We start from the raw sequence: 45141 nt of genomic DNA, 5'->3' as shown, positions 1-45141 counted from the left end.
CGGATCAGAAGGTTATGGGTTCGACTCCTGTCGGGCGCGCCATTTCGGGAAGTAGCTCAGCTTGGTAGAGCACTTGGTTTGGGACCAAGGGGTCGCAGGTTCGAATCCTGTCTTCCCGACCATTCAATAATTATTTGGGGGCTTAGCTCAGCTGGGAGAGCGCCTGCCTTGCACGCAGGAGGTCAGCGGTTCGATCCCGCTAGTCTCCACTTTTTAATTAAATATGGCGGTGTAGCTCAGCTGGCTAGAGCGTACGGTTCATACCCGTAAGGTCGGGGGTTCGATCCCCTCCGCCGCTACTTTTACAATATATTTTATTTAGTTATTACGGAGGAATACCCAAGTCCGGCTGAAGGGATCGGTCTTGAAAACCGACAGGCGGGTTAAACCGCGCGGGGGTTCGAATCCCTCTTCCTCCGCCATTATTATTTGGCTCGATAGCTCAGTCGGTAGAGCAGAGGACTGAAAATCCTCGTGTCGGCAGTTCGATTCTGTCTCGAGCCACCATTTTATTCACGATGTTTATTCAATGGGCTATAGCCAAGCGGTAAGGCAACGGACTTTGACTCCGTCATTCACTGGTTCGAATCCAGTTAGCCCAGCCATTTTAATATTAAATGATACCCAATTGCGGGTGTAGTTTAATGGTAAAACTTCAGCCTTCCAAGCTGATGTCGTGGGTTCGATTCCCATCACCCGCTCCATTTTTATGGGCCTATAGCTCAGCTGGTTAGAGCGCACGCCTGATAAGCGTGAGGTCGATGGTTCAAGTCCATTTAGGCCCATTTCATTCCACAGTAGCTCAGTGGTAGAGCTATCGGCTGTTAACCGATCGGTCGCAGGTTCGAATCCTGCCTGTGGAGCCATTTGGAGAAGTACTCAAGTGGCTGAAGAGGCTCCCCTGCTAAGGGAGTAGGTCGGGTAACCGGCGCGAGGGTTCAAATCCCTCCTTCTCCGCCATTTATATATATAATATGGCCCGTTGGTCAAGCGGTTAAGACACCGCCCTTTCACGGCGGTAACACGGGTTCGAATCCCGTACGGGTCATCACAAAGGATCAAGAGAAAACTCTTGGTCTTTTTTTTACTAACAAACTATTTAAATGATGGTAATCCATGGATGTAACCAACACCACCATATTGATTTACACCATAAGGCGACGTCTCAATTGCTTTAATACTGGAAGATAGAAACGGTGAAAGAATTATTGGGGAAATGGTTGCAGAACGAACAAGCCCAACTCAATTATCTTTTAAAAGAGAATTTGCTAAAACAATAGGTCCTATCTCATTAATCACTGAAGTAGAAAAAACGACAACCGTAGATAAGAAGATAATTGAAATTGATTTGGATAAAAATAAATAGGTGGACAAATACTTTTTTAAATAGAAAGCTCAACTATTAAAAACGGGAATCAAAGCAGTCGAATGATTCCCGTTCTATTTTCTTAAAATGTTATAATGAGTTTAACAAATAAACATATTTTTCTTTGTAGGGGGGCTAAAGATGTCTTTACGATTCGTCTTGGGGAGAGCAGGGAGCGGAAAATCTACATATTTACTTAACGAAGTGATTGAAAAACTAAAGCAAAATCCGTTAGGCCCACCAATTATATATCTTGTCCCTGATCAAATGACATTTCAAATAGAATATCAGTTAATCAACACACCAGGTTTAAATGGGATGATTCGCTCACAAGTGTTTAGTTTTACACGGTTAGCATGGCGGATTCTCCAAGAAACAGAAGGGTTTAGCCGTTTTCATCTTAATAGTACTGGCTTGCATATGTTATTACGGAAAATAATTGAGCATCGGAAAGATGAGTTGAAGGTTTTTACAAGAGCAGCGGACCAAAATGGATTTATAGTGCAGCTTGAAGATATTATCGCAGAATTTAAGCGTTACTCTCTTACGCCAAATCATCTTCACGAAAAATACAATGAGCTTTCGCAAACAAATCTTGCAACTAGCAACAAAGAAAGAATCGCAAATAAGCTTTTTGATTTTCATTTAATATATCAGGACTATGAAAATTATTTAATGAGCTATTATGTAGATTCAGAGGATTACTTGCGGCTTTTGGCGGAAAAGATTGCGAAATCGGAAGAACTAAAGGGTGCCGATATTTATGTGGACGGTTTCCATAGCTTTACTCCACAAGAGTTAGAGATCCTTAGCGAGCTATTGAAGCATTGTAACAGTGTGACATTGGCGCTTACCCTTGACCAGCAGCAATTATACAATGATCTACATGAGCTTAATTTGTTCAGAATGACTACAAATACATATTTCAATATTTTGAATTTCGCCAAAGAAAACGGGATAAAGGTCGAAACGCCAATATTATTGGAGGAGCCATTTAGATTTCTGCATTCACCTGCACTCAATCATTTAGAAAAAAACTATGACAGCCGTCCAAGCATCAAATTTACTGATGATACAGAAGCTTTTACTATTAACGTAAATGCCGCTGTTAACCGCCGTGCTGAAGTGGAAAGTATTGCCCGAGAAATATTGCATTTAGTTCGATTAAAAAACTACCGTTGGCGTGATTTTGCGATTTTACTAAGGGACAGTCATTCGTACCATGATTTATTAAAAACCGTCTTTGAGGATTACGAAATTCCGGTGTTTTTAGACCAAAAAAGATTGATGTTAAATCATCCGCTCGTTGAGTTTATTCGTTCTGCTTTAGATGTCATTCAAAGTGGGTGGCGCTATGAGCCGATTTTCCGCTGTGTAAAAACGGATTTACTTTTTCCGTATGAAGGTAACAAAGACCGCATCAAGGAAGACATGGACAAATTTGAAAACTATGTGCTGGCCTATGGAATCCAAGGAAAGCGCTGGACAGATAAAAAACCTTGGGAATATCGGCGTTATCAAGCGGTTGAAGGACAGGCCATTCCGAAAACTGATAAAGAAAAAGAATATGAGCAGAAGATTAATGATTTGCGCTCACTTATAACAGAGCCATTTATCGCTTTTGAGAAAACGATTAAAACTGCCGAAACAGCAAGAGACTATTGTGAAGCCCTTTTTTATTTCTTAGATGACTTGCATATTCCGAAAAAAGTCAATCGCCTTTGCATTGAAGCAGAGGAAGCAGGAAGATTAACGGAGTCAAGGGATCATAGCCAAGTATGGCAATCCGTTTTAGAGTTATTAGATCAAATGGCATCCTTAATGGGTGAGGAAGAATTATCTTTTGAGTTGTTCAGGAAAATGATTCATGCTGGTTTAGAAAATATGCATTTTGCAACAGTTCCACCAGCGATGGACCAAGTATTGGTTGGCAATATGGAACGCTCGCGTTTTTCGAATATTAAATGTGCGTTTATTTTAGGGGCAAATGATGGTGTTATCCCGTTAAAGCCTGTTGAAGAAGGAGTTGTGACTGAGGAAGAACGGGAGTTTTTAGCTAGTACTGGCTTCACATTAGCACCTGGGAGCAAACAGCAGCTATTGGACGAGCAGTTTTTAATTTATCTAGCGTTAACAAGCGCTTCAGATTTACTTTATATAAGTTATCCATTAGCAGATGATGAAGGAAAATCTTTAGTCCCATCAATTTTGATTAACAGACTAAAGGATCTTTTTCCAGCTTTAAAAGAAAAGCTTATCCTTAACGAGCCAAGTGAAGAGGAGCCGCCACGTCAATTACAATATGTAACAAATCCGAAAAAGACGATGTCCTATTTATCGATTCAACTACAAAATTGGAAAAGGGGTTATCCCGTACATGAATTATGGTGGGATGTCTATAATTGGCTTATCCAAAATAACCAATGGGAAACGTATGGGAAGAGAATAGTAGGAAGTTTATTTTACATAAATACGGCGAAAACATTGCCAGAGGAAATTAGCCGCGACTTATATGGAGAAGAAATTAAAGCTAGCGTATCGAGGATGGAATTATTTCAAGCCTGTCCGTATTCACAATTTATTACGTATGGACTGCGCTTAGAGGAGCGGCAAATTTTCCGGCTTGAGGCCCCAGATATTGGGCGGTTATTCCATGCCGCTTTAAAATTGATTACCGAATCAATACAGCAAAATCATTTACAATGGGCTAATCTTACAAAACAACAATGTGAACAACTTGCTTATCAGGCAGTCGAGAAATTAGCACCAAATATTCAAAAAGAAATACTCCTTAGCTCAAACCGTTTTCACTATATAAAGAGAAAATTGCAGCAGGTTGTTGGCCGAGCTTCGATTGTTCTAAGCGAGCATGCAAAAATAAGTGGTTTTGAACCGATTGGCCTGGAACTCCCATTTGGACCAAAGGGACCGTTAGCACCGCTTACGTTTACATTGAAAAACGGCTGTAAGATGGAGGTTGTTGGCCGGATTGATCGGGTTGATAAATCAGTAGGAGATCAAGGCGTGTATGTAAGAGTCATTGATTATAAATCTAGCCAAAAAGCATTAAATTTAACAGAGGTTTATTATGGCTTAGCATTACAAATGCTAACGTACCTAGATGTTGTTATTACGAATTCTAAAGAGTGGATTGGCACGGAAGCATCACCCGCTGGTGTACTATATTTTCATGTCCATAATCCGATGCTAAACAAGTCTAGCGTTCCAACCTTCGAGGAAATTGAAAAAGAAATTTATAAGCGCTTTAAAATGAAAGGGCTGCTCGTTGCTAACGAAGAGGCCGTTCGCCTTATGGACCAATCGCTTGAGACAGGCTATTCTGAGGTCATCCCAGTTGCCTTAAAAAAAGACGGCGACTTTTACAGCAATTCATCAGTTGCCAGTTCACAGGACTTTGACCATTTAAGAAGCTATGTTCGCACAAAAATCCAAGATATTGGCACGGCAATCACAGATGGGGTCATTGATATTGAACCGTATAAAATGAAAAATCACACCCCATGCGCCTTTTGTTCGTATAAAGCAATCTGTCAATTTGACCGTTCACAACAAGGTAACAACTATAAAATTTTAGTCCCAGAGAAAGATGATGCTATTTTAGAAAAAATTCGTATGAAGGGGGGAGAGGGCGATGAACCATGATATTCAAAAACCTGAAAATAGTACGTGGACAGATGACCAATGGCGAGCCATCACAGCGGGTGGCAAAGATATTCTTGTTGCTGCTGCTGCAGGCTCGGGGAAAACAGCGGTTTTAGTTGAACGAATTATAAAAAAAATTACCTCCGTTCAAAATCCAGTTGATGTCGACCGCTTATTAGTTGTGACATTTACAAATGCCGCTGCTGCTGAAATGAGAAAAAGAATTGGCGAAGCATTAGAAAAAGAAATTGCTAAACACCCAGGTTCGCTTCATTTGCGAATGCAGTTGACATTATTAAACAAAGCAGCGATTTCAACGCTTCATTCATTTTGCTTACATGTCCTTAAAAAATATTATTATCATATCGATTTAGATCCGGGATTTCGCATTGCTGATGAAACAGAAGCAGAGTTATTGATGGAAGAAGTCATGGACGAGCTTTTTGAAGAGCAATATAGTGTAGAAGAAAATGACCGCTTTTATGATTTAGTTGACAGATATAGTAATGATCGCAGTGATTTAGAACTGCAGCTTCTAATTAGAAGGCTATATGATTTTGCCCGCTCATACCCTTGGCCCAATGAATGGCTAGAGCAAATTATTCGTTTTTATGAGATTGATGAGAGCAGTGAGATTGACGATTTAGCATGGATGAAAGATTTAAGTGAGGATATTACGATTCAATTAAGCGGGTGTACAGAGATATTAAACCGTGCTTTAGAGCTAACAAAAGAGCCTGGCGGCCCTGCTCCGTATGCTGCCAATATCGACCTTGATCAAAGTATTGTTCAGGAGTTATTAACGGCGAATAAACAGTCGTGGCAAACGCTTTATGATGCGATGCAGAATGTTAATTTTTCAAAACTGAAACCGTGCAAAGGTGAAGAGTATGATAAATCGCTCCAAGAAAATGTAAAAAACTTACGAGAGCAAGTGAAAAAGCGAATGACTGCGCTTAAAGACGAGCTTTTCAGCCGCCAACCTAAGTACTTTCTGAAAGATATTCAGGAAATGAAACCGGTTGTGGAAATGCTAATCGAACTAGTAAAGGAATTTTCACGGCGCTACGAAATCGTAAAAAAAGAAAAAGGGCTTGTCGATTTTGCGGATTTAGAGCATTTTTGCCTGCAAATATTGACGGATGAAAGATCAACGATTGATAAACTTATACCATCTGCAGTTGCCGAAGACTTCCGTGAGTTATTTGCAGAAGTACTTGTCGATGAGTATCAGGATGTAAACTTAGTTCAAGAAACGATTATTAAATTAGTATCCTGCTCTAATAATTTATTCATGGTTGGCGACGTGAAACAATCCATTTATCGCTTCCGTTTAGCGGAACCGCATCTTTTCCTGACAAAATATAGACTGTTTTCAAAAGAGGATTCGGAAAACTCACTAGGCATTCGCATTGATTTATCAAAAAACTTTCGCAGTCGTGCTGAAGTATTGGACGGAACAAATTTTATTTTTAAACAAATTATGAATCAAACAGTCGGCGAAATTGACTATGATGAGGATGCTGAATTAAAGTTAGGGAATTTGAATTACCCTAATTCTGAAGAAACAAAAGCCGAACTAATTCTAATTGACAAAAAAGACCCAACTTTAGAGGAAACGGCAAATGGGGAGACCGACCGAAACGAAAATGATGACGAAGAAGCGGATGACGTTTCCGTTGACTTGGCTGAATTAGAAAATGCCCAACTGGAAGCAAGGGTGATTGGGCTTAAAATTAAAGAATTAATCGAGAAGCCTTATAAAGTGACTGATAAAAGTGGAAGGGAACGCAATATCACCTATCGGGATATTGTTATATTGCTCCGTTCCATGCCTTGGGCTGAAGCGATGATGGAGGAATTTAAAGACTTAGGGATTCCGGTGTATGCGGAGCTATCAACTGGTTATTTTGAAGCAACAGAAGTATCTGTGATGATGTCGCTGCTCAAAATCATCGATAACCCGTATCAGGATATCCCGCTTGTAGCCGTACTTCGGTCTCCGATTGTTGGCATAACGGAAGAACAGTTGGCAATGATTCGCATTCATGAAAAGAACAATCATTATTTTGATAGTGTAAAAGGCTATACGAGATCAGGTACAAACAAAGAATTGACCGAAAAACTTGATTTGTTCTATAAACAGCTAAAAATTTGGAGAAAAAGAGCAGGAGAAGGGGTCTTATCTGAATTAGTTTGGCAATTATATAGGGATACCGGCTATTATGATTATGTTGGCGGCTTAGCTGGCGGAAAACAGCGCCAAGCGAACTTGAGAGCTCTTTATGACCGAGGAAAGCAATATGAAGAAACATCTTTCCGAGGGCTTTTCCGTTTCTTACGTTTTATCGAACGCATGCAGGATCGCGGCGAAGACCTTGGAACAGCGCGTGCTCTTGGTGAACAGGAAGATGTCGTTAGAATTATGACCATTCATAAAAGTAAAGGCTTGGAATTTCCAATTGTTTTCGTGGCTGGACTTGGGCGGCAATTTAATATGCAGGATTTACGAAAAAAGGTATTACTTCATAAAGAGTTAGGATTTGGCTCTAAGCTCGTCAACCCAACGCTGCGTATAAGCTATCCAACGCTGCCGCTCCTTGCAATGAAACGCCGCTTGCAAATGGAGCTTTTAGCCGAAGAAATGCGTGTTCTTTATGTTGCCCTTACAAGGGCGAGAGAAAAGCTCTATCTAATCGCTACTGTTAACGATAGCAAAAAAATGATTAAAAAGTGGAATGACGAAGTTGACGGAGAAGAGTGGTTACTGCCAGATTATGTGCGGGCAAAGGCGAAACGATATTTAGATTGGGTTGGGCCAGCATTAGTTCGCCATCAAGCTTGTACAGTGCTAAGCTCAAAAGATTACACAAACGAAATATCTTCCCATTCTTCTAAATGGGAGGTCAATATCCTTAACGCCGAAAACTTTCCAAATGATTCACGTTCTATCATAGAACAAGATATGGAACTACTTAAGCAAATGGAGCATTGGCAGACTGTTCCAATTAAAAGTAATTTTCAACAACATGTTTTTACTCAGCTTTCCTGGAAGTACCCATATGCACAAGCGCAAACGAAGCGCTCAAAGCAATCTGTTTCAGAAATCAAATCAAGAAAACAAGTGACTGATGCATATGCAGATACGCAATTAATTAAAAGGTTCAGTGCCCCGCTACAGGATAGGCCTAAATTTTTACAACAGAAATCGCTGACAGCTGCAGAGCGGGGAACGGCGATGCATATGGTAATGCAGCATGTTGACTTGGCTAGTGCGATTACAAACGATTCTATTGCTATCCAATTAGAAACAATGGTAAGAAAAGAATTATTAACAGAGGAACAAAAAAAGGTCATTGATATAAACAGCGTCGTGCAATTTTTCGAAACACCATTAGGACAAAGGCTGCAAAACGCAAAAAAAGTACGGAGGGAAGTCCCCTTTAGCTTGGCCTTGTCTGCCAAAGACGCTTATCCAGATTGGGAAGAAGAGGATACTGCAAATGTATTAGTGCAAGGGGTCATGGATTGTGTTTTTGAAGACGAAGCTGGTGTTGTGTTACTTGATTATAAAACAGATACAATCACAGGGCGTTTCAAAAGTGAGACAATTGCCAAAGAAACGTTAGTGGAACGCTACCGCCTGCAAATTGATTTATATGCACAGGCACTTCAGGAAATTTGGAAGCTACCGCGTGTTGAAAAATATTTATTTTTCTTTGATGGAAGTTTATTGATTGAAATGTAGAGAGAATGGAAGGGGGCCCCAATAGCGATTATTAGCTTTTTGAAGATGGCCCCCTTTGTTAAAATTTTGGAAACATTTAAAAAAATCTTTAAAGTTTTGTCGGTTTATGGTAGTTTTATATAACAGGAAATAATCTTATTTCTGGAGGTAAAGGAAATGATGAAATCGAACGCTGCGAAAGAGGAAATATTATTCATTGACGAAACAGCTAATCTAAAAAACTATGATGAAGTCGCTCTAAATATGGATTGGAAAACGGTTGAGGAAACATTTACTTGGTATAAAACCGGACATGTTAACATTGTTTATGAGGCTATTGACCGCCATGTAAATGATGGAAAAGCTAAGCAAACAGCGCTTTTCTTTACCGATGGCGCTCGTGATGAAGCTTACACATACAGGGAACTGCAAACGCTTTCTTGTCGATTTGCGAATGGTTTGCGTACATATGGGATTAAAAAAGGGGATCGTGTTTTTGTTTTTATGCCGCGTAGTCCGGAAGTGTATATTTCCATTCTTGGTATTATCCGCATGGGGGCGATTGCTGGTCCGATGACTGAAGCATTTATGAATGAAGTTGTTAAGGAGCGTTTAAAGGACAGCGAAGCGGTTGCTATTGTAACAACACCAGAGCTCGTGGAACGTATTCCAATTGATGAACTGCCACAGTTAAAACACATTATTATTGTTGGTGGCGAAGAGAAAAAAGCGGACAATCAAATATTGTATCAAGATTTGATGAGCATATCTGATGAATACACAATTGAATGGGTAGACCGTGAAACAGCAATGCTTCTTCACTATACAGCAGGGTTTACAGGAAAGCCAAAGGGTGTCCTCCAAGTCCATGATGCCATGGTTCATCAATATTTAGCAGGTAAATGGGCTTATGACTTACGTGAAGGGGATGTATATTGGTGTACAGCTGACCCTGGCTGGATTACTGGGACGTCCGCGGGAATGTGGTCGCCTTGGTTAAATGGCGTGACCATTGTCATGCGTGGCGGGCGTTTTAGAGTGCAGGCAACGTTTCAAACGCTTGAAAAGTATCGTGTAAATGTGTGGTATAGTGCTCCAACAGCTTTACAAATGATCATGGCTGCTGATAGGGAGCTTCCGAAAAAATACGACCTATCAAAACTGCGCCATATTATTTCCGGCGGTGAGCCGCTAAATCCTGAAGTCATCCAATGGGGGCTAGAGGTGTTAAATCAACGTATCCATGATAATTGGTGGATGACAGAAACAGGAGCATGTATTTGTGCGAATTTCCGCTCTAATCCCATTCGCCCTGGCTCGATGGGGAAACCATTGCCGGGGATTAAGCTTGCCATTGTTGATGATTTTGGAAATGAATTGCCACCAAATCGTACAGGACATATAGCGATTAAGCCGAAATGGCCAGCGATGATGCGGGCGATATGGAATGATCAAGAAAAATATGAGCAATATTTCGAAACAGGCTGGTTTGTTACAGGTGATTCTGCTTACAAGGATGAAGATGGCTATTTCTGGTTTGAAGGTCGCGTTGATGATGTTATTAATACAGATGGGGAGCGTGTCGGACCACTTGAAGTTGAGAGCGAGCTAATTGAGCACCTCGCTGTGGCTGAAGTAGGGGTTATCGGAATTCCCGACCCAGGTCACGGCGAAATCATAAAAGCATTTATCGTACTTCATGATGGCTACAAGGAAAGTGATGAACTAAAAGAAGAAATTCGTTCATTTGTTAAAACCCGTTTACCAGAATATGCTGTACCAAGTATTATTGAATTTTGCAAAACAATTCCAAAGACTCGTTCAGGAAAAATTATGAGACGTGTTTTAAAAGCAGGCGAGCATTAATAAAAAATCCTAATCTAGCATAGACTAGATTAGGATTTTTTATTAGCAAGCTTGTACAAATTTTTTTCGGAAATGAATCATATTCCTACAGCTTGTCTCATAAAAGATAATATATTATATTTTTTTTATAATATATTGTTGTACAAAACGTACTTTAGATGGTATAGTCAGTTGGAAAACATTTTCAAAAATGTTGATTAGTGGGGGTGGGCGTTTGGGAGTTTTAGAGGTAAAGGACGTAACATTACGATTTGGAGGTGTAGTTGCGCTCAATCAGGTTAGTTACGTTGTTAACAAAGGGGAAATTTTTGCGTTAATCGGCCCGAATGGAGCTGGAAAAACTAGTATGTTGAACTGTATTAGTGGTTTATACCAACCTTCAGAGGGGTCAATTTCTTTTAATGGTGAAAGAATTAATCACCTTAAGCCTCATAAGCGGGCAAGCCTTGGCATAGCAAGGGCGTTTCAAAATATTGAGTTGTTTCCTCATTTATCCGTATTGGACAATCTAATGCTAGGGAGACATATCAGAATGAAGACAGGTTTACTAGCAAGTGGATTTTATTGGGGAAAAGCACAGCGCGAGGAAATTGAGCATCGCCGGAAGGTGGAGGATGTCATCGATTTTCTTGAAATTGAAGATATTCGCAATACACCCGTTGGGACATTATCATATGGCCTGCAAAAACGTGTTGAAATGGGCCGAGCGCTTGCTCTGGAGCCGGAGCTTTTGCTATTAGATGAACCGATGGCTGGTATGAATACGGAAGAAAAGGAAGATATGGCCCGTTATATTATTGATATTCATGAAGAAATGAATACGACGATTATTTTAATCGAACACGATATGGGCGTGATTATGGACTTATCTGATCATATTGCTGTTCTTGATTTTGGAAAACTAATTGGCTATGGCACCCCAGCTGAGATTCAGAACAATCCAAAGGTCATAGAAGCGTATCTCGGGGAAGAACAAGTTAGTTAAGTTTATAGCTTTAAAAATGATAGATTTCCACAGAGCCAATCGGCATTTGATTGTTTAGGGAGGGATAAGCTGCATGATGGATTTGACGTTTCCTCAAGCGCTATATGAAAGAGCAAGGAATGAGGGAGCAAAAGTCGCCTTGCGCGAAAAGGACTTTGGAATTTGGAATGAATATACGTATCAAGAATACTTTGAAGAAGTAAGAGAGTTTGCTCTAGGTCTTTTTGAATTAGGTTTTAAACGGGGAGAAAAGCTGGCAATTATCGGTGATAATCGCCCGGAATGGGTGATTAGTGAATTAGCTTCCCAAAGCTTAGGCGGTGTAACGGTGGGTATTTATCAAGAGTCACTGCCAAATGAAATTAGCTATATCATTGATAATTCGGATGCTTCCATTGTTGTTGTTGAAGACCAAGAGCAAGTCGATAAAATTTTAGAAATTAAACAGCAAATTCCGAAAGTAAGATGGATTATTTATTACGATAACCGTGGCATGAGAAACTATGATGATCCGAATCTATTATTTTTTAAAGATGTCCAAGTCATCGGTCAAAAGGTGAATGAAGTAGATCGAACGCTATTTGAAGAAGAGCTTAGAAAAGGCCGCTATGAAGATGTTGCTATCCTTTCCTATACATCGGGGACAACCGGACATCCGAAAGGGACGATGTTAACGTATCAAAACTTATTTGACATGGCAATGAATCTATCGTCAATTGACCCGTCAGAAAAGGATGATCAATATCTTTCATTTTTGCCGCTAGCTTGGATTGGGGAACAAATGATGTCAATAGCGCTTGGACTGTATAATGGCATTACGATAAATTTCCCTGAAGAGCCTTCAACCGTTTTGCAGAATATTAGGGAAATCGGACCTCATGTGATGTTTTCACCACCACGAATATATGAAGATATGCTTTCTAAATTTCTAGTCAAAATTCAAGATGCAGGCTGGTTAAAAAGAAAGCTTTATGAATGGTGCAAGCCAATTGGCGAAAAGGTTGCCGATGCCCATTTCAATAATGAAACAGTAAAGACTGGCACTAAAATAATGTACAAACTAGCAGACTATTTAATGTTTAGCGCCATCCGTGATCATATCGGACTACTAAGAATTAAGCGGGCGTACACTGGCGGAGCCCCACTTGGTCCAGATGTGTTTCGATTTTTTCATAGTATTGGGGTGAACGTAAAAAGTATTTATGGACAAACTGAAGTGTCTGGTATTTCCATCGTCCATCGTGATGGTGATATAAAAATAAATAGTGTCGGCATTCCTTTGCCTGGAACAGAAGTAAAGATTTCCGATGAAGGAGAAATCCTTATCAAAAGTACAAGTGTTTGTGTAGGTTATTATAAAAATGAAGTAGCAACGAAAGAGACGATTGAAGACGGCTGGTTGCATACTGGTGACGCGGGTAGCCTAGATGAAAAAGGCCATCTCTACATTATCGACCGTGTAAAAGATGTCATTCGCTTGCAAACAGGTGAAATGTTTTCACCGCAGTTTATCGAAAATAAATTAAAGTTCAGCCAGTATATTAAAGAGGCTGTAGCGATTGGGCGCTCTAGGCCTTATGTTGTCGCAATGATTAACATTGATATGGAAAATGTCGGCCGCTGGGCGGAGAAAAAGCAAATTTCTTATACAACCTATACAGACCTCTCCTCAAAACCCGAGGTGCTTGAACTAATCCAAGAACAAGTGAATGAAGTGAATAAAACTTTACCAGAAAAAGCACGTGTGAAAAAGTTCGTTCTCCTTTATAAAGAATTGGATGCGGATGACGAAGAATTGACGCGCACGAAGAAAGTACGCAGACAGTTTGTTGCAAAAAAATATGAAGATCTAATCGAAGGGTTATACTCAGAAAATGAAAAAATTGATGTAGAAGGCACAATCAAATATCGAGATGGAAAACAACAAATTATTAGGACAACTTTACAGGTCATCTCATTATTGGAAGAAGAGGTGGTGGCTTAATGACGTTCTTTCTACAAATGTTAGTGACGGGGATTGTTATCGGGAGTGTTTATGCGTTAGTTGCCCTAGGATTTGTGTTAATCTATAAATCTAGTGATGCGATTAATTTTGCGCAAGGGGAATTTTTATTAGTTGGTACATATGTGTGTTTAACACTTGTGTCAAGCTATAATATTCCATTTATTCCGGCATTAATCATGACGCTTTTATTTAGTGCCGTACTAGGTCTTGTTATTGAACGGATTGTACTCCGGCCATTTATTGGGGAACCAGTTATTTCTTTAATCATGGCTACGATTGGTTTATCTAGTGTTTTGCTTGGGATTGTTCACATTATTTGGGGACATGAAACAAAAGTGTTTCCGCAAATATTTTCCGAACTGCCTGTTCATTTAGGCAATATTATTGTTGCACCGGTGTATTTATGGTCACTTGCCATCGTCATCGTCATGCTTATCCTTTTCACATTATTTTTCAAATATTCAAAAATGGGGATTGCGATGCGAGCAACAGCAGATGACCAGCAAGCAGCGATGTCGATGGGAATCAGTGTCAAGGTCATCTTCGCTTGTGCTTGGGCCATTGCTGCTGTCGTATCAGCTGTTGGCGGTGTTTTAATTGGAAATATTAACGGTGTAAACTCTTCGCTTGCTTTTATTGGCCTAAAGGTTCTGCCTGTTGCTATATTAGGTGGTCTTGATAGTATACCGGGGGCGATTGTTGGTGGCCTTATTATCGGTGTGATTGAAAGTATGACAGGTGGTTATCTCGATCCTCTAGTTGGTGGAGGCTTGAAAGAGGTAATGCCATTTATCATCCTTGTCTTCATTTTAATGTTCAAGCCATATGGTTTATTTGGCAAAAAAGAAATAGAGAGGGTGTAATAAATGCGAAACCCATTTGTCATGGACTGTGGTGAATACCATGTGAATTATAAGCAAGATATGGCGATATGGAAAATATCAAGAATTCGAATGCGTGTCTTTTTAATTATCGCAATATTCGCAATTTTGCCATTGTTTGCATCTGAGTATACTGTTGGATTAGCAACATTATGTGGAATCGCAGCGATTGGCGCGATTGGCCTTAATATTTTAACTGGATTTACAGGTCAGATTTCGATAGGTGTCGGTGCTTTCCTAGGTGTTGGCGGTTATACTTCAGCGATTTTAACAACAAAGCTTGGGTTAAGCTTTTGGGTTGCGATGCCAACGGCAGGGATTATAACCGCTTTAGTAGGGGCAATGTTTGGGATCCCATCGCTCCGTTTAAAAGGGTTATATTTAGCAATTGCCACCCTTGCTGCTCAAGTTATCATCCTGTTTGTTATCTCTAGATGGGATTCATTAACAGGCGGTACAGCAGGGCTTGTCTTAAACCGACCAGAAATAGGGAGTTTCTCTTTTTATAGCGAAACGAGCTACTATTATTTAATGTTTGTCATCTTACTTGCAACTATTATATTTTCCCTTAATTTGTTTAGGTCAAGAGTTGGACGCGCCTTTATTGCCGTTCGCGACCGCGATGTTGCCGCTGAAGTTATTGGGATTGACTTGTTTAAATATAAGGTGCTGGCGTTTTTTGTAAGTTCCTTTTTCGTAGGGATTGCTGGGGCTCTGTTAGGGCATTACATGATGGTTGTGAGTCCTGAACTTTACAGCACAACAGTATCGATTGAATATTTGGCGATGATTCTCGTTGGCGGTTTAGGTAGCGTATTCGGCTCGATTTACGGAGCGGTATTTATAACAATGTTACCTGTTGTCCTTCGGTCTGTGATTGATGTTTTTAGCGGGATTTTCCCAGATTTAGCAGATGTGTTAAATGGTTTAAAGGAAGTTGTCTTCGGTTTAGTGATTATTATTTTCTTAATATATGAACCGAAAGGACTGGCGAAAATATGGCAAAACATCAAGGATTATTTCAAGTTATGGCCATTTTCATATTGATTAGAATTTTTTGGGGATAAACGATAGGTGGAAAAATGAAAAGACACGTATCGATATTTCAATAGTATTTTTTTTAAAAAAGAGGGGGAGCAGAATGAAGAAATTTTGGTCAGTATTATTAATGGTAGTGCTAGCGGTAGGAATGCTTGTTGGTTGTTCAGGCGGAGGCAATAAAATGACCCAGACAGCCCCAACAAAGGCAAATGAAGGGGAAGCAAGCTCAGAACAACAAGCAAATACTGAAGAAGTGAAAGGAACAATTAAAGTTGGTGCTCTTTTTGACTTAACAGGTGGAACAGGTGATGTTGGTACACCGTATGCTGAAGGTGAAAAAGCATTTTTTGACTATTTAGCAACACAAGGACCGATTAACGGCTATAAACTAGAGTTAATTGGCGATGATTATGCTTACAAAATTCCTGAAGCAACTAAGCTTTATCAAAAATTAAAATCAAAAGACAAGGTAGCCGCTATTTTGGGTTGGGGTACTGGGGATACAGAAGCACTTCGTCAATTAGTTGCGGCTGATAAGCTACCATTTATTTCAGCTTCATATTCTGAAGGCTTAAAAAATATGGATGAGAGTCCATACAATTTCTTATCTGCTGCGTCATACTCTGACCAAGCACGCTCGGCATTAAAATGGATCAAAGATAACCACACTGAAGGAGCACCAACAGTTGCTTTCATTTACAATGATACAGCATTTGGAAAATCGCCAGTTCAAGATGCGAAAGACTTTGCAAAAGATTTAGGAATTGAAGTTGTTGATGAGCAAGTTGTTGACTTAAAGGCGTTAGATGCAACACCACAATTATTAAATATGCAAAAGAAAAACCCTGATTATGCGATTATTCAAGAAACTTGGGGCGCAACAGCGACAATTTTAAAAGATGCTAAGAAGCTAGGTCTTACAACAAAATTTATCGGCTTAAACTGGGCAACAGGTGAAGGTTTACTGCCGATTACAGGCGATGCTGCTGAAGGATTTATCGGGGCTGTCACTCATGCTTTCCCATATGAAGACTTACCAGGTTTAGCTGAAATTAGAACATACCTTGAAAGTAAAGGGCAAAAATTAGAAGATAAAAACCAAAAGTTTATCCAAGGTTGGATTGCGGCGAAAATTATGGTGGAAGGAATCAAGCTTGCTGATGACCCAACAACTGGTGAAGGAATCCGTGCTGGCTTAGAGAAAATTACAAATCTAGACTTAGGAGGACTTGCGGCACCGGTAACATTTACACCAGACAATCATGCGGGTACAAACCAAATTCGTCTTGCCGAAGTGAAAAATGGAAAGTTTGAAGTTATAACGGATTATATTGGTTATTAATCGAACTAGGGGTGTTTCTTTATGGAACACCCTGTTTTAAGAATAGGAGGCTGCCATGCTCACACTAAATAATGTCGAGGTTATGTACGACAAAGTAATCCTAGTTTTAAAAGGGATGTCAATGGAGATTCCCGCAGGAAAAATAGTTGCCCTATTAGGAAGCAATGGCGCGGGAAAGACGACAACATTGAAGGCCATTTCTGGACTATTAAAAAGTGAACGCGGAGAAGTAACAGATGGTCAAATTCTTTTAAATGGGGAACGAATTGATGAAAATGTTGCCGAAACAATCGTAAAAAAAGGCATATTTCAATGTATGGAAGGGCGTCGTGTTTTCAAACATTTGACTGTCGAGGATAATTTAATTGCTGGTGCCCATACGCGAAAGGACCGAAAAAATTTAAAGGAAGATCTTAAAAAAGTGTATTACTATTTTCCCAAGCTTGAAATGTTAAAAAGTCGTCAAGCAGGCTATCTTTCTGGCGGGGAACAGCAAATGCTGGCAATTGGTAGAGGAATGATGGCAAAGCCTAAGATACTGCTTCTAGATGAACCTTCACTTGGGATTGCTCCATTACTAGTAAAAGAGATTTTCAGCATTATTAAGAAAATTAATCAAGAGGAAGGCACAACCATTCTTGTTGTTGAGCAAAATGCTACTATTGCCCTATCGATTGCTGACTATGGCTATATCATGGAAAATGGGCGAATTGTTTTGGATGGTCCGGTTGACAAACTTCTATCAAATGAAGATGTTCGTGAATTTTATCTCGGTTTAAGTGATAAAGGCAGAAAAAGTTACCGTGACTTAAAGTCTTATAAGCGGAGAAAGCGGTGGTTGTAGTGGACGCATTAGAGCAAATCATACAGTATGCTTATGATCACGCTGAAGGTTTTAGAAAGTGGATGCATAAGGCAAACGTCAAGCCCTCGGAAATTAGGACAAGGGAGGACCTTGGCAAACTTCCTGTATTAAAAAAGGAAGATTTACCGGCCCTTCAAAAGGACAATGCTCCGTTCGGTGGGCTTGCAACGGTTGCTGCATCAAAGATGGCGCGGATTTTTATGTCACCGGGACCGATTTATGACCCCCAGCCGCTAGATGGTGATAGTTGGCGATTTTCAGAAGCATTAAAGGCTGCCGGGTTTCATGAACAAGACATTGTCCAAAATACATTTTCATATCATTTATCACCGGCTGGTTTTATGTTTGATAGCGCCTTACGAAAGTTAGGAGCTACCGTTATCCCAGCGGGCATCGGCAATAAGGAATTGCAGGTTCAGGTCATGAAAGATTTAGGAGTAACCGGCTATGTTGGCACACCAAGCTTTTTAGCTATTTTATTAGATACAGTGGAAGAAAAAGGCTGGCGTCCTGGTTCTGAAATAAAGCTTACGAAAGCATTTTTTACGGCTGAAATGGTTACAGCTGAGCTGCGGAAAAGATGTCAAACTTTCGGTATTGAGGTGTATGAAGGATACGGTACGGCAGACTGCGGGCTAATTGCTTATGAAGACAAGGCTGGTCCTGGTTTAAAAATAACCGAGACGGCATTAGTCCAGTTGTGCAATCCACTTACAGGTGAGGAGCTGCCGCTTGGTGAGGATTGTGGCGAGGGAGAAGTCGTTGTCACTTTATTTGATGAAAATTATCCGCTTATTCGTTTTGGTACAGGTGATTTATCAAGATGGGTGCAAGGTTTTGAAGGCCAGAGATTAGCAGGTGTGCTTGGCAGGGTTAGCGATGGCATCAAAGTGAAAGGAATGTTTGTCCGAGAAAAACAGCTGACAACTGTACTAAGCGAATTAGGGTATGAAAATTATCAAGCTGTTGTTACAAGAGAATCTAGCCAAGATAGATTTGAAATTTTCATCGAAGCGGGCGAATCGTTTGAAAGTGGTATTGTTGAGAAAATAAAAGATGTTATTCGTGTTACTCCGACTATTATAGCTGTTCCCATAGGGTCACTTGAGCGGGATTGTAAAAAATTAATTGATAAGCGGAAATGGTAACAAGAAAAGGGGCGTCCGAATTGGACAGCCCCTTTATCCATTATTTGCAGTAGTTTGATCAGTTGCATCAGAATCAAATGTGTTTGTTGCACTTACGCCGCTATTTGCTAGAACAAAATTGCCTGTATTCGCTCCACCGGATCCAGAATAAGTTTTTGCTACAGTTTTTGGAGCAATATAAAAAGAATCACCAAAATGAACAACCCCGTCTGCATGTGTAATATTAATCGGTCCACCAATTACTGAAGGCATCATGAACATCCTTTGTTTTTACTACTTATTATTAAATTATGTTATTTTTCTAAAAAGGTTCGTCTATTTCGATATTTCCACGGTTTGTATATCTTGTTTGGCATCTATTAATTGACGGATATGTTTAACCCTTCCTTCCCCGTATATGAGATTTGTTGAACCGATATGAACAACGGAGGAAGTAGAAAGACCAATAATAGAGATAGAATGAACATGAATTTTCGGTGATTCATTCATTCTTCTTACCGATACTTGCTCTGTTATGATTGGTCTAGGAAGAGGACGATAAAAAATAGGATAATTCATACTCCCTTCGCCTCCACCCAAAAGTTGATGTTCGCGATGGACGGCCAAGGCCCTTGAAAAGGGGAGAACCATGTTAGAATCACCAATTTCAATAATAGAGCTTAAAAATACTGATCTAATCTGAAGCTTATCAACGATGGAAAGTCTTTGCTGCAATGTAACACACCCTTTTACTGTTCAATCTGAACGGTTGGTCCAATGATTAAAGATTCAGGTGGCGTATCAAAAGCTGAAGCCATTGATATCGTATTTGTATCTCCAACTAAAAATACAGAAGAAACAGATACACCGGTAATCTTAATATTACAAACGGTAAGATCATGGTTAATAACAGTATAATTCATCATGCAAAATTCCCTCCCATAGGCATATGCTTAATAAAAGCATCAATTGCATTCGTAATATCTTTTTTAACTTCTGACATTACTAAATAAATAATTTCCTCTTGGCCACCATTCCTGATTACATTATTTGTTGTTTTATTTAAGTGATAATTTAGACGTTCATCGAGCTGTCTCTCTATATCCTCAATAATAAATGTTCGATGTGGGCCGGTAACGTTCTTATTATATTTCAGCGCACATTCATCTATTAATTGTTGACAGTCTGTTCTTAAATATTGCATAACCCCTTCTCTTAATCTTGGATATAACTCAGGATATTTTTGAAAAATAGAGGCGCCTCCCGGAAAGTCTTGGTTAACTGAGAAATGTTCCACTGTATCAGGATCTGACATGCCCTGAGGTGTTAAGCCAATATTAAGCGTTCCCTCTAATGTCTCAATTTTTAATTGATCAAATTTATATTCAATTCTTTCGATATTCGTTGTTTGTGGGTCGCGAAGATTGTTTACCTTTTCCTGTAAAGACCTTACTTCTTCCTGCAATCTTTGGATTTGATTTTGCTGGACACGCAAATAGGAATCAACTTGGTATAAATAATAATGAATGCCATTACTTCCGTTCATCAACTTCACCTCTTTCCAATACAGTTTATGTATGGATGCATAAATAGGTGAATGCCTATCATCATGGCCCTGTTAATGGAACGGATGGTATATATGGTTCTGCTTGTGGTGCCGGTCCGGTAAATCCACCCGTATTATATAAATGTGCTTGTGGTTTGATAATGCCGGCACTTCCGATTTGCAAGACGGACGAATTCGTAATACCACCGATTTTAATGTATTGAATGACAATACTTTGGTTTACATAAAAGTTCATAAAATAAACTCCTTTTGAAAAAATCATAAGTTTAGGAGCATTGGCTGGTCGACAGTGTCCGATTCGTATGTGTTCGTGTTGCTATAGTAATTTGTTACTGTATTCGTATCCCCAGTTATGAAAGACCCGGCACCTGCAAAGGTTTTAGCTGTGCTCTTTGGTGCAATCGTAAATACATCCCCGATATTCATAACACTACTTGCAGCTAAGCTCACAACATTTACAGCTCCGACAATTGCTGGCATATTAAAACACCCTTTTATTAAAATCCTGTTACCAGTTTATGATATTGACCTAGATAATGTTCCGTGATGGAAAATTATAGATAAATATTAAAAAAACACCATTTTTGGGTAAATTGTATAAATATGTTAAATACTGATTTGATAAACCGATAATAATATAAAGTACTATATTTAATATTTAGGAGGAGAAGAGTATGAAATTAGGTAAAATCTTAGTACTAAGTTTTGTTTTAATCATCACTATGTTTAATATTGGGGTTCAAACAAGTAATGCAAACGAACTACTTGCACCTAACTCCAATATGAATTCTATGATTGAGGTACAAGAAAGTTTAAATGTTCCGGAAGAATTACTATCTATCTATCAATCTTACTATGGTAGAGAATGAATTTACAATGGATAAATGGAATTGAACCACCTCCTTACTTTGAAGTGATAAATTGATTGTTTCAAAGGTTAAATATAGATTGAAGGAGCGTTAAATGTGAAAGCTAATTTTGAATATTGGGGATCAGTGCTTGAGCGTTATATGACTAAACGTTACTATGATTCATCACAAAAGAATTCCTCTTTTGGACAAGCAGCAATGGAAAAACCAAATGAACCAGCCTATAAAGTCACTATTTCTGATGAAAGTATTGAATTACAATTACAGACGCGTAATATAGGGGAGCTTTTAGCTGACGGTATTAATAATGCAAAAGCAGAAGGTGTAGATATTGATCCATCCAATCTTTTTTCGTATCTTCCATCGGATCAATGGCTTGTTTTTACTCAATATTTACATGAATCACATTATTTCGATTCTCTTAGTACGGAGGAAATGGAAGAGATTGAATCTACTTTGCAATATATAACAGATGGACTTGACTTAGTAAATGCACACTCAATGTCTAATGATTATCAATCTTTTGGTTATGTTGTGTCAAAGCATGGAGGTAGAGAACCACTTACTTCTTACGAAGGACTGCTTGAGTTAGGATCTTCAACAGCAGCACTACAAGCTTTTAGCGAAAAGTTTTTAAATGGAGACATCAAGCAGGGATTTGATGAGCTTATTACAAAATATGTTGATTATAATACACCGATAGTTCGTACTTATAAGTCATTTCGAGAAAGATTTGAGATAGATAGGGCGAGAGTCAGACAAGAACTTAGGTCTGAAACACTATCTCCGCATTTATCAATGATAAGTAAACTTAGCAGAACGAATTACTCGGAAAAGGAAATTAGATTTCATATTAATAGTTATTTGGAAATGTTCAAAGAAGTTGCGAGTAAGGAAGATTTATCATCTGTCTTATCAAATGTGAAAGAACAGTTACTTCAATTTGTAACAAAAGGAATTTCACCAAAGGATGCTGATTACTACTTAGCAAGAAACTATATTACCCATCAAACAAAGCAGACATTCAATCATATAGAAAAATATTGGACAATGTTATTAGCAGATAAATAATCATTATATTACGAACTGAGTGAGAAAAATAATTCACTCAGTTTTTTATTTGTAAATTGTTTATTCTTTAGTTAAGTTAGGAAGCAAGGAACGGTTATTTTACTTCCTTTTATAGTTTAAACCAGACTTTGTTATTAGCCTGTCTTTTTCTTTATATTCTTGGCAATTAGAAAAGTGATTATTACTATTTGTTATTCAAATTAAAAATCTTTCCCCGATTGCTTCTTCTGATAAATCCAGTTGCAACCAATAGCTCCAGACTTTTTTAAAGAAAATTGTAAGTAATTATCAAACAAATCTAGTCCATTTTTATAAAAAAGTATGTTATATTTAATTTAGAATATTCAAAATACTCTTGATACGGAGGGGCTTTTATGTATGTTCCAATGTTATTAAATGATTTTTTAGATCGCGCCGTTAAATTATATGGTCCAAAAAAAGCAGTCATTAATACAGATGGGAGAGAGTTCACCTATTCGCAATTAAATGACAGAGTCAATCAGCTTTCACATGGATTAGTGGATTTAGGAGTGCAAAAAGGTGATCGTGTCGCTTATTTAGCGCCGAATACATTAGAAATGCTTGAAGGCTTTTACGGTGTTTTTCAAACAGGTGCCATAATGGTTCCGTTAAACACACGTCTAAAGCCAGAGGATTATTTATTTATTTTAAATCATAGTGAAACAAAAGTGTTGGTCTGCGACGGGGAGCTTTATCATCAAATTGCCCCTATTCGTGAGCAGCTGCAAACCGTTGAAAACGTTTTAATTCATTATGCTGAGGCTGGTTGTAAAGATATTGATTACGACCGCTGGTTAAGTAAATATCCAACTGATCCGTTTGACCGTCCAGAGATGGACGAGCAAGATGTATGTAGTTTATTATATACAAGCGGTACAACAGGTAATCCGAAGGGTGTTATGTTAACACATCGAAATAATTACTTACATGCCCTGTCTGTTCAGCATCATCTTCGTGTTTCTGACAAAGATACGCTGTTGCACATTTTACCGATGTTCCATGTAAATGGCTGGGGTTCGCCTTTCTATTATACGGCTAACGGCGCTACTCAAGTCATGCTAAGAAAAATCATGCCTGAGACAATTTTTAGTTTAATTCAAGAACAAAAAGTGTCTGTTATGCACATGGCGCCAACTGTGTTAAATAGTCTTCTTCAATACTATGATCAAAATAAACAAACGTTTAACCATGATATTCGCATTGTCATCGCTGGGTCTGCTCCTGCTCCTGCTTTTGTCACAAAAGTGGAGGACGAATTAGGCTGGGAGTTTATTCAAGTTTATGGAATGACGGAATCTTCGCCGCTTAGCTTGTATTCACCAATCCGCCCGCATTTGGAAGGATTATCAAAAGAACAAAAACATCGCTTGAAAGCGAAAGCCGGTATTTCCATGATTGGCTGTGAAGTTAAAGTCGTCAATGATTTTGGCGAGGAAGTAGCTTGGAATGGCAAGGAAATTGGAGAAATCGTAACGCGCAGCAACAGCGTTATGAAAGGGTATTGGAAAAACGAACAAGCGACGATGGAAACGATTCAGGACGGCTGGCTCCATACAGGTGATATGGGTACAGTAGACAAATACGGAACAATTGAAATTGTTGATCGGAAAAAAGACATTATTATTAGCGGCGGCGAAAATATTTCTTCAATCGAAGTTGAAGGTATTTTATATGAACATCCAAGCATTATAGAAGCAGCGGTCATTGCTCTGCCAAATGAAAAATGGGGTGAAACACCACATGCCTTCGTAGTCGTGAAGGAGGGGGCAACATTAACTGAAGAAGAAGTTATTCAATTCTCAAGAAGCAAGCTTGCTCACTTTAAAGCTGTTACTGGAGTCACATTTGTAGATGAGTTACCAAAAACAGCTTCTGGAAAAATCCAAAAAATCCATCTTCGCAACCAAAAATGGGAAGAGTCCGGAAATATTAAAGGCGGCCGTTTTGTAAACTAATATTCCTCCGCCCTAGTGTCTAGTGCCCGAAGAAAAGAAAAGGCAGTTCCTTCGGTCACTATTATTATGACTAATGAGGCAAAGGGCGCAAGTTCTTTGCTTCAAGTCTTTTGACATTCAATAAAAATAAGTTGAAAATAAAAACATAAATTGAAATAGAGGTGACACTAAATTTATGAAATTTGTAACTGCGGAAATTAATGATGAACTATTTGTTGGTGTAATGAATCAATCATTAGATAAAGTAATCCATCTTCGCAAAGTACTTGATTCAATGGGGAGCGAATTGCAATTACCTAATATGATGATTGATTGTATTTCTTTAGGTGATAAATTTACTGCTGCGGTGAAAGAGGTTTTAATCTGGTTGGAACAAGCAGATAATCGCCGAGATTATGAATACAGCTTAAGTGATGTCAAACTACTTGCACCGATTCCACGCCCGCGTAAAAATGTTTTTTGTGTAGGTAAAAACTATGCCGCTCATGCGATTGAGTTGGGGAGTGAAAAGGATATTCCAGAAGCAATGATTCTTTTCTCAAAAGCGCCAACAGCTGTTATTGGTCATGAGGGGATCGTCTTAAATCACAAGCATGTAACAGACTGTTTAGATTATGAAGGTGAACTCGCCGTCATTATTGGGAAAAAAGGAAAACAAATCGCAAAAGAAGAAGCAATGGACTATGTTTTTGGCTATACGATTATTAATGATATTACCGCTAGAGACCTTCAGGAGAGACATAAACAATATTTACTCGGCAAAAGCTTAGATACTTCTTGTCCAATGGGTCCTTATATCGTACATAAATCAACGATTGCTAATCCGGGGAATTTAAATGTCGAAACAAAAGTAAACGGTGAGGTCCGTCAATCTGCCAATACGGAGCAATTTATTTTTGACATCCCAACAATTATTTCAACGATTTCACAAGGAACTACATTAGAGTCTGGCGATATTATTGCAACAGGAACGCCAGCAGGGGTAGGGAAAGGATTTAAGCCGCCACGCTATTTAAATCAAGGGGATGTAGTGGAAGTGACAATTGACGGAATTGGTACATTACGGAATATGATTGAGGAGTAATTTAAGGGGGGATTCGAAATGGATTTAGGTTTAAAAGGAAAAACAGCACTAGTAATGGCTTCGAGTAAAGGTTTGGGAAAGGCAATTGCCACAAAACTAGCTGAAGAGGGTGCAAATCTCATGCTTGCTAGCCGGAGCGAGGAGTCTTTACAAAAAACGGCGGAAGAAATAAAGGGAAAAACGAACGGTAATATTCACTATGCGGTCTGCGATATTACCAATGCAGCATCAATTAAAGAAACTGTGCACAAAACTGTAGATACTTTCGGTCCGATAAATATTCTTGTTAATAATGCTGGTGGTCCACCTGCGGGAGGATTTGACAACTTTGACGATGAAGCTTGGATAAAGGCTTTTGAATTAAATTTATTAAGCTATGTACGCACAATCCGTGAAGTGCTACCACATATGAGAAAACAAGGTGGAGGCCGCATTTTAAATATCGCTTCATCTTCATTCAAAGAGCCGATTGATGGATTAATTCTTTCCAATACATTCCGCAATGGCATCGCTGGCTTAGCAAAAAGCTTGGCGACCGAACTTGGAAAAGACAAAATATTAGTAAACACTCTTGGTCCTGGCCGCATCGGCACAGACCGTCTACAAGAGCTTGATTCTATTGCTGCCAATAATTTAGGTAAATCACCTGAAGAAGTAAAAGTCTCTAAGGAGCTTACAATTCCACTTGGTCGCTATGGATTGCCGGAGGAATTTGCTAATATCGCTGTCTTTTTATGTTCAGAGGCTAACTCCTATGTGACAGGGCAGGCGTTTTTGGTTGATGGAGGGATGGTAAGGGCGTTGTAACCGCAAGGAAATTGACCCAACACTTTAAAATAAATGTGTACAAACAGGTGCACATTCTAGTTTGTTTTAGCAAAGTCAACTGGCAGATATCAATTTTATATAGGTCTGCCAGTCTTTTCTATTATCGTCCTCGTATTTCAAGCAAGCACTTTACGAATTTTCTCTAACGCCCAATCCAAATCGTCCTTCGTAATCACTAATGGTGGTGCAAAGCGGATAACATTTTCATGCGTTTCTTTGCATAACAAACCTTCCTCTTTTAGCTTTTCACAATAAGGACGGGCAGATGTTGTTAGTTCAACACCAATAAATAAGCCTTTTCCGCGCACTTCCTTAATAGTCGGATTATTGATTTTTTGTAGCTCGTTTAACATGTAGGTTCCTAGTTCAAGGGAACATTCTGTTAGTTTTTCATCAATGATTATATCAAGGGCGGCGATAGAAACGGCACAGGCCAGCGGATTTCCGCCAAATGTTGACCCATGTGAGCCGGGTTCAAAAACTCCAAGAATATTTTTATTTGCTGCTACACAGGAAATAGGGAAAACACCTCCGCCAAGGGCCTTTCCAAGAATATACATATCAGGCTTTACATTTTCCCAATCACAGGCAAACATCTTTCCAGAACGGCCTAGTCCCGATTGAATTTCATCAGCGATGAATAAAACATTATTTTGTTTACAAACATCAAAGGCCGCTTTTAAATAACCTTCTGGCGGGATTATAATACCAGCTTCACCTTGGATGGGCTCAACAAGAAAAGCAGCTGTATTCGGTGTAATTGCCGCTTTCAATGCTTGTAAGTCGCCGAAAGAGACAATTTTGATGCTCGGAAGCATTGGCCCAAAGCCACGTTTGTATTCAGGATTTGATGATAACGATACAGCTGCCATTGTTCGCCCATGAAAATTATTCGTACAAGCTATAATTTCCGCTGCGTTTTCCGATACACCCTTTACATCATAAGCCCAGCGCCGCGCTGCTTTAAAAGCAGTTTCCACTGCTTCTGCCCCTGTGTTCATCGGTAGAACCATTTCTTTTCCTGTTATATGAGCAACCTTTTCATACCAAGGCCCAAGCTTGTCACTATGAAAAGCCCGGGAAGTAAGGGTCACACGGTCCGCCTGATCTTTTAACGCTTGCACGATTTTAGGATGACGATGACCTTGGTTAACAGCAGAATAAGCGCTTAACATATCCAAATACTTGTTTCCCTCTGGGTCCTCAACCCATACACCCTCAGCTTTTGAAACGACAATAGGGAGAGGATGGTAATTGTTAGCACCGTATTGTTCAGTTAGCTTGATAATATCAGTTGTTTTACTCAAAACATTCCCTCCGCTTTCCAAAAATTTGTTGATTAATGAGACAATATTTTTTGAGTTTGAATCTACTATGTGTATAATGGAAATTGACGGATTCATACATAAAAAAGTAAAAAGGGGGAAATCACTTTGTTACATGTACATGTTACAACTTGGTTTGTAGCTATTATTTTATTGTTTGTAAGTTATAATATGCAAAAAAACGGGAAACAGAAACCTGCTAAAATTACGAAGATGATTTTACGTCTATTCTACATATTAATTTTAGCTACTGGCGGTCATTTATTTGGACTTTATGCTTCAGCTCTAGGCGCTGGTATTTTGCAGTCTGCTGTTTTTTACAAAGCCCTAGCTGGTTTGTGGGTAATTGTAGCAATGGAGCTTCTATTAGTGAAACAAGCAAAAGGAAAATCAACGGAACTTTATTGGATACAATTCGCAATTGCGCTCTTGATTGCGTTATTTTTCGGATATATCGTATTGTAAGATACGCCACATTTATCTGAGTAAAAAGCTTGTCGACGAAAATTGAGAAGGTGGCCAAGATATAGGAAATAGTACGAAACATGGCCGCAAAAAAGAAAAATGCGGCCAAAAAACTGGGCTAGTTCCAAAAATCTGGCCGCACAAATGGACATGAGCAATAATCGTCTTTTCATAGGAAGGCATGTTTCAACAATATTTTATCAAGATGAAAGATACGCACACACCATTCTTTTGCCATCATTTTGGGCAAATTCAAAGCGGTCCTGGAAATCGTTAACACCACCCGTAACATCGCTGCCTCTATAAAAATAATGTTGAACAACACATATTTGGTCCCCGTTATCAAAGAGTACCACATTCATACCATCCTTTAGTTCTCTTGTTTGTAAAAAAGATAAGAAATTGTTGCAATAAACACAATCATAAAGCGAAAAACCAAAAGAATTTAATGCTTTAACAAAATTCAAATACGTTTCCTCAGAAAGCTCCTCAATTAATTGTTTAAAGGAGTGCCCCAACTTTTTTTTGAAGCGAATACTGTCGCCGTTTGTTAAATAATGAAAATCATTTTCTAAATAAAGAAGCATATTTTCAATTAATGTCCCTTTTTCCCAATTCCCATTTATGAGCACTTCTAGTTCCAACCCCAAATCTTGGAGTTCGGAAGCTTCCTCGTTCACTTCGTCAAAAAAGATCCAGTCGTTTCCAATAAGTTCAATTGTGCCCTCAACATAAGCTCTTTCTTGAAAAGGAATAGCAGCCAATTTTCTATATAAGCTCAATTCAATTGCTCCTTTAATGTTTTTTACTATCGTTTCACATTTTTTACAAAAAAATACTGAATAACATATCATTTTTTACTGATACTACAATTGTAATTTCAATTAACTCTACTTTTTAGGAGGTACTTATAATGACTGTAGCAACACAAGTAAAGCAAACATTAGCGGGGTTAAAAAGTGCACAAGCTTCATTCGAAACATTTGCACTGCAAACTGATAATAAATCTGCAAAACAAATGTACCAAAGCGCTGCCCAACAAACACAGCAAATTGTTGATACAATCAGCACCCGTTTGCAAGAAATTCAAAATGAAGAGCCTCAGTACAATAACTAATGTAAGAAAGCCATGATTCAGCACAAAAGAGGCTGGCTTGCCAAGCCTCTTTCAGTCATTATTCATTTTCAAATGTCAATGCAGAAGGATGATTGGATGAAAATCACGTCATATATATTTTCTCTATTTTTTATTTACTCACTACTGACAGGTTGTAATCAGTTTCAGCTAGAAGGGCCTGCCAATGAAAGTATTTATCCTCAACCAATGAACATGAGCACCTCCGAAGTTCAACGAAAAATAAACCAAGATGATGCGGAAAGAGCTAAACATACATTGTTAAAAAAACATCAAGTAAAGTGGGTACGAGCCGTTGAGTCGAAAGACCTTCTTATGGTTGCAGTTGAACTGAAGCATTGGAATACATTCGAATCGAAAAAACTAACGAAAGAAATGAACAAAGAACTTGAAAAAGAATTAAAATCAAAAAAAGTGGAAGTCACAACAGACCATAAAATTTTTATTGAATTGGAGAAGCTAGAAGAAAAAATAAACAATGATGATATTTCAAAAAAGAAGCTGGATAAGGAATTAAAAAAGATTCAAAAGTTAATGAAGGAACAAACTTAGAGAGGGGGAGGAATCCTGATGTCTAATAAAAAACAGAAAAATCTAACGCCAACAATGCAAGAGTACCAACAATTTGAAAAAGAGCGGGAAACAAAACGCCCCGTTGTTGCAAACTGCCTTCGGGCCTTTTTCGTTGGCGGTTTTATTTGTCTGATTGGGCAAATGATTCAAACATTTTTAATGACCAATTTCAACTTTACTGAGCAAACAGTTGGCAATCCCACTGTCGCCATTTTAATCTTTATAACAATGCTTTGTACAGGCTTTGGTTTTTATGATCGGATTGCACAGTTCTCTGGCGCGGGCACAGCAGTTCCGGTAACAGGTTTCGGAAATGCCGTCATTTCGGCAGCAATCGAACATAAAACGGAAGGGTATGTACTTGGTACAGGTAGTAATATGTTTAAATTAGCTGGTCCTGTCATTATGTTTGGTGTTTTTTCTGCCTTTATCGTTGCCTTGATTAAAACGATTTTAATTCAATGGGGTGGTTTGTAATGCTAGTTGGACACCGTACATGGATTTTTGAAAATAAACCAGTAATCAAATCAACGGCAACAGTCGTCGGCCCTTTTGAGGGAAACGGCAGACTTGCTAATGATTTTGATCTAATCCATGGTGACCTTTGGCTTAATCAGGATTCATATGAAAAGGCAGAAAAGGTACTATTAGAAGAATCATGCCAAACCGCTATAAAAAAAGCGGGTTTAAGAAAAGAAGATATCCAATTCTTTTTTTGTGGCGATTTAAGCAATCAAATTACTTCAACAAGCTTTGCCGCTCGAACACTTGGTGCTCCTTATTTTGGGCTATTTGGCGCCTGTTCAACTTCAATGGAGGGGTTGGCACTATCCGCTTTTGTTGTCAATGGAAAAGGGGCTAAATACGTATTAACAGGTGCTGTCAGTCATAATACGGCGGTTGAAAAGCAATTTCGCTATCCAACTGAGTACGGGGGGCAAAAACCGCCTACGGCTCAATGGACTGTAACAGGGGCTGGGACAGCAATTATCACCGATTCTGGTGATGGTCCTTTTGTAACATCAGCCACAATTGGTAGGATTGTTGATATGGGCCTTTCAGACCCATTTAATATGGGCGGGGCGATGGCACCTGCGGCGATTGATACAATTGAAGCGCATCTAAAGGAAAGAAATATTCCAGCATCATATTATGATTTAATTGTTACTGGTGATTTAGGGCATATTGGTCATGAAATTGCTTTAGACTTATTAAATAAGCATGGTGTGGAAGTAACGAGTGAGATATATAAAGATTGTGGAATTATGATTTATCGGGAAGGCCAGCCTGTATTGTCAGGAGCAAGTGGGGCAGGATGCTCGGCAGTTGTAACGTATGGACATTTACTAAATGAAATGAAAAAAGGCATATTAAAAAGAATTTTAGTCGTGGCAACTGGAGCATTGCTATCCCCGCTTACTTATCAACAAAAAGAAACGATTCCGTGCATTGCCCATGCTGTCTCAATTGAAAGTGAAGTAGGCGCTGGAGGAGGGGTTTAGGTGGCTATTTATTTTTGGGCCTTTGTTATCGGGGGACTTATCTGTGTGATGGGGCAAATTATGTTCGATGTTTTTAAACTCACTCCAGCACATACATTAAGCAGTCTCGTTGTTATTGGCGCTATATTAGGTGGTTTTGGCCTTTATGAACCGCTTATCGAATTTGCGGGTGCAGGGGCCACTGTTCCGATTACGAGTTTTGGAAATTCCTTAGTTCACGGTGCTTTGGCCGAAGCAGAAATACACGGACTAATTGGGGTTATAACTGGGATGTTTGAGGTGACAAGCTCCGGTATTTCTGCCGCGATTATTTTTGGCTTTATTGGAGCTTTATTGTTTAAGCCTAAAGGATAAAAAGATAATGTTGAAAGGGTGGAAAATGAAAAATGACGGTAGGTTCCCAAGTGAAACAATGCACGTCTATGCTAAAAAGTATTGAACAAGGATTATTAAATTTGTTGATGCGCACCCAAGGTGAGGAAGTCCAAACTATTTTCAAAGATGCAGTCTACACTTTAAAAGAAATCATAGCGGATTTGGAAAAGCGTGTCGGCCAGCTTGAGAGCGAGGAACCGCAATATAAAGGTTTATAATATAAAAAGTCAGTTTATGAGTAATATTCATAAAACTGGCTTTTTTTTGTTGAAAAACATGGTAATATATTTTATGAAAGCTGGTGAATTGATGTTAGCACATATAGATTATAAGAAACAATTTATCGAGCGTTTTTTGAAATACATACAAGAAATGAAAGAAGAAATACTAAATCTATGGATGCAATCTGCCAAAGTTGCTAAAAATGATCCTTTCTATAAGGAAATACTAGCTAATGGAGAAAAGACACTAGAATTAATCCATGAATTTGTTGAAACGAGAGATGTTGAACCAATCATTGCTTTAACAAAAAAGATTGCTAAAGAAAGAATAGAGGCAAATGTTAATATTAGTGAGTATGTTTATAATATTAATGCAGGGCGTTCACTCGTAATTAGTTTTATTTTAAAAGCGAGTTTTTTAAATAATGATGAAAAGCTTTCCTCCATTATGATTGTTGATGAACTATTCGACGAATATGTCTATTATGCTATTAAAGAGTATACCGATTTAAAGGATTCGATTATTTTAAATAAAAATAGGTTTATTCAGGAAATGCATCATGATCGGTTGACAATTTTAGGCCAAATCGCCGCTAGCTTTGCCCATGAATTCCGCAATCCTTTAACTTCAATCAAAGGGTTTATTAAAATGCTTGAGAAGAAATATAGTAGCGCCGATTCAGAAAGTGGCTTATATTTTGATATTATTAACTATGAAATGGAAAGTCTTGAGGATAAAGTATCGCGTTTTTTGTACCTTTCAAAATCAAAGGGTTTGGATGATGAAATGGTCGTTTTCGACATATCGGGGGTTACGAATAAAATGATTGAGTTTATGTATCCTCGCTTTGTTGATGAGAACATAGAAGTGACTTCATCCATTCAAGCCAATTGTTTAGTATTTGCGGTTAAAGAACAGATTAAACAAGTTCTTCTTAATATCCTTAATAACGCTGTTGAAGAACTTTCTGAATTGGGACTAAACCGAATCATTGAAATTGAATTAAAAAACGTTGAAAACGAGATTATATTAAAAATATCAAATAACGGGAAAATGATCCCCGCTTATTTATTAGAAAATATATTTGAACCATTTGTAACGACGAAAAATTTAGGGACTGGTCTTGGTTTATCAGTCGTAAAGCAAATTTTGGAAAAGCATGATGGCACAATAAATGTAGAATCAACTGAAAATAAAACGACGTTTATTATGAAATGGACAGCACATAAAAAGTGGGATTGAGAGGCTACTCTCAAATCCCACTTTTTTTTTATAATACATTAAAATATCTAGCTTCTGGATGGGCAAAAACAATCGCTGTTACAGAAGCTTCAGGCTCCATCATAAATCCGTCGGTTAACTGAATGCCAATTTGTTCAGGCTGCAGCATTTTAAATAGCTTTTCTTGGTCTTCGATATTTGGGCAAGATGGATAGCCAAATGAATAACGCTGCCCTTGATATTTTGCTGCAAAAAGGTCTTGAATTGATAAATCAACAGGATCAATGATGCTCCATTGGTCTCTCATTAATTGATGGGTGCGCTCTGCAAATGCCTCCGCTGTTTCGAGTGCCAACGATTGGATGGCATGGCTTAATAAGAAGTTGCCTTCCTCTTTATATTTTTCCGCACGTTTCCTTACATTTTTTCCTGCTGTTACAGCTAAAAGTCCAATATAATCCATTTCACCGCTGTCAACAGATCGGAGATAATCAGCTAAACATAAATATGGTTCTTTCTGTTGGCGCGGGAAGGTGAAGATTTCCAATACGGTCGCTTTATCCTTCGGATTATAGACGATAATCGAATCACCATCTGATTGAGCTGGGAAAAACTGATATATAGCTGATGGCTCTAAAAGGTCGCTTGTTTTTGCTTCCGCTAGCAAACCATCGATTGTTTCCTTGATTTGTAGTGCTTTTTCGTTTTTTTCCTCAATTAGCCTTTGTACTTTTCCCTTTAATCCTAAATGGTGGCCTAAAAGCATTTGCATATTAATAAATGGTTCAATATGGGCAACAGAGTAGTCTTTTAAAATATGTGGTTCCAAGTCTCTCGGTTTATACACTTGGACATCTGTTGAGACTGTTGAGCGAACTTTAACAGCTACTGCTGGCTGGTGAGCTTGTACATCTGTTGTCGCATTCGCTGTCTTTGAAGCCTCCATTTTTTCAGCAAGGAGCTTCTCCCGTTCTTCTTCATCTTGGAGGCGATTGGCTAAGTCTAATCCGTTCATTGCATCTTTTGCATAAAGAACAGGTCCGCCATATTCAGGTGCGATTTTTGTCTCTGTAAATTTACGAGAAAGGGCAGCACCGCCTACAAGAATTGGAGTAGAAATATTAGCTTGCTTCATATCTTGAGCTGTCAACACCATCTGTTGCGCCGATTTAACTAAAAGTCCTGATAAGCCGACAATATCAGGCTTTTCTTCTTCAATTGCTTTAATAAGCTCTGCAGGTGCTACTTTTATTCCTAAATCAATAACTTTAAAACCGTTGTTCGTTAAGATGATGTCGACTAAATTTTTGCCGATATCATGGACATCGCCTTTTACAGTTGCTAAGAGCACTTTGCCTTTACCGCTGTCATTGTCAGTTGTTTCCATATACGGTTCAAGGAAGGATACGGATGCTTTCATTACTTCCGCACTTTGGAGCACCTCTGCAACAATAAGCTGGTTATCATTGAAGAGCCTACCAACTTCTGCCATTCCGGCCATTAATGGTCCGTTAATAATATCAAGCGGTGTTTCATATTGTTTTAAGGCAAGCTCTAAATCTGGAATTAATCCTTCTTTTGTACCTTCGACGATATAATAGGCTAGTCTTTCTTCCAAAGTCATATCGTTCTTTTGAACGGTTACTTCTTTTTTCTTATCACGATAAAAATTAGTAAACTCAGCTAAAATTCCATCTGTTGTTTCAAATAAAAGCTTTTCCGCCATCGTAATTTCATTTTTTGGAATTGATGCGAATCGTTCCAGCTTCTCAGTATTAACAATCGCATAATCTAATCCTGCTTGCGTGCAATGATATAAATAGACAGCATTAAGAATTTCTCGACCTACAGGTGGAAGGCCAAAGGAAACATTGCTTACTCCTAGTATCGTTAAGCATCTTGGCATTTTTTCTTTAATAAGGCGGATGCCCTTCACTGTTTCGTTAGCTGAACCGATATACTGTTCATCTCCAGTTCCAACTGGAAAAACAAGCGGGTCAAAAATAATATCCTCTGGATTTAGACCATATTTATTTACTAATAATTGATAAGACCGCTCGGCAATTTCGAGCTTTCGTTCGGCTGTTACGGCCATGCCGGTTTCATCAATTGTACCGACAACAACGGCAGCACCAAAGCGGTGGATAAGCGGCACAATTTTTTCAAAGCGTTCTTCACCGTCTTCAAGGTTAATTGAGTTAATGATTGCTTTTCCTTGTGAGTACGTAAGTGCTCGTTCAATAACTGCTTCATCGGTTGAATCGATTACAAGTGGTGCTTTAATTTTTTTGACGAGAACACTTAGGAAATTTTCCATATCTTCAAGCTCATCACGGTCCGGATTTGCTAAACAAACATCGATGACATGGGCACCGTTTTTCACTTGGGCACGGGCAATTTCTGCTGCTTCTTCAAATTGACCATCAATGATTAATGTCTTAAATTTCCGCGAGCCAATTACATTTGTTCGTTCACCAACAAATAGCGGGCGCATCGATTCATCGTAAAGAAGAGGCTCGATACCAGAGACCGCATGGTTATGCGTTTCTTTAGGAATTTGTCGCGGTGGATAATCCTTTAAAATTTCGGCAAGTGCTCTTATATGGTCTGGTGTTGTCCCGCAGCAGCCACCAGCCATGTTAAGCCAGCCTTTTTCTGCGAAGCCAGCAAGTTTCGCTGCAAGCGACTCCGGAGACTCATGATATTTTCCTTCTTCATCGGGAAGCCCAGCATTTGGATAACAGCTCACACCAGTAACAGCAAGGTCTGCAAGTGAGCGGATATGGTCGCGCATAAATTCAGGGCCTGTTGCACAGTTCATACCAATCGCTAAAGGCTTCATATGTTCAATAGAAATATAAAAAGCTTCAATCGATTGACCAGCTAGCGTTGTTCCCATCGGCTCAATCGTTCCAGAAATAATAAGCGGTATTTTTTTGCCCGTTGTGTTAAAGGCTTTTTCAATGCCGACGAAAGCTGCTTTGACATTACGCAAATCCTGACTTGTTTCTAGTAGCAGAAGGTCAACGCCGCCATCAATAAGTCCGCGTGTTTGTTCTTCATAATTATCGATAAGTTTCTCAAATGTAACGCCGCCAGTTACGGATAGTGATTTTGTCGTCGGCCCCATTGATCCTGCGACAAAGCGCGGCCATTCCGGGGTGGAAAACTCAGCTTTTGCTTTACAAGCTAGCTCTGCCGCTACTTTATTAATCTCATATGCTTTTTCACCAAGATCATAATCATCTAAAACAAGCTTCGTTGCGCCGAATGTGTTTGTTTCGACGATATCAGCTCCTGCTTCAAAATAGGAACGGTGAATCCATTCAATCACATGGGGAGCTGTTAAGTTTAAGTTTTCGTTACAGCCTTCATATTGCTCACCGCCGAAATCTTCTGCGGAAAGATTGGCTTCTTGTAACATCGTTCCCATTGCACCGTCGATAATCAGTATTTTTTTCTTCATCTGTTCTTGCAATGTATTGTGTGACAATTTTATCGTCCTTTCTTAGCATAAAAACTTGTTAGTTTCTGTTTTTTTATTTGAATGTATTTAACTAGTTCCACCGAAATTTCATAGCGCATAAATGGCGTAATTAAATAAATTCCATTAAATAAATCAAATGCGCTATCGATTAAAGATTTTGCAATCGCTATACCTTCCGCCTCAGCTTTTTCTCGATCAGACCCACAGCGAGCCATCCTTGCTCTAATATCGTCAGTCAATTTGATTCCTGGTACTTCGTTATGAAGGAATTCAGCGTTTTGGGTGCTGACGATTGGCATGATTCCAATATAGATTGGTTTTTCGATATGCTTTGTTGCTTCATATATTTGTAAAAATTGCTCTTCATTAAATACCGGCTGGCTTATAAAATAATCTGCGCCATATTCAACTTTTTTCTCAAGCCTTTTCACAGCCTTATCAAGGTGGCGGACATTTGGATTGAAAGCCGCTGCAACTGAAAATGCTGTTTTCTTTTGTAAAGGTTTCCCCGAAAACGTCATGCCTTCATTAAATTGCTTAATCAAATTAATTAACTCAAAAGATGATAGGTCATAGACTGATGTTGCACCCGGGAAATCACCCACCTTTGTCGGGTCTCCAGTGACCGCTAACACTTGATCAATTCCTAGAGCATCTAAGCCCATTAAATGGGATTGCAAACCAATTAAATTGCGGTCTCGGCATGTAATATGAACGAGTGGGCGTAAGCCAATGTCATTTTTGACAATAGACCCCATCGCCAGATTGCTTATTCTTGGTGAGGCCAATGAATTATCAGCCATTGTTAAGGCATCAATACCAACTTCCTTTAAAGCTTTTGCCCCTTCAAGGAATTTTGCAGTATTTAACGTTTTCGGCGTATCCAACTCCACGATAATAGACCGTTCTTTAGCAACAATTTCATGGAGATGTGGTTTACTAGGTTTTGAAGCAATCGTAATCATGCTTTTCTCGTTTTTTATTTTTACATCTTTATGGGTTACTGGTGTTAGTCCTTTTAGTTTTTCACTAACGGCCTTGATATGTTTTGGTGTTGTCCCGCAACAGCCGCCGATTAGACGCACTCCTTCGTTGCGGAGGTGAATCGCACACTCGCCGAAATAAACATCATCAGATTCATATATTAATCTGCCATCCTCATAATCGGGCAAGCTAGCATTTGGATAGGCGGAAAGGAATGCCTTCTTCGGCAATGGCACCTCTTGTAACGCCTGAATCATATGATGCGGCCCTAAGCGGCAATTTAAACCGACAACATCTGCACCAAGCTCTTCTAGTTGTTTCAAAGCCGCTGAAAGAGGTGTACCATCCTGTAAAACAGCAACTTCATGAATGGAAACTTGCGAAATAATTGGCAAATCAGTTTCCTTTCGGGCGATTTCGAGTACCGTTTTTATTTCTTCTAAATCATAAAATGTTTCTAATAATATTCCGTCAACGCCTTCTGTGAGGATAGTGTACAGCTGCTCATGGAATGATTTCTTAATTTCATCCATGTCGGCTGCACTTTTTTTAATGCCACGGATGCCGCCAAAAGTACCCATAACATAGGTGTTTTCTTTTGCAGCTTTTCTAGCTAGCTGAACGGCTGCGGCATTAATTTCTTTTACTTGTTCTTCTAAACCGTATCTAGATAGTTTTAAAAAATTTGCTCCGTACGTATTTGTTTGAATAACTTCTGCTCCGGCTTCAATATAGGTTTCATGAATTTGTGTGATCCGCTCTGGTTGAAGTAGATTCAATTCTTCAAAGCAAAAATCAACCCCATATGAATAAAGGAGCGTTCCCATCGCACCATCTGCTATTAAAATACGATTTTGTAAGTCTTGTAAAAATCCCATTCTTCCACCTGCTACATAAATAATATTTTTAATACAAAAAGTCTCCTTCAATTAAGAAGAAGACTACTTGACGGGCAATTCTTCTTCTTATCTGTCTGGAATTAGCACCTGACCAATTGGCTGGTTGCTGAGGATTCATAGGGCCAGTCCCTCCACCTCTCAGGATAAGAATATGAAAAATATATGTTCATTTTTGTTTCTCCTAATTTACTATAGTATAGAAGATTTTACAAGAGAAATTACGAAATTAATAAAAGTTAACAACATTTATATGTTGTTAAGTAAAAAAGCCCACAGTGTTTTTAATACTGTAGACTTTTCATGCATTTTGTCTTGATTTGTGATTTAAATGAATAACTTGATTGATGAGCTTGTCCAATTCTTGGGATAATGTGATGGTTTTAATATTCGTAAATCCATGCCGAAGCCCGTAATGAATCATTTGCTTACGTTTTTTTTCAATTAATAATTTGAGACATTCCATTTGCATGTTAAGGGTTGTTTCCATACGCTCTCACCGTTTTGGTAATAATATTATGATTAGATTATAACTTTTTAAACTATTGGACGATGTGAAATTAATCACACTTTCGTATAAAAATCCAAAAAAATACAAAAAAAGCAAAAAAAGTGTGGATTAAAACCCAAACTATTTTTGCTTTGAATCCATAGAACAGCAACACTTAAGTTATACTTTTTTATTTTAGTGGAATAATATGAGAGTTTTCATCTAATCGTCTTAATCTCGCTGCGGCAGTAGCGCCACCAACAATAATAATTTTTTTCTGCATGTTGCTTACTTCCTCCTAGTGCACCATTTGTAAATAATAGGTATTTATCTAAAAACGCCATTTGATTACCCCTACTGGTGTATCGAATAAGATACCCTAAATAAGGATAACGGTCAAATACTTTATATTTTGTGGGATAGTTACCAAAATATGCGGAATAAATGGAAAGTTCCCTTAAAACATATGCCATGCTTCTGTATATTTTTGTCGGCGAAAAATTAACGTGAAAGGTCGAACGTAGCCCGAACAACGAAATAAAAAAAGCTAACTTGAAAATTTTGCTTTTAGGCTAGGCGAAAATTCAGTTAGCTTTCCGTTATTTTTTACCTGTAATTAATAAATTGCACATCAATCGGTAAATCCGCACCCTTTACGGCGGCAATTACTTTTTGTAAGTCATCTCTGCTTTTGCCAGAAACACGAATTTGATCGTCTTGAATTTGTGATTTTACTTTTAGCTTTAAATCTTTAATAATGGTATTGATTTTTTTGGCATTGTCTTTATCGATTCCTTGGACAAGTTTTGCTCGCTGGCGGACAGTGCCACCAGAAGCGGGTTCAAACTTTCCGTATTCTAAGTTTTTGGTAGGCACATTTCTTTTAATTAATTTACTAATAAGAACATCCTTTAGTTGTTCCATCTTATATTCATCATCGGAGATAAGTACTAGTTCTTCCTTTTCTAGTGAAATATTGCTTTTGCTTCCTTTAAAATCATAGCGGGTCCCAATTTCTTTAAGTGCCATTGTGACTGCGTTTGAAACCTCTTGTGTGTCAACCTTTGAAACTATATCAAATGAGCTTTCACTTGCCATTTTTCCATCCCTCCAGAAATTAGCCGATATGCTTTTATTTTCTATTAAATGTTGGTAAAATGCAACATAATAGAAAAGGTGAATAAATATAGAAAGCTGGGATCATGATGAGCAATATTATACCGGGTACAATAACGACTTTGAAGGCATCGCATGAAGCACCGTTTGGTTATTTTTTAACAGATGGTGAACAGGAAATTTTGCTTCACCATAATGATATGACGAGGGATGAGTTAGCAGAAAATGAGGATATAGAAGTATTTTTATTTCAAGACCGTCAAGGAAGAATTGCCGCAACAATGGAGCTTCCTGCGATAACGATAAATGCATTTGGTTGGGCGAAAGTGGAGGAAGTGAAGCGGGAATTAGGTGTTTTCGTTAATATTGGCATTGATAAAGGAATGCTTTTATCAAAGGATGATCTGCCACCATTAGAACAAGTCTGGCCTCAAGCTGGTGATGAAGTATATTGTACTTTAGAAATTGGCAAAAATGGGCGTTTGTTTGTTAGACTTGCGAAAGAGGCTGATTTCGAGGAGATTGCCAAAATGGCGGACAAGTCTTTATTTAATAAAAATGTTACAGGAAGAATTTATCGTACTTTATATTCGGGATCGTTTATTTTTACGGATGAGGGCTATCTTGGCTTTATTCATGAAAGTGAACGGAAGGAAGAGCCACGGATTGGTGAGAAGGTGACCGGGCGTGTAATTGATGTGAAGGAAGATGGCACAATCAATGTGTCATTGTTGCCGAGAAAACATGAAGTAATGGGCGATGATGCTAGTAAGATTTTCGCTTATATGGAAACACGAAATGGAGCCATGCCGTACTGGGATAAAAGCCAACCTGATGATATTGAGGCTAAATTCGGAATTAGTAAAGGTGCTTTCAAGCGGGCATTAGGGAAGCTTATGAAGGAAGGAAAGGTTTATCAGGAAAACGGCTGGACTTATTTTAAAAAGGATGAATAGAAAGCCAGATTGTACCCTCAAAATGTAGCAATATTCATTTTGAGGGTAGAAATGTAAAAGAGACACCGAAAAAACCTATAAATGATTGGTTTCTTTAGAATATTGTCTTTTACCCGCTTGCCTATTAGCTTCACGCATTTCGTTTTTCTTCGCCCGCTTTGCGTTGTTGTCGATAGGCTTTTTATCATTATCTTTTTCAATTGAATTCCATGGTTGCATATAAAATTCTCTCCTTCCGTTATTGTTCAAATTTTATTTTTCGCTTTATTTGGAAGGATTATGCCTGTTTATCCCTGCTTATTTAAAAAGAATATCGCAATCGTTCCAGGACCAGAATGCGCTCCAATGGTACTACCAACTGTATGAATAAGAAATTCCTCTGTGCCGAATTCAGCTTTGATTAAATCCCGCATTGTTTCCGCCGTTTCCAAATCATCACCATGACTGATGGCAACAAGTTGATCTTGAAGGCTGTCACCGCGTTCCTTCATAATTTCGATGATTCGTTTTAATACTTTTTTTCGACCTTTTATTTTTTCAAGAGGGACTAATTTGCCGTCTTCAACGTTTAAAATGGGCTTGATATTCAGCAACCCGCCGACAAATGCCGATGTTTTGCTGACACGGCCGCCGCGGTATAAATACTCTAGTGAATCTACCGTAAATAGATGCTCTATATGCTTGCAATAAAATTCAATGGCAGCAAGGATTTCGTTTTTCCCTTTGCCTTCCATAGCTAATTCAGCTGCTTTTTTTACAATTAAACCGTAGCCTAGGGAAGCAGCTTTTGTGTCGATAATCGTTAAATCAAAATTTGGGAATTTTTCTGCAATATCATCTTTTACAAGTGTTGCTGTTTGATATGTTCCTGAAAGCTGTGAAGAAAAAGCAATATAAATGCATGTTTCATTTTTTTCTGCATACTTCACAAATGCTTCTTCAAATCTTGCAGGTGGCACTTGGGCTGTTTTCGGAGCCTTGCCATTTCGCATTTCTTTATAAAGTTCCTCGGGCTTAATCGTTTCTAAATCATAAAATTGTTGATCATCAATCTGAACAACTAGCGGCAGTAATTCTATATTTAATGTTTGAAATAACTCTAGAGGCAGATCACAGGCACTATCAGCAAGTATTTTCACACTCATATCAATCTTTCCTTTCAAGAATAATTGCCATTCAGAAATAATTACCTTTTCCTCCATATTGTACGTATATTGTGGGTAATATACAATTGATAGGGTACCATCGTTTTATAAGGAATATGAGTCCCGATAGGATATAGAATAGTGCAGAATGTTTTTGGAGGTGGATTAAAATATATTGGTTACTAACGAAAAAACTTATTGTTGTTTTAGCTGGCGCATTTCTATATGCAGTCGGCTTGAATTTATTTTTAATTCCGGCAAAGGTTTATGCAAGCGGGTTTACAGGGATTGCTCAGCTATTATCAAGCGTGCTAACTGAATATACATCACTAACGATTTCTACAGGTATTTTGTTATTTTTATTAAATATCCCAGTCACTATTTTAGGGTGGATGAAAGTTGGCAGAGCCTTTACAATTTTTAGTTTTATTAGTGTTTCGGCAACGACATTCTTTTTAGAAATAATCCCTGTTTATCCATTATCAGAGGATATCCTTTTAAATGCTGTATTTGGCGGGGTTATATCTGCGGTTGGTGTTGGTTTTACATTGAAATGGGGAGCATCTACAGGTGGTGTCGATATTCTTGCGATGGTTTTATCAAGAATGAAGGATAAGCCCGTTGGCTCATATATTTTTGCGATAAATTCAGTTATAATTATAGTAGCAGGCCTATTATACGGATGGGAAAAAGCATTATATACGTTAGTTACTCTTTACGTAACAACGCGGATTATTGATACGATTCATACTAGACATGAGAAGCTGACAGCAATGATTATTACAAATAAAGGTGAGGAGCTAACAAAAGCAATTCATGAAAAGCTAGTAAGAGGAATAACGTCTGTTCCTGCAAGAGGTTCTTACTCGAAGGAAGATAAGGAAATGCTGCTTATAGTAATCACAAGGTATGAATTATTTGATTTAGAGAGGATTATTAGGCAAGTTGATCCAAAAGCATTTACTAATATTGTTGAAACAGCAGGGATTTTCGGGTTCTTTCGCAAAAATTAATTAGGAGGGGAATACGTATGAGTTTTAGAAAAATAGGACTTATTATTACTTTAGCAGCACTTATGATATTGTCATTGTCAGCATGTGGAACAGGCGAAGTACAGGGGATAAATGGAAATGGAGGACAAGAAGCAGGGCAAGCAACAAATGATAAGCCTGAAACTTCACAGGAAGATCCTGAGCGCTCCCCTGAAGTGAATGATAATGACAAACAAATAGAGACGGAAAACAGTGCTTTTCGCAATATTGATTTATCCGGAAGTAACGGCAAATATATTGTAAAAGGTGAAGCCAGTGTCTTCGAAGGCGTTTTTTATTATACAGTGGAAGACGGCCATGAATATCAGATTGAAGAAACGAAGGTAGCACTAGAAAATGGCGCACCAGCTTGGGAGCCTTTTGAATTAAAAATTACGATACCTGAAGATCTTCTTCCGCTTAATGGTACACTAACGTTGGAATTATTTGAGAAAAGTTCTAAAGATCAATCTACAATCAATCAATATTATACAAAATTAGACGAATTTGGCTATTAAATGATAATGTTCACAAAAAACTCTCATGAAATGGGAGTTTTTTTGTTAAAATAATTTTATAATTCATGTATAGTAAGAAGTAGTTCGGATAGAAAGATTGTGTGATGGAGGGGGATGTAGCAATGTTTGGCCAAAAAAAAGAAATCGAACGATTAATAGCTGAAAATGCTAAGCTACGTGAAAAATTGAATGAAGTGGAGCGCAATCAATATTCCAAAAAAGATATAGAGTTATTATTAGATAGTTTATACCAAGAATTAACAAGTACTGTTAGTCAGCATGAAATAGTAAATGAACAGCATCATGTCCTAGCACAATTTGTATTAAAAATTAAAGAGCGGTTCGATAAAGTTAACAAAATAAGCGAACAATCCAACCGAATTTCCACAACGATGACTGAAAAAGGACAAGCTCTAATTGAATCTACAACTGAAATGGTGCAAAAGTCAATAGAAGGGCGCGACTCTGTTTGCAAAGTTGAAACGCTCATTAAACAACTAGGGGAGCAGTCGAAGGAAACATCTGCAAGTATGACACAGCTGGGAATTCGCTCCAAAGAGATTGAGGATATTGTCAAAGTCATTACAGATATCGCCGAACAAACAAATCTTTTAGCGCTTAATGCTTCAATCGAAGCAGCCCGCGCTGGGGAACATGGAAAAGGCTTTGCTGTTGTAGCTAGTGAAGTCCGCAAGCTTGCAGAGAACACGGCTAATAGTACGAAAAATATAAGTGAGCTTACTCAAAAAATCCAACTTGAGATAGATGAAGCATTAACAGCAAATGAAAAAAGTATATTATTTGTGAACGAAGGAATTTCTTTAAGTACAACGACGACTGAGAAAATCGATATCATCCAAAATGTTATTCAAGTCGTTCAAACAGAGGTCAATGATGTAATCAAAACGATTAAAGAGCAAAAGGAATACAGTGCTGATGTTATGGAAGAAATTAGTGTAACAACTGACATTTTTTCTGATGTAAATGATGCGATTATGAAACATATTGATGATGCGGAAGTTGTTGATCAGAAATTAGCAACGGGAATAAACCAATTAAAACAGGCTAAAAGCAAATTTTAGCAAAACGCAAGCGCCTTATAAATGAGGCGCTTACGCTTTTTTATTTATTTTATACTATTTTGTATTTCATCCAACCTTTGCTGCAGCTCCTGGAGCTGCATTTGTTCTGCTGAAGTTGAGTTAGCAAAAGCAGAAGAAATTTGGTTTTTAGCTTTATCTATATTTGTTTGTGCCTCTTGAAAATGATTAGGTGTTGTCGCAGCCATTGTCGTTGTTTCTGCTAAATGAACGGCTTCTTTTGCTAATTGAAAAAGTTTATTTCCCATAATTAGATGCCTCCAAGGGACGAATCAACTTGATCTTCGTGCTTTCTCTGTTTTTCTTCCACTTCGGCTAATGTTGAGTAATAAGGGAT

Annotated in this window: 44 protein-coding genes, 11 tRNA genes and 1 riboswitch (1 of these 56 running past the window's edge); of the genes, 39 read left to right on the top strand and 16 right to left on the bottom strand. The window is 38.5% G+C overall.

The window, feature by feature from the left end; genetic code table 11:
• The first annotated feature begins 45 nt into the window (after positions 1-45).
• The 22 genes from GX497_04910 to GX497_04805 all read left to right on the top strand — a co-directional run bounded on the left by GX497_04910 (position 46) and on the right by GX497_04805 (position 18889).
• Positions 46-122: transfer RNA gene (locus GX497_04910), tRNA-Pro, on the top strand.
• A 14-nt stretch (positions 123-136) separates the two neighbouring features.
• Positions 137-209 (top strand) — tRNA-Ala (locus GX497_04905).
• Between the two features lie 16 nt (positions 210-225).
• Positions 226-299 (top strand) — tRNA-Met (locus tag GX497_04900).
• Between the two features lie 30 nt (positions 300-329).
• A tRNA-Ser gene (locus tag GX497_04895) sits at positions 330-422 on the top strand.
• 9 nt (positions 423-431) lie between these two features.
• Positions 432-507 (top strand) — tRNA-Phe (locus GX497_04890).
• Positions 508-530: 23 nt separating this feature from the next.
• Positions 531-605, top strand: a tRNA-Gln gene (locus tag GX497_04885).
• A 25-nt stretch (positions 606-630) separates the two neighbouring features.
• Positions 631-704, top strand: a tRNA-Gly gene (locus GX497_04880).
• A 7-nt stretch (positions 705-711) separates the two neighbouring features.
• Positions 712-785: transfer RNA gene (locus tag GX497_04875), tRNA-Ile, on the top strand.
• Between the two features lie 6 nt (positions 786-791).
• A tRNA-Asn gene (locus tag GX497_04870) sits at positions 792-866 on the top strand.
• Positions 867-869: 3 nt separating this feature from the next.
• Positions 870-960, top strand: a tRNA-Ser gene (locus tag GX497_04865).
• A 16-nt stretch (positions 961-976) separates the two neighbouring features.
• Positions 977-1048, top strand: a tRNA-Glu gene (locus GX497_04860).
• 168 nt (positions 1049-1216) lie between these two features.
• Entirely contained in the window at positions 1217-1366 is a 150-nt protein-coding gene (locus GX497_04855; GenBank protein HHY72554.1) for a hypothetical protein, read from the top strand.
• 141 nt (positions 1367-1507) lie between these two features.
• Entirely contained in the window at positions 1508-5029 is a 3522-nt protein-coding gene (gene addB / locus GX497_04850; GenBank protein HHY72553.1) for a helicase-exonuclease AddAB subunit AddB, read from the top strand.
• Positions 5019-8777, top strand: a complete 3759-nt coding sequence (gene addA / locus GX497_04845) for a helicase-exonuclease AddAB subunit AddA (protein HHY72552.1) — start codon at positions 5019-5021, stop codon at positions 8775-8777. Before addB ends, addA begins: the two co-directional genes overlap by 11 nt.
• Positions 8778-8936: 159 nt before the next feature.
• A complete protein-coding gene (gene acsA / locus GX497_04840) occupies positions 8937-10622 on the top strand; it encodes an acetate--CoA ligase (protein HHY72551.1) in 1686 nt (561 codons plus the stop codon).
• 190 nt (positions 10623-10812) lie between these two features.
• Positions 10813-11607, top strand: coding sequence for an ABC transporter ATP-binding protein (locus GX497_04835; GenBank protein ID HHY72550.1), 795 nt, complete (start codon positions 10813-10815; stop codon positions 11605-11607).
• Positions 11608-11683: 76 nt separating this feature from the next.
• Positions 11684-13591, top strand: coding sequence for a long-chain fatty acid--CoA ligase (locus tag GX497_04830; GenBank protein HHY72549.1), 1908 nt, complete (start codon positions 11684-11686; stop codon positions 13589-13591).
• The gene (locus GX497_04825) at positions 13591-14475 is read left to right on the top strand and encodes a branched-chain amino acid ABC transporter permease (protein ID HHY72548.1); all 885 of its coding nucleotides are present in this window, start codon (positions 13591-13593) and stop codon (positions 14473-14475) included. The genes GX497_04830 and GX497_04825 overlap by 1 nt, the downstream gene beginning before the upstream one ends.
• Positions 14476-14478: 3 nt before the next feature.
• The gene (locus tag GX497_04820) at positions 14479-15540 is read left to right on the top strand and encodes a branched-chain amino acid ABC transporter permease (protein ID HHY72547.1); all 1062 of its coding nucleotides are present in this window, start codon (positions 14479-14481) and stop codon (positions 15538-15540) included.
• 94 nt (positions 15541-15634) lie between these two features.
• Complete coding sequence (locus tag GX497_04815) at positions 15635-16876, top strand: ABC transporter substrate-binding protein (GenBank protein ID HHY72546.1); 1242 nt, start codon at positions 15635-15637, stop codon at positions 16874-16876.
• A 55-nt stretch (positions 16877-16931) separates the two neighbouring features.
• The gene (locus tag GX497_04810) at positions 16932-17720 is read left to right on the top strand and encodes an ABC transporter ATP-binding protein (GenBank protein HHY72545.1); all 789 of its coding nucleotides are present in this window, start codon (positions 16932-16934) and stop codon (positions 17718-17720) included.
• The gene (locus GX497_04805) at positions 17720-18889 is read left to right on the top strand and encodes a phenylacetate--CoA ligase (GenBank protein HHY72544.1); all 1170 of its coding nucleotides are present in this window, start codon (positions 17720-17722) and stop codon (positions 18887-18889) included. The genes GX497_04810 and GX497_04805 overlap by 1 nt, the downstream gene beginning before the upstream one ends.
• 33 nt (positions 18890-18922) lie before the next feature.
• Here GX497_04805 and GX497_04800 read toward each other — a convergent pair whose 3' ends face one another.
• The 6 genes from GX497_04800 to GX497_04775 form a co-directional block, all read right to left on the bottom strand.
• Positions 18923-19141, bottom strand: coding sequence for a spore germination protein (locus GX497_04800; GenBank protein ID HHY72543.1), 219 nt, complete (start codon positions 19139-19141; stop codon positions 18923-18925).
• Positions 19142-19204: 63 nt separating this feature from the next.
• Positions 19205-19603, bottom strand: a complete 399-nt coding sequence (locus GX497_04795; protein ID HHY72542.1) for a spore germination protein GerPE — start codon at positions 19601-19603, stop codon at positions 19205-19207.
• 14 nt (positions 19604-19617) lie between these two features.
• The gene (locus tag GX497_04790; protein ID HHY72541.1) at positions 19618-19791 is read right to left on the bottom strand and encodes a spore gernimation protein GerPD; all 174 of its coding nucleotides are present in this window, start codon (positions 19789-19791) and stop codon (positions 19618-19620) included.
• On the bottom strand, positions 19791-20414 hold the full coding sequence (locus GX497_04785; GenBank protein ID HHY72540.1) for a spore gernimation protein GerPC: 624 nt from the start codon (positions 20412-20414) through the stop codon (positions 19791-19793). Before GX497_04785 ends, GX497_04790 begins: the two co-directional genes overlap by 1 nt.
• Before the next feature lie 61 nt (positions 20415-20475).
• On the bottom strand, positions 20476-20670 hold the full coding sequence (locus tag GX497_04780) for a spore gernimation protein KA (protein ID HHY72539.1): 195 nt from the start codon (positions 20668-20670) through the stop codon (positions 20476-20478).
• Positions 20671-20693: 23 nt separating this feature from the next.
• On the bottom strand, positions 20694-20915 hold the full coding sequence (locus tag GX497_04775; protein HHY72538.1) for a spore germination protein: 222 nt from the start codon (positions 20913-20915) through the stop codon (positions 20694-20696).
• A gap of 194 nt (positions 20916-21109) precedes the next feature.
• Here GX497_04775 and GX497_04770 point away from each other — a divergent pair, with 194 nt between their 5' ends.
• From GX497_04770 to GX497_04750, 5 genes are all read left to right on the top strand, one after another.
• Positions 21110-21304: a hypothetical protein gene (locus tag GX497_04770; protein ID HHY72537.1), complete on the top strand. Its 195-nt coding sequence runs from the start codon at positions 21110-21112 to the stop codon at positions 21302-21304.
• A 96-nt stretch (positions 21305-21400) separates the two neighbouring features.
• Complete coding sequence (locus tag GX497_04765) at positions 21401-22375, top strand: hypothetical protein (GenBank protein ID HHY72536.1); 975 nt, start codon at positions 21401-21403, stop codon at positions 22373-22375.
• A 374-nt stretch (positions 22376-22749) separates the two neighbouring features.
• The gene (locus tag GX497_04760) at positions 22750-24351 is read left to right on the top strand and encodes a long-chain-fatty-acid--CoA ligase (GenBank protein ID HHY72535.1); all 1602 of its coding nucleotides are present in this window, start codon (positions 22750-22752) and stop codon (positions 24349-24351) included.
• A gap of 175 nt (positions 24352-24526) precedes the next feature.
• Entirely contained in the window at positions 24527-25435 is a 909-nt protein-coding gene (locus GX497_04755) for a fumarylacetoacetate hydrolase family protein (GenBank protein ID HHY72534.1), read from the top strand.
• Between the two features lie 18 nt (positions 25436-25453).
• Positions 25454-26242 carry an SDR family oxidoreductase gene (locus tag GX497_04750; GenBank protein HHY72533.1) on the top strand — a complete coding sequence of 263 codons (789 nt, stop codon included), beginning with the start codon at positions 25454-25456 and terminating at the stop codon, positions 26240-26242.
• A gap of 137 nt (positions 26243-26379) precedes the next feature.
• On the opposite strand, the gene GX497_04745 is transcribed toward GX497_04750, so the two are convergent.
• On the bottom strand, positions 26380-27666 hold the full coding sequence (locus GX497_04745) for an ornithine--oxo-acid transaminase (GenBank protein HHY72532.1): 1287 nt from the start codon (positions 27664-27666) through the stop codon (positions 26380-26382).
• A gap of 30 nt (positions 27667-27696) precedes the next feature.
• Between GX497_04745 and GX497_04740 the strand changes: the two genes are divergently transcribed.
• Entirely contained in the window at positions 27697-28053 is a 357-nt protein-coding gene (locus GX497_04740) for a YisL family protein (protein HHY72531.1), read from the top strand.
• 200 nt (positions 28054-28253) lie between these two features.
• Here the strand turns inward: GX497_04740 and GX497_04735 are convergent, their stop codons facing one another.
• Positions 28254-28835 (bottom strand): DUF2777 family protein, encoded by a 582-nt coding sequence (locus tag GX497_04735; GenBank protein HHY72530.1) that lies wholly within the window; start codon positions 28833-28835, stop codon positions 28254-28256.
• A 131-nt stretch (positions 28836-28966) separates the two neighbouring features.
• On the opposite strand from GX497_04735, the gene GX497_04730 reads away from it, so the two are divergent.
• The 7 genes from GX497_04730 (at position 28967) to GX497_04700 (ending at position 33102) form a co-directional block, all read left to right on the top strand.
• A complete protein-coding gene (locus GX497_04730) occupies positions 28967-29170 on the top strand; it encodes a DUF1657 domain-containing protein (GenBank protein ID HHY72529.1) in 204 nt (67 codons plus the stop codon).
• A 96-nt stretch (positions 29171-29266) separates the two neighbouring features.
• Positions 29267-29740: a hypothetical protein gene (locus GX497_04725; GenBank protein HHY72528.1), complete on the top strand. Its 474-nt coding sequence runs from the start codon at positions 29267-29269 to the stop codon at positions 29738-29740.
• 18 nt (positions 29741-29758) lie between these two features.
• Positions 29759-30238: a stage V sporulation protein AC gene (gene spoVAC, locus GX497_04720; GenBank protein ID HHY72527.1), complete on the top strand. Its 480-nt coding sequence runs from the start codon at positions 29759-29761 to the stop codon at positions 30236-30238.
• Positions 30238-31263, top strand: coding sequence for a stage V sporulation protein AD (spoVAD, locus tag GX497_04715; GenBank protein HHY72526.1), 1026 nt, complete (start codon positions 30238-30240; stop codon positions 31261-31263). The genes spoVAC and spoVAD overlap by 1 nt, the downstream gene beginning before the upstream one ends.
• Complete coding sequence (gene spoVAE / locus GX497_04710) at positions 31264-31617, top strand: stage V sporulation protein AE (protein HHY72525.1); 354 nt, start codon at positions 31264-31266, stop codon at positions 31615-31617. It abuts the gene before it with no gap.
• Between the two features lie 32 nt (positions 31618-31649).
• Positions 31650-31856, top strand: coding sequence for a DUF1657 domain-containing protein (locus GX497_04705; GenBank protein ID HHY72524.1), 207 nt, complete (start codon positions 31650-31652; stop codon positions 31854-31856).
• A 91-nt stretch (positions 31857-31947) separates the two neighbouring features.
• On the top strand, positions 31948-33102 hold the full coding sequence (locus tag GX497_04700; GenBank protein ID HHY72523.1) for a GHKL domain-containing protein: 1155 nt from the start codon (positions 31948-31950) through the stop codon (positions 33100-33102).
• Positions 33103-33130: 28 nt separating this feature from the next.
• On the opposite strand, the gene metH is transcribed toward GX497_04700, so the two are convergent.
• From metH to GX497_04680, 4 genes are all read right to left on the bottom strand, one after another.
• Positions 33131-36574 (bottom strand): methionine synthase, encoded by a 3444-nt coding sequence (metH, locus tag GX497_04695; GenBank protein ID HHY72522.1) that lies wholly within the window; start codon positions 36572-36574, stop codon positions 33131-33133.
• A 2-nt stretch (positions 36575-36576) separates the two neighbouring features.
• Positions 36577-38430 carry a bifunctional homocysteine S-methyltransferase/methylenetetrahydrofolate reductase gene (locus GX497_04690; GenBank protein ID HHY72521.1) on the bottom strand — a complete coding sequence of 618 codons (1854 nt, stop codon included), beginning with the start codon at positions 38428-38430 and terminating at the stop codon, positions 36577-36579.
• An 84-nt stretch (positions 38431-38514) separates the two neighbouring features.
• Positions 38515-38601, bottom strand: a riboswitch (SAM riboswitch).
• A gap of 148 nt (positions 38602-38749) precedes the next feature.
• The gene (locus GX497_04685; protein ID HHY72520.1) at positions 38750-38914 is read right to left on the bottom strand and encodes an aspartyl-phosphate phosphatase Spo0E family protein; all 165 of its coding nucleotides are present in this window, start codon (positions 38912-38914) and stop codon (positions 38750-38752) included.
• A 630-nt stretch (positions 38915-39544) separates the two neighbouring features.
• Positions 39545-40036: a YajQ family cyclic di-GMP-binding protein gene (locus GX497_04680; protein ID HHY72519.1), complete on the bottom strand. Its 492-nt coding sequence runs from the start codon at positions 40034-40036 to the stop codon at positions 39545-39547.
• Between the two features lie 107 nt (positions 40037-40143).
• On the opposite strand from GX497_04680, the gene GX497_04675 reads away from it, so the two are divergent.
• A complete protein-coding gene (locus GX497_04675; protein ID HHY72518.1) occupies positions 40144-41010 on the top strand; it encodes a hypothetical protein in 867 nt (288 codons plus the stop codon).
• Positions 41011-41085: 75 nt separating this feature from the next.
• Here the strand turns inward: GX497_04675 and GX497_04670 are convergent, their stop codons facing one another.
• Both GX497_04670 and GX497_04665 read right to left on the bottom strand, forming a co-directional pair.
• Complete coding sequence (locus GX497_04670; GenBank protein HHY72517.1) at positions 41086-41229, bottom strand: DUF3941 domain-containing protein; 144 nt, start codon at positions 41227-41229, stop codon at positions 41086-41088.
• A gap of 68 nt (positions 41230-41297) precedes the next feature.
• A complete protein-coding gene (locus GX497_04665; GenBank protein HHY72516.1) occupies positions 41298-42155 on the bottom strand; it encodes a DegV family protein in 858 nt (285 codons plus the stop codon).
• A gap of 170 nt (positions 42156-42325) precedes the next feature.
• Between GX497_04665 and GX497_04660 the strand changes: the two genes are divergently transcribed.
• From GX497_04660 to GX497_04650, 3 genes are all read left to right on the top strand, one after another.
• Positions 42326-43168 (top strand): YitT family protein, encoded by an 843-nt coding sequence (locus GX497_04660; GenBank protein ID HHY72515.1) that lies wholly within the window; start codon positions 42326-42328, stop codon positions 43166-43168.
• 17 nt (positions 43169-43185) lie between these two features.
• The gene (locus GX497_04655) at positions 43186-43704 is read left to right on the top strand and encodes a hypothetical protein (protein ID HHY72514.1); all 519 of its coding nucleotides are present in this window, start codon (positions 43186-43188) and stop codon (positions 43702-43704) included.
• A 122-nt stretch (positions 43705-43826) separates the two neighbouring features.
• Positions 43827-44786 (top strand): chemotaxis protein, encoded by a 960-nt coding sequence (locus GX497_04650; GenBank protein ID HHY72513.1) that lies wholly within the window; start codon positions 43827-43829, stop codon positions 44784-44786.
• Between the two features lie 44 nt (positions 44787-44830).
• Here GX497_04650 and GX497_04645 read toward each other — a convergent pair whose 3' ends face one another.
• Positions 44831-45052, bottom strand: a complete 222-nt coding sequence (locus tag GX497_04645) for a DUF3813 domain-containing protein (GenBank protein HHY72512.1) — start codon at positions 45050-45052, stop codon at positions 44831-44833.
• Between the two features lie 2 nt (positions 45053-45054).
• Positions 45055-45141 carry the 3' portion of a hypothetical protein gene (locus tag GX497_04640; GenBank protein HHY72511.1) on the bottom strand. 72 nt of this gene lie beyond the right edge of the window, so 87 of the gene's 159 nt are visible here — the last part of the coding sequence; its start codon lies beyond the right edge, outside the window; its stop codon occupies positions 45055-45057.

This window comes from Bacillus sp. (in: firmicutes) (assembly GCA_012842745.1).
Classification (GTDB): domain Bacteria; phylum Bacillota; class Bacilli; order Bacillales; family Bacillaceae_J; genus Schinkia.
This window is presented reverse-complemented; position numbering and strand designations above follow the sequence as displayed.

Bases quoted from the DNA above. Each gene is read 5' to 3' on its own strand.
- GX497_04855 (HHY72554.1), top strand. From the start codon at position 1,217: ATGGTTGCAGAACGAACAAGCCCAACTCAATTATCTTTTAAAAGAGAA.
- addB (HHY72553.1), top strand. From the start codon at position 1,508: ATGTCTTTACGATTCGTCTTGGGGAGAGCAGGGAGCGGAAAATCTACA.
- addA (HHY72552.1), top strand. From the start codon at position 5,019: ATGAACCATGATATTCAAAAACCTGAAAATAGTACGTGGACAGATGAC.
- acsA (HHY72551.1), top strand. From the start codon at position 8,937: ATGAAATCGAACGCTGCGAAAGAGGAAATATTATTCATTGACGAAACA.
- GX497_04835 (HHY72550.1), top strand. From the start codon at position 10,813: ATGTTGATTAGTGGGGGTGGGCGTTTGGGAGTTTTAGAGGTAAAGGAC.
- GX497_04830 (HHY72549.1), top strand. From the start codon at position 11,684: ATGGATTTGACGTTTCCTCAAGCGCTATATGAAAGAGCAAGGAATGAG.
- GX497_04825 (HHY72548.1), top strand. From the start codon at position 13,591: ATGACGTTCTTTCTACAAATGTTAGTGACGGGGATTGTTATCGGGAGT.
- GX497_04820 (HHY72547.1), top strand. From the start codon at position 14,479: ATGCGAAACCCATTTGTCATGGACTGTGGTGAATACCATGTGAATTAT.
- GX497_04815 (HHY72546.1), top strand. From the start codon at position 15,635: ATGAAGAAATTTTGGTCAGTATTATTAATGGTAGTGCTAGCGGTAGGA.
- GX497_04810 (HHY72545.1), top strand. From the start codon at position 16,932: ATGCTCACACTAAATAATGTCGAGGTTATGTACGACAAAGTAATCCTA.
- GX497_04800 (HHY72543.1), bottom strand. From the start codon at position 19,141: ATGCCTTCAGTAATTGGTGGACCGATTAATATTACACATGCAGACGGG.
- GX497_04790 (HHY72541.1), bottom strand. From the start codon at position 19,791: ATGAATTATACTGTTATTAACCATGATCTTACCGTTTGTAATATTAAG.
- GX497_04785 (HHY72540.1), bottom strand. From the start codon at position 20,414: ATGAACGGAAGTAATGGCATTCATTATTATTTATACCAAGTTGATTCC.
- GX497_04780 (HHY72539.1), bottom strand. From the start codon at position 20,670: ATGAACTTTTATGTAAACCAAAGTATTGTCATTCAATACATTAAAATC.
- GX497_04775 (HHY72538.1), bottom strand. From the start codon at position 20,915: ATGCCAGCAATTGTCGGAGCTGTAAATGTTGTGAGCTTAGCTGCAAGT.
- GX497_04770 (HHY72537.1), top strand. From the start codon at position 21,110: ATGAAATTAGGTAAAATCTTAGTACTAAGTTTTGTTTTAATCATCACT.
- GX497_04760 (HHY72535.1), top strand. From the start codon at position 22,750: ATGTATGTTCCAATGTTATTAAATGATTTTTTAGATCGCGCCGTTAAA.
- GX497_04755 (HHY72534.1), top strand. From the start codon at position 24,527: ATGAAATTTGTAACTGCGGAAATTAATGATGAACTATTTGTTGGTGTA.
- GX497_04750 (HHY72533.1), top strand. From the start codon at position 25,454: ATGGATTTAGGTTTAAAAGGAAAAACAGCACTAGTAATGGCTTCGAGT.
- GX497_04745 (HHY72532.1), bottom strand. From the start codon at position 27,666: ATGAATCCGTCAATTTCCATTATACACATAGTAGATTCAAACTCAAAA.
- GX497_04730 (HHY72529.1), top strand. From the start codon at position 28,967: ATGACTGTAGCAACACAAGTAAAGCAAACATTAGCGGGGTTAAAAAGT.
- GX497_04725 (HHY72528.1), top strand. From the start codon at position 29,267: ATGAAAATCACGTCATATATATTTTCTCTATTTTTTATTTACTCACTA.
- spoVAC (HHY72527.1), top strand. From the start codon at position 29,759: ATGTCTAATAAAAAACAGAAAAATCTAACGCCAACAATGCAAGAGTAC.
- spoVAD (HHY72526.1), top strand. From the start codon at position 30,238: ATGCTAGTTGGACACCGTACATGGATTTTTGAAAATAAACCAGTAATC.
- GX497_04705 (HHY72524.1), top strand. From the start codon at position 31,650: ATGACGGTAGGTTCCCAAGTGAAACAATGCACGTCTATGCTAAAAAGT.
- GX497_04700 (HHY72523.1), top strand. From the start codon at position 31,948: ATGTTAGCACATATAGATTATAAGAAACAATTTATCGAGCGTTTTTTG.
- GX497_04690 (HHY72521.1), bottom strand. From the start codon at position 38,430: ATGGGATTTTTACAAGACTTACAAAATCGTATTTTAATAGCAGATGGT.
- GX497_04685 (HHY72520.1), bottom strand. From the start codon at position 38,914: ATGGAATGTCTCAAATTATTAATTGAAAAAAAACGTAAGCAAATGATT.
- GX497_04680 (HHY72519.1), bottom strand. From the start codon at position 40,036: ATGGCAAGTGAAAGCTCATTTGATATAGTTTCAAAGGTTGACACACAA.
- GX497_04675 (HHY72518.1), top strand. From the start codon at position 40,144: ATGAGCAATATTATACCGGGTACAATAACGACTTTGAAGGCATCGCAT.
- GX497_04670 (HHY72517.1), bottom strand. From the start codon at position 41,229: ATGCAACCATGGAATTCAATTGAAAAAGATAATGATAAAAAGCCTATC.
- GX497_04665 (HHY72516.1), bottom strand. From the start codon at position 42,155: ATGAGTGTGAAAATACTTGCTGATAGTGCCTGTGATCTGCCTCTAGAG.
- GX497_04655 (HHY72514.1), top strand. From the start codon at position 43,186: ATGAGTTTTAGAAAAATAGGACTTATTATTACTTTAGCAGCACTTATG.
- GX497_04650 (HHY72513.1), top strand. From the start codon at position 43,827: ATGTTTGGCCAAAAAAAAGAAATCGAACGATTAATAGCTGAAAATGCT.
- GX497_04645 (HHY72512.1), bottom strand. From the start codon at position 45,052: ATGGGAAATAAACTTTTTCAATTAGCAAAAGAAGCCGTTCATTTAGCA.